This is a genomic window from Kitasatospora sp. NPDC056181 (assembly GCF_042266225.1).
Lineage (GTDB): Bacteria > Actinomycetota > Actinomycetes > Streptomycetales > Streptomycetaceae > Kitasatospora.
In genome coordinates, this window is the sequence record NZ_JBHJUK010000070.1 from 1 (window position 1) to 43,400 (window position 43,400).

At 73.0% G+C, this 43,400-nt stretch carries 34 protein-coding genes and 1 pseudogene; 16 read left to right on the top strand and 19 right to left on the bottom strand.

Translation table 11 applies throughout. From position 1 onward, the window contains the following. Positions 1-169 precede the first annotated feature (169 nt). Complete coding sequence (locus ACFC1F_RS24645) at positions 170-1,036, bottom strand: alpha/beta fold hydrolase (protein ID WP_376161333.1); 867 nt, start codon at positions 1,034-1,036, stop codon at positions 170-172. A 62-nt stretch (positions 1,037-1,098) separates the two neighbouring features. Between ACFC1F_RS24645 and ACFC1F_RS24650 the strand changes: the two genes are divergently transcribed. The 3 genes from ACFC1F_RS24650 (at position 1,099) to ACFC1F_RS24660 (ending at position 4,812) form a co-directional block, all read left to right on the top strand. Further along, positions 1,099-1,650, top strand: a complete 552-nt coding sequence (locus tag ACFC1F_RS24650) for a helix-turn-helix domain-containing protein (protein WP_148646093.1) — start codon at positions 1,099-1,101, stop codon at positions 1,648-1,650. A 293-nt stretch (positions 1,651-1,943) separates the two neighbouring features. Continuing rightward, the gene (locus ACFC1F_RS24655) at positions 1,944-4,475 is read left to right on the top strand and encodes a collagenase (protein WP_376161334.1); all 2,532 of its coding nucleotides are present in this window, start codon (positions 1,944-1,946) and stop codon (positions 4,473-4,475) included. A 130-nt stretch (positions 4,476-4,605) separates the two neighbouring features. After that, on the top strand, positions 4,606-4,812 hold the full coding sequence (locus ACFC1F_RS24660; RefSeq protein WP_209416503.1) for a hypothetical protein: 207 nt from the start codon (positions 4,606-4,608) through the stop codon (positions 4,810-4,812). Positions 4,813-5,086: 274 nt separating this feature from the next. On the opposite strand, the gene ACFC1F_RS24665 is transcribed toward ACFC1F_RS24660, so the two are convergent. The 4 genes and pseudogenes from ACFC1F_RS24665 to ACFC1F_RS24680 form a co-directional block, all read right to left on the bottom strand. Further along, positions 5,087-8,731: a WGR and DUF4132 domain-containing protein gene (locus ACFC1F_RS24665; RefSeq protein ID WP_376161336.1), complete on the bottom strand. Its 3,645-nt coding sequence runs from the start codon at positions 8,729-8,731 to the stop codon at positions 5,087-5,089. 240 nt (positions 8,732-8,971) lie between these two features. Further along, a pseudogene (locus ACFC1F_RS24670) lies at positions 8,972-9,128 on the bottom strand (exodeoxyribonuclease III); the annotation flags it as partial. A 313-nt stretch (positions 9,129-9,441) separates the two neighbouring features. After that, positions 9,442-10,032: a hypothetical protein gene (locus ACFC1F_RS24675; protein ID WP_376161338.1), complete on the bottom strand. Its 591-nt coding sequence runs from the start codon at positions 10,030-10,032 to the stop codon at positions 9,442-9,444. Between the two features lie 16 nt (positions 10,033-10,048). Further along, positions 10,049-11,020, bottom strand: coding sequence for an aldo/keto reductase (locus ACFC1F_RS24680; RefSeq protein ID WP_376161340.1), 972 nt, complete (start codon positions 11,018-11,020; stop codon positions 10,049-10,051). A 202-nt stretch (positions 11,021-11,222) separates the two neighbouring features. On the opposite strand from ACFC1F_RS24680, the gene ACFC1F_RS24685 reads away from it, so the two are divergent. Then, a complete protein-coding gene (locus tag ACFC1F_RS24685) occupies positions 11,223-11,984 on the top strand; it encodes a PhnA domain-containing protein (protein ID WP_376161342.1) in 762 nt (253 codons plus the stop codon). Positions 11,985-12,369: 385 nt separating this feature from the next. Here ACFC1F_RS24685 and ACFC1F_RS24690 read toward each other — a convergent pair whose 3' ends face one another. Next, on the bottom strand, positions 12,370-13,173 hold the full coding sequence (locus ACFC1F_RS24690; RefSeq protein WP_376161344.1) for an exodeoxyribonuclease III: 804 nt from the start codon (positions 13,171-13,173) through the stop codon (positions 12,370-12,372). Positions 13,174-13,492: 319 nt separating this feature from the next. On the opposite strand from ACFC1F_RS24690, the gene ACFC1F_RS24695 reads away from it, so the two are divergent. Further along, positions 13,493-14,290 (top strand): GntR family transcriptional regulator, encoded by a 798-nt coding sequence (locus ACFC1F_RS24695; protein WP_209416499.1) that lies wholly within the window; start codon positions 13,493-13,495, stop codon positions 14,288-14,290. Between the two features lie 308 nt (positions 14,291-14,598). Here ACFC1F_RS24695 and ACFC1F_RS24700 read toward each other — a convergent pair whose 3' ends face one another. After that, the gene (locus ACFC1F_RS24700; protein ID WP_376161347.1) at positions 14,599-15,780 is read right to left on the bottom strand and encodes an ROK family protein; all 1,182 of its coding nucleotides are present in this window, start codon (positions 15,778-15,780) and stop codon (positions 14,599-14,601) included. Between the two features lie 376 nt (positions 15,781-16,156). On the opposite strand from ACFC1F_RS24700, the gene ACFC1F_RS24705 reads away from it, so the two are divergent. Together ACFC1F_RS24705 and ACFC1F_RS24710 are read left to right on the top strand one after the other, a co-directional pair. Beyond that, a complete protein-coding gene (locus ACFC1F_RS24705) occupies positions 16,157-16,852 on the top strand; it encodes a 50S ribosomal protein L11 methyltransferase (protein ID WP_209416497.1) in 696 nt (231 codons plus the stop codon). Positions 16,853-17,020: 168 nt separating this feature from the next. Beyond that, the gene (locus ACFC1F_RS24710) at positions 17,021-17,473 is read left to right on the top strand and encodes a GNAT family N-acetyltransferase (RefSeq protein WP_376161382.1); all 453 of its coding nucleotides are present in this window, start codon (positions 17,021-17,023) and stop codon (positions 17,471-17,473) included. Positions 17,474-17,627: 154 nt separating this feature from the next. On the opposite strand, the gene ACFC1F_RS24715 is transcribed toward ACFC1F_RS24710, so the two are convergent. The 4 genes from ACFC1F_RS24715 to ACFC1F_RS24730 form a co-directional block, all read right to left on the bottom strand. Continuing rightward, positions 17,628-18,920 carry an LLM class flavin-dependent oxidoreductase gene (locus ACFC1F_RS24715; protein WP_376161349.1) on the bottom strand — a complete coding sequence of 431 codons (1,293 nt, stop codon included), beginning with the start codon at positions 18,918-18,920 and terminating at the stop codon, positions 17,628-17,630. Further along, positions 18,917-20,269, bottom strand: a complete 1,353-nt coding sequence (locus ACFC1F_RS24720; RefSeq protein WP_376161351.1) for an NtaA/DmoA family FMN-dependent monooxygenase — start codon at positions 20,267-20,269, stop codon at positions 18,917-18,919. The genes ACFC1F_RS24715 and ACFC1F_RS24720 overlap by 4 nt, the downstream gene beginning before the upstream one ends. A gap of 201 nt (positions 20,270-20,470) precedes the next feature. Beyond that, a complete protein-coding gene (locus tag ACFC1F_RS24725) occupies positions 20,471-20,917 on the bottom strand; it encodes a hypothetical protein (RefSeq protein ID WP_376161353.1) in 447 nt (148 codons plus the stop codon). 235 nt (positions 20,918-21,152) lie between these two features. Then, positions 21,153-21,332, bottom strand: coding sequence for a hypothetical protein (locus ACFC1F_RS24730; RefSeq protein ID WP_209416494.1), 180 nt, complete (start codon positions 21,330-21,332; stop codon positions 21,153-21,155). Between the two features lie 174 nt (positions 21,333-21,506). Here ACFC1F_RS24730 and ACFC1F_RS24735 point away from each other — a divergent pair, with 174 nt between their 5' ends. Continuing rightward, positions 21,507-22,448, top strand: coding sequence for a hypothetical protein (locus tag ACFC1F_RS24735; protein ID WP_376161355.1), 942 nt, complete (start codon positions 21,507-21,509; stop codon positions 22,446-22,448). 105 nt (positions 22,449-22,553) lie between these two features. Here ACFC1F_RS24735 and bioD read toward each other — a convergent pair whose 3' ends face one another. Genes bioD through bioB form a run of 3 tightly spaced genes read right to left on the bottom strand, consistent with a single transcriptional unit; the run spans position 22,554 to position 25,956 of the window. Continuing rightward, positions 22,554-23,309: a dethiobiotin synthase gene (bioD, locus tag ACFC1F_RS24740; RefSeq protein WP_376161357.1), complete on the bottom strand. Its 756-nt coding sequence runs from the start codon at positions 23,307-23,309 to the stop codon at positions 22,554-22,556. Further along, complete coding sequence (locus ACFC1F_RS24745) at positions 23,306-24,652, bottom strand: adenosylmethionine--8-amino-7-oxononanoate transaminase (RefSeq protein WP_376161359.1); 1,347 nt, start codon at positions 24,650-24,652, stop codon at positions 23,306-23,308. The genes bioD and ACFC1F_RS24745 overlap by 4 nt, the downstream gene beginning before the upstream one ends. A gap of 23 nt (positions 24,653-24,675) precedes the next feature. Next, complete coding sequence (gene bioB / locus ACFC1F_RS24750) at positions 24,676-25,956, bottom strand: biotin synthase BioB (protein ID WP_376161361.1); 1,281 nt, start codon at positions 25,954-25,956, stop codon at positions 24,676-24,678. A gap of 213 nt (positions 25,957-26,169) precedes the next feature. Here bioB and ACFC1F_RS24755 point away from each other — a divergent pair, with 213 nt between their 5' ends. Beyond that, positions 26,170-27,000 carry a hypothetical protein gene (locus tag ACFC1F_RS24755; protein ID WP_376161363.1) on the top strand — a complete coding sequence of 277 codons (831 nt, stop codon included), beginning with the start codon at positions 26,170-26,172 and terminating at the stop codon, positions 26,998-27,000. A 228-nt stretch (positions 27,001-27,228) separates the two neighbouring features. Here the strand turns inward: ACFC1F_RS24755 and ACFC1F_RS24760 are convergent, their stop codons facing one another. Continuing rightward, positions 27,229-29,721, bottom strand: coding sequence for an RNA helicase (locus ACFC1F_RS24760; RefSeq protein WP_245206053.1), 2,493 nt, complete (start codon positions 29,719-29,721; stop codon positions 27,229-27,231). Between the two features lie 195 nt (positions 29,722-29,916). On the opposite strand from ACFC1F_RS24760, the gene ACFC1F_RS24765 reads away from it, so the two are divergent. From ACFC1F_RS24765 to ACFC1F_RS24780, 4 genes are all read left to right on the top strand, one after another. Continuing rightward, positions 29,917-30,648, top strand: coding sequence for a hypothetical protein (locus ACFC1F_RS24765; RefSeq protein ID WP_376161365.1), 732 nt, complete (start codon positions 29,917-29,919; stop codon positions 30,646-30,648). A gap of 342 nt (positions 30,649-30,990) precedes the next feature. After that, a complete protein-coding gene (locus ACFC1F_RS24770; protein ID WP_376161367.1) occupies positions 30,991-32,217 on the top strand; it encodes an 8-amino-7-oxononanoate synthase in 1,227 nt (408 codons plus the stop codon). Positions 32,218-32,283: 66 nt separating this feature from the next. Beyond that, a complete protein-coding gene (locus tag ACFC1F_RS24775; protein WP_376161369.1) occupies positions 32,284-32,820 on the top strand; it encodes a hypothetical protein in 537 nt (178 codons plus the stop codon). A 382-nt stretch (positions 32,821-33,202) separates the two neighbouring features. After that, positions 33,203-33,739 carry a hypothetical protein gene (locus ACFC1F_RS24780; protein ID WP_376161370.1) on the top strand — a complete coding sequence of 179 codons (537 nt, stop codon included), beginning with the start codon at positions 33,203-33,205 and terminating at the stop codon, positions 33,737-33,739. Between the two features lie 51 nt (positions 33,740-33,790). Here the strand turns inward: ACFC1F_RS24780 and ACFC1F_RS24785 are convergent, their stop codons facing one another. The 4 genes from ACFC1F_RS24785 to ACFC1F_RS24800 all read right to left on the bottom strand — a co-directional run bounded on the left by ACFC1F_RS24785 (position 33,791) and on the right by ACFC1F_RS24800 (position 39,106). Then, positions 33,791-34,666, bottom strand: a complete 876-nt coding sequence (locus ACFC1F_RS24785; RefSeq protein WP_376161372.1) for an aminoglycoside phosphotransferase family protein — start codon at positions 34,664-34,666, stop codon at positions 33,791-33,793. Then, positions 34,663-35,313, bottom strand: coding sequence for a GNAT family N-acetyltransferase (locus tag ACFC1F_RS24790; protein ID WP_209416520.1), 651 nt, complete (start codon positions 35,311-35,313; stop codon positions 34,663-34,665). Before ACFC1F_RS24790 ends, ACFC1F_RS24785 begins: the two co-directional genes overlap by 4 nt. A gap of 100 nt (positions 35,314-35,413) precedes the next feature. Then, the gene (gene ligD / locus ACFC1F_RS24795; protein ID WP_209416483.1) at positions 35,414-36,421 is read right to left on the bottom strand and encodes a non-homologous end-joining DNA ligase; all 1,008 of its coding nucleotides are present in this window, start codon (positions 36,419-36,421) and stop codon (positions 35,414-35,416) included. Positions 36,422-36,646: 225 nt separating this feature from the next. Then, the gene (locus ACFC1F_RS24800) at positions 36,647-39,106 is read right to left on the bottom strand and encodes a ricin-type beta-trefoil lectin domain protein (protein WP_376161374.1); all 2,460 of its coding nucleotides are present in this window, start codon (positions 39,104-39,106) and stop codon (positions 36,647-36,649) included. A gap of 610 nt (positions 39,107-39,716) precedes the next feature. On the opposite strand from ACFC1F_RS24800, the gene ACFC1F_RS24805 reads away from it, so the two are divergent. The 3 genes from ACFC1F_RS24805 to ACFC1F_RS24815 all read left to right on the top strand — a co-directional run. Continuing rightward, positions 39,717-40,760: a substrate-binding domain-containing protein gene (locus ACFC1F_RS24805; protein ID WP_376161376.1), complete on the top strand. Its 1,044-nt coding sequence runs from the start codon at positions 39,717-39,719 to the stop codon at positions 40,758-40,760. 175 nt (positions 40,761-40,935) lie between these two features. Beyond that, positions 40,936-42,510 carry a sugar ABC transporter ATP-binding protein gene (locus ACFC1F_RS24810; RefSeq protein ID WP_376161378.1) on the top strand — a complete coding sequence of 525 codons (1,575 nt, stop codon included), beginning with the start codon at positions 40,936-40,938 and terminating at the stop codon, positions 42,508-42,510. Continuing rightward, positions 42,507-43,400, top strand: an 894-nt coding sequence (locus ACFC1F_RS24815) for an ABC transporter permease (RefSeq protein WP_376161380.1), incomplete at its 3' end; no start/stop codon positions are given. The genes ACFC1F_RS24810 and ACFC1F_RS24815, both read left to right, overlap by 4 nt.

Below are 43,400 nucleotides of genomic sequence, written 5' to 3' on the forward strand. Positions count from 1 at the left end.
ACCTTTATATAAACTTGGTTGGTGGGGGCCCGCTTCTTTTTTTTATAAGCCACCGCGCGAGCTTTGACCTCTTACAACGCTTCTTTGGCCGAGCCGGGGGGGGGGGCCGCCCCGGGGCGGCCCCACCACCCAGCAGGCTCGCAGGCCTGGGCCGGCGGCGCGGATCCGGTCACGTCGACGGGGCACCTGCCCGGCCGGCGTGGTCGAGGAGGTGCTTGACCCTGTCGGCGACGATCTTCGGCTGGTCGGCCTGGATGAAGTGGCCGGAGTCGACTGTTTCGAACCGGCCGTCCGGGAGGGACTCGGTCCAGCGCCGCTGGTGCGCGGCCAGGTCGGCGTGGTGCCGTGACCGGCCCGCCTGGGGACGCGAGGCCGAGAGCAGGATGGTCCGGCAGGTCGGCGGGGCCGGCGGGTCGGCGCGGAAGCGGGGGATGGCCGCAGCCACGGCCTTGATCTCCTTCCTCGTCTGTGCGGTCCCGGACGGGACGAAGTCCTCGGCGAGCATGGTCTCGTAGGTGTCCGTCGGGAACAGCCGGCGGATGTTCCCGCTGGCCAGGCGGGCCAGCCGGCGGGAGCGGAACAGCACCTGGGTCACGGCCAGTGAACGGTCGACCCTCGCGGCCGTCCGGTCGAAGGTGTCGTAGACCGGCGCGCCTTCCGCTGCCGGATCGAGCAGCAGCATCCCCCGCAGCCGCCGGCCCAGGCCCTCCACCGCACGGCGTGCGACCAGCCCTCCCATGCTGTGCGCGACGAGCACGAAGCGGTCGGGGACAACCGCCTCGACCAGCGCGACCAGGTCTGCGGCCAGGTCCTCGATGCTCAATTGGGTTGCCGTCCGGCCGCTGCGCCCGAAGCCGGCGCGGTCGTAGGCGACCATCCTTGTCCGGTCCGTGAGCCACGGCAGCACCGGATCCCAGCAGGTGCGCCCCATCCCCCCGCCCGCCTCGAAGACCACCCAGTCCGCCCCGCTGCCGGATTCCTCGACATGGACGGTCCGGCCGTTCACTCGCACCGCCCGCCCCGCTGCCTGACGCATGCCCCCTCCAAGGTCACTGTTTCCATTTTCGATAATAGTAACGAGCATGGAATCGTAACGCCATGGACACTACCGACGTACTTCTCCACCCCGTGCGCCTGCGCGTGGTGCACGCGCTCTCCGGCGGCCGGGTGCTCACCACCGCGCAGCTGTGTGAGCGCATGCCCGAGGTGCCGAAGGTGACCATGTACCGGCATGTCGCCCTGCTGGCCGAGGCCGGCTTCCTGGAGGTGGCCGGAGAGCAGCGGGTGCGCGGCGCTGTCGAGCGGCACTACCGACTGCGGCAGGACCGCCCGGTCGTCGACGTCGACGCCGCCGCGGCGATGACGCCGGAGGACCACCGCCGCGGCTTCGCCACCGCCATGGCCGTGCTGATCGCCGAGTTCAACGCCTACCTCGACCGCGACGGCGCCGACCCGGTGGCCGACGCGGTCTCGTACCGCCAGGGCACGCTCTGGCTCAGCCCGGACGAACTCGCCGAGATGACAGCTGAGTTGCTCGCGGTACTCGGTCCTCGGCTGGCCAACCGGCCGGCACCGGGTCGTGCACCCTATCTGCTCAGTCCCATCCGCTTCCCACTCGGTCCGCCGTCCCCCGACGAGGAGCGGCCTTGAACCGACGGCCGCGTTGGGGGCGCAGATCGGCCAGTCCGTGCGACCCGTCGGCCTTGTGTGGCCGTCCGGATCGTGGCCAGATGTCCCTTCGGCTCCCATGCGCCGATCCGCTCTGGCCGGGAACGTCGCAGGTCAGCCGCTCGGAGGGTGCGAGCCGCGAGTTGGCCGAAAGTCCCATGCAATATAACCTGTGACATTGTTCTGATCATCGGTCGATGACAGGATCCACGCCAAATCTCCTTCCTTCAGCCCGACCCCACGTCGGGCTGCCCCCACTCGACGAAGGATTCGGCGTGCTCCTGCGCACCAGACTCTCCGTGCTCGCGGCAGGCGTCGTCGCCTGTTGCGCCACGGCCACCGCCGTGCTCCCGGCCCAGGCCTTCGCGGCGCCGCCCGTCCTGACCGCCGGGTCGGCTCCGGCCACGACGGCCGCCTCGGCCGCCTCGGCCGGTCCGGTCGGCCCCGCCGCCCCGACGGCCCCGACCACGACGACGGGCTCCGAGGAACCCGGCGAGCCCGCCGCCCCGCTGTCCCCCGCGCTGATCGGCGCGACGCGCCTGCTGGAGGAGCCGGCCGACGCGGCCGCCCCCGCCCAGTTCAAGTCCCTCGCCGTACAGAGCTGCACCCCGGCCGACTTCGCGGCCCTCACCGGGGCCGACCTGGTCGCCTTCATCAAGAGCTCGACCCCGGAGTGCATCAACTCGCTGTACCAGAGCGCCGGCGCCGACCCGAGCATCTTCAACCAGGCCCGGATGCTGTCCGTCGCGGCCGTCCTCAAGGACGTGGCGGCGAACTACCCCGGCGACAACACGACCGGCATCGCGCAGCTGGTGAAGTACCTGCAGGTGGGCTACTACATCCAGTTCTACTACCCCGCTGCGGCGGGCGCGTACACCCCCGCGCTCACCGACGCCGTCACGACCGCCCTGGACACCCTCTTCGCGGGCACCCGCTGGCGCGACGTCAGCGAGAACAACGGCCGCATCCTCAAGGAGGTGGTGTGGCTCACCGACAGCGCCAACGTCCAGGCCCACTACCTGGGCGTCTACAAGCGGATCCTGGACGAGTACGACAACACGTACAACCAGTTCCCGCAGATGCGCAGCGCGGTCAACTCCGTGCTGTTCTACCCGCTCTGGGAAGGCTACCGGAACAAGGACTTCGTCCGAGCGCTCGCGGCCGACCCGAGTCTCATCAACTCGCTCGCCGACTTCGCGATCAACCACCGGGACCTGCTCAGCGGGCCCCACTCCGTCCTCGACACCAACGCGGGCAACGACCTGGCCAAGTTCGCCGGGACCGGCCCCGCCGCCGAGGCCGTGGCCAAGCCGCTGGTCAAGAAGGTGCTGGACTCCGCGCCGCTGCTCTCGCCCTTCGGGACGCTGTACCTGTACACGGCCCGCCAGGCCGAGTACTTCAACTACGGCCAGTGCTCGTACTACGGCATCTGCGACCTGCGGAACAAGCTCACCTCGGTGATCCTGCCGAACCAACTGGTCTGCGACAACCGCATCCTCCAGGCCCAGTCCCTGTCGGCCGCCGAACTGGCCACCGTCTGCGAGAGCCTGCGCAAGCAGGACGCGCTCTTCCACGGCGTGTCCAAGGACAGCGGGGCCATCCCGAACCAGTACGCCAAGACCGTCACCTTCGGGATCTTCGCCAACAAGGCCGACTACACCACCTACTCGTGGGCGATCTACGGCAACAGCACCGACAACGGTGGCCAGACCGTCATGGACGCGACCGACCCGAACAAGCGGGCCGTGACCGTGATGTACCAGAAGGCCTGGAACGTCAACGACCCCGCCCGGGTGTGGAACCTCAACCACGAGTACACCCACTACCTCGACGGCATCTACAACCTGAAGGGCAACTTCGACACCCAGTCGTCCGTCCCGAACAAGTGGTGGGTCGAGGGCCTCGCCGAGTACGTCTCGTACAGCCACCGCGGCGCCACCGACGTCGACGCGATGAACCAGGCGGCCAAGCACACCTACAAGCTCAGCACGCTCTTCCAGAACACCTACGCCAACTCGGACTCGACCCGCATCTACCCGTGGGGCTACCTGTCCGTCCGGTACATGCTGGAGAGGCACCCGGCCGACGTCCAGGCCATGCTGGAGCGCTTCCGCGTCGGTGACTACCCCGGTGGCTACGCGGTCTACAACAACCTCGGTACCTCGTACGACGCCGACTTCGACGCCTGGCTCGACGCCTGCGTCGCCGGCGGCTGCTACGCGACCGGTCCGACCTCGCTGTTCGACACCACGGTGAACGGCGCGACCGTCAGCCTGAACGAGCGCTCCGTGCAGACCGGCCCGGGCCGGATCACCGGCTGGCACTGGGACTTCGGCGACGGCACCTTCTCGGACGAGCGCAGCCCGAGCCACACCTACGGCGCGCCCGGCCTGTACACCGTCGCGCTGACCACCACCGATGACACCGGCCGGAGCGGCACCACACAGGGCGCGGTCACCACGACCGCCCTCGGCCTGCCGGCCTGCCCCGAGCAGCGCGCCGACGCGATGGACCGCAACTGCGCCCGGACCGGCCGCTCGGCGACCGCCGGCAACACCGACCACCTGTACGTCTACCTGCCGGCCGGGACCGCCACGCTGAAGGTCAACACCTTCGGCGGCACCGGCACCGCGTACCTGTACTACAACGCGGACACCTGGGCGTCGCCGAAGGCCTACACCGCCGCCTCCACGGCCGCCGGCACCACCCAGTCCATCACCGTCACCAACCCCACGGCGGGCTACCGCTACCTCGGCCTGTACGCCGCCACCGACTTCACCGGCGTCACCGTCACCACCCAGTTCTGATCACGGAGCACCGCGACCGGCGCCCGGCCGGGCTCTCCCGGCCGGGCGTTCGCGTGCGCGGGCGGGGCACTTCGCGCCGGACCGTCCGGGTGGCGATGACACGGCCGCGGCACTCGCCCGCGGCGAGGAGGTGCTGCGCTCGGCGGAGGCGGCCGAACGGGCGGCCGGCTGCGACCGGCGGCGCGACCCGCGGGCCGTGCTGCTGATGCGCGAGCTGCCGGCGGACCCCGAGGGTGCGGCCGTCCTGACCTTCCGGGCGGCGGAGATCCTCGGCGCCCCCGAACTGGTACCTGCCCGTCGAACTCGAAGCACGAGTACGACAGACGAAGTGTGCTGAAAGCTCGGCGTCGGGCGCGTGATGCGCGGGACCGTCGGGCCCCCCGACGAACTTGCGGGCGATGCCGGCCGTCTCGTCGCCGACGATGAACCGGCGGGCCGCGCGCAGGCTCAGCTCCCAGCCCGGCGGGCGGTGGTCGCGGTCCTCGGCGCGCAGCGCGGCCAGCTCCTCGGCGTACCTGACCTCGGCAGGGGCGGGCGCTGGGCCTCCTCCTCGGCGGTGGTCGTGGTCATGGCGGCCTTCCGGGGGTGGTGGTCGAGAGGGTGGCGGGGTGTCACAGCGTGGTCAGCTCGGTGAGGTCGGCGATCACCTCGGAGGCGATCACCGGGTCGAGCTCGGCGAAGGTCGGGAAGGTGCGGTTGTGGGTCCAGTAGTCGCCCGGGCGCCTGTCGAGCCACACCGTTTCCACCCGCTGCTCGGGGTAGGAGTCGAACATGCCGACGGCGATGCCGTCCTCCGGGGCGATCACCACGTAGAGGTCGGGTCCGACCCGGCGGGACAGCCACTGCTCGACGCCGTTGTCCTGGGGCTCGCCGCGCCGCCAGCCGCGCCGTTCCATTCCGACCAGCCGGGTGGTGGGCAGCACCGGACCGTTCTCGAAGCGGGTGAGGCGGTGGCCGGCCCGCTCCTCGTCGGTCAGCGCGTACACCGGGCGGACGAGCTGTCGGAACGGCTGGAGGATCTCGCAGTCGGTGAACAGCTCCGACCAGTCGGCGAGGCTGTCGCCGAGCTGGAGCGGGTGCGCCAGCCGGACGGAGGCCGTGTCCGGCAGCGCGAACGGCTCGTCCCGGACGTCCGCCAGGGTGCGGTCCTCGGCGACGCGGAACGCCGTCACCGTGCCGGCCGTCTCGGACAGCCACACCAGGCGGCGCACCAGGTGCCACAGCAGCGGATGCCCGACGAAGAGCTGGTCGAACTCCTGCGCCGTCCACGAGCGTTGGGTGATCATCGCCTCCTCCAGGCGGCGGATCTGGTCTCCCGCCACCGTGCGGACGTCCTTCTTGAGCGCGGCGAAGCGCTTGCGCTCGGCGGGCGCAAGCTCGGCGTCGTCCCGCGCCCCCGGGGCGGGCAGGTCCTTGCGGCGGGCGCCGGCCGCGTCCAGCACGTACGGCTTGAGCTGCTGGTCGAAGCCGACCGTGAATGTCCGGGTGCCGTAGTCGATGACGGTGGTCCCGTCGGCATCCAGCCCGAAGTCCGGGACCAAGCGGTCGGACAGCTGCTCCCCGGTCAGGCCGAGACCGGCCGCCACCTCGGAGATCTTCTCCTGGGCCCGGGTCTTGAGCGCCTTGAACTTCACCCGCTGTGCGATGCCGTGCAGGTGCAGCAGGGCCACGTCGGTGCCGATGGCGGCCAGCACCTCCAGGCCGTCCACCGCCCGGTGGTGGGCCCCCTCGCCCGGCCAGGCGCGGAGCACCGGTGTTAGTTGGCGGACCGTCTCGTCGTCACCGAACCGGCCGAGCACGTGCAGCGCCCAGCCGTCCTGGGCGGGCATGCCGGCCAGCCGCCACTGCTCGAACACCGCCCAGCAGAACTCCGTCAACGACCGCGGCTCGCACAGCAGGGCCACCTCGTCGAGGCCGGGGTAGAACGCCTTGGGTTCGGACAGCGCGAGCATGGTGAGCACGTGCCGCACCGCCTCGGCGGGGAGGGCGCCGTCGCCGCCGCGCAGCAGCAGCTGCGGCAGCATCACCGGCTCCGCCCAGTCGCAGCGCGGGGGCAGCTTCGCCGGGAGCGCGGTCACCAGCGGGTCGGCCGCCAGCAGCGTGCCCACGGCCTCCTCCGCCTCTGGCCCGTACTCGGCGGCCACCGCGCGCACCGCCGCCGCGCCGTGTGCCTCGGCGATCACCCGCAGGGCCTGCTCGGCGCCGTGCCGGGCCGCCCCGGCCTTCCCGAGCGCGGCGGGCACCAGCAGCCGGGCCGCGTCCACGCCGTGCCGGGCGAACCAGGAACGCGCGGTGCTCCCGGCCGACTTGAGGCGCACCAGCCAGTCGACCATGGTCTCGGCCGCCCGGGCGTCCAGGTACGGAAGCAGCAGGGGCGCGTGCGTGGCAGGGTTCCCCATCGCTGCGGCCCGGATCGGTTCGACGGCGTCCGTCCCGAAGCGGGCGGCGACCCGGCGCAGGGAGTCCCCGGAGTGCCAGATGCGCTCACCGGTGCGCCACTGCGCGAGCAGGGGCCGGGCCAACTCCTCGTCGCCGTACGCGAAAAGAGCGAGCTCGGCGTGCTGTCCGCCGCGCAGCCGCGCGTCGTGGGGCTGCCCGATCCTGGCCCGGATCGTGGCCGCGACCCGCTGCCAGTCCTCGTCCGACCAGCTCGTGTACCAGGACTCGGAGTTCGCCGCCCACGCCTCGCGCTCACCCGGCAGCCACCGCATCTGCGGTTCCTGCGGCGCGCAGAGGCCGGTCAGCACGCGGGGCTTGCCGGCGGAGCGCGGCCGTGTCCACGGCGGACTGGTGAACAGCTCCGGCAGCGAGTCGGAGCCGACCTCCGGCACCCGCTCGCCGAGGTCGGTGAGCGGTTCGACCAGGGCCGCCTGCTCCGGCGTCAGCTCCGGCAGCAGTTCGAGCGCGGTCGCGCGGTGGACGGCGACGTGGCCGGCGAGGAGTTGCCGGGCGAGCTGCTGCGCGGCCGGGTCCGTGGAGGTCACCGCGGCCTCGGCGAGCAGGCGCAGGGCACGCCGGGGGAAGCGGCGGAGACCGGCCAGGAGGGCAGCGCGGGTGGACTTGATGCCGTCCTGCTGGGCGAGTAGCCCCCGGAAGCCCTCGTCGGAGGGGAGCTCGGCGAGCGCGTCCAGGATCCGCTTCTTGCCGTCCTTGTGGTGGTAGCCGGTGGTCAGGTCGTGCAGCATCACTGGTGCTACGTCGCCGCCGAGACCCTCCGCCACGGTCGCGATGATCTCGGTGGACCATCCGTCATAGCCCAGGCTCGGCAGCAGGGGGAGCTTCTCCAGCGGTTCCGCCGAGGAGAGCGAGCACAGCAGCATCGACCACTCGACGGCGGCCAGTCGGGAGCCCGACGCGACGCACTCCTCGACCCAGGCGGTCTCGGACGGCACCAGGTACGCAGCCACCACCAGGTGGGTCAGATTGTTCCGGCAGCCCGCCAGGGCCTCGACCGCCGCGCGGTGGGTCTCCTCGTCGCAGGCCGCCAGCAGCGACCGGACCCGGTCCGCGGCGGGACGGTACTTGCCGTGCCTCTGGTTGGCCCCGCGCAGGACGCGGGGGTGGACGGACATCTGGCGGATCCAGTCGGTCTCGACAGCCGTCGTGAACAACTCGACGGTGGCCCTGGCCGCGAACGGCAGGCCGAACTCCGCCACCCAGGCGTCCACGGCCACGCGGACCCCGTTGTTGCTGGGATAGGAGAACACGGCGGCGAGCACCGCCGCACCGAGCGGGTCCCGGCTGCCGGACTGGTGGGCACGGGCGGCCGCGACCAGCTCCGGGTCACTGCGCTCCGAGGTGAGCGTCTGTTCCGGCCAGTCCCCCATCTGCCGCAGCCCGTCGCGGTACGAGGTCACCGGGCCCTTCCCCGGCGCGGACGGCTTCCGGGGAATGCCGCCCCGGCGCGGGATCAGGGCCCGACGCCAGGCGTCCGGCATGACGAAGACGTCCTCGTCCTCGGGACCGGCGGCCTCGGCCGTGGGCGCGGACACGCCGGGCTGCGCCACGGGCACCGGATCCGCCGCCGCACCCGGCTCCGTACCCGCCCCCGCACAGATCTCGCGGTAGCCCTTGCGCTCCTTCTCGGCGACCACCTTGGCGAAGTGCGCCTGCGCCTCCTCCACGGTCGGGAACGTCTTGACCTGTTCCCGCCCGCCCGTACCGGACCGCCCGTACCGCACGGTCACCGCGACACCGTCGACCGCGGCCTCCCAGAACTTGTCCGAGCCGCCCTCGACGAACTCCCAGCGCCGCACAGCCCCGCCCCTCTCCTCGCACTGATGATCAGGAGACGAACGTTAGCGAGTCCCACCGACAGTCCCCATCGTGACTTTTGCAAACCGACGCGTTCCCGGAAAAGAAACTGACTTGCATTCAGAGAATGGCGATCACCGCGTAGCACCATTCGCGGGGACATAGCTGCTGTGGTCATCACTTCCGGCAGGTCGCGCGACGACCGCAGCAGTCGAAGCCAGTTGCCCGAACTTCGCAAAATATCAATGGAGTTGGTCGAGATCGAAGGCGGCTGTCACCGGTGCATGGGCTCCATCGCTCGGCGTGGGACGCGGCGCGTTCAACGTAGGCCTCGACGGCCTTGGTGGCGAGGCCCGGGGTGGCGACCTGGAGGTCAATCCTCCAGCCCGAGTCGTTGTCGACCCACAGGGTTGACTCGCCGGCCCCCATGCAGCGGGCGGTACGGTGTCGGGCCTCCGGATCGGGGCCATGATGCTCTGGCACGACATGCCCATCCGGGACGAGCTGGTCACCCTGCCGGTCGCCGGGCACGAGGCCGCCGCGACCACGCCGGCCTGGCTGTTCCTCCACCTCCACCAGCGCCGCCTACAGCACCACCGTCCGCCCCGGCGGTACTCACCCAGGGGTGGACCGGCGGCCCAAGCCCCGGTCACATCCGCGAGCGTGACCGGGGCAGAGTCCCGCCGGCGGCGAGGGGTGAGCCTGCCGTTCCTCAGGACGCGCTGAACCTCAGAAGGAGGCGGGGGCACGGCGCCGCGACCTCGTCCTCAGGGGGAGGGCCCCATGCCGCGAGTGCGGCGGAAACCCCCTGTGGGCCGGATTCCAGATAGCAGATCATGTTCACCGGGTAGCGACTGTTGTCGAACATGTAGCGGTCCATCGGTGTCGGCTCCTCGCTTATTCGCAGCCCTCGCTCTTCGGGTGGGCCGATCCGGTGCCAGTCGGGATGCAGATGGATGGAGCCCAGGATCTCGACCCCGTCACGGTCCGCCTGCCGGTGAATACGAAGCAGATCCTGCGAGCTGCACCAGAATCCCCGGCGGGGGTTTCGGTAGGCGCTTCCGAAGCACGGCTCTATGGAGCTCGAGAACTCTTCGAGCGCCATCGGGTCGGTGGCACGGACGTTGGTAGCGAACTGGACCGTGGTGACGGCCGCGACACCGTCGACGACGGTGCCGAGCAGGAGGGCGAAACAGGAGGGTGGTTCCTGTGGCGTACAGGCCTCGTATTCATCGCGCGCTACTGAGATGAACGACTTGAGGGCGTCGAATCCGATCAGGGCGGTGTGGGGGATGAGGGTCACGATGGCTCCTCCTCCTTCAGCCGACGCGCGCAGGGTGGTCCGCCGCGGTGGTCCGTGAAGCGAGATCCAGCGAGTGAACCTCGGCCGGGGAGAGCTCCAGGGTCGCTCCCGGGATCAGTTCGGCGAGCTGCTCGGGCATCCTGCTGCTGGCGAGCGGAGCGACGACATGGGGCTGCGCCCTCAGCCAGGCCAGGGCCACCGCGGCGGGGGCGGTGCCGTGCTCGGCGGCGATCGTGTCCAGCGCCCGGAGCACCGCGCGGCCGCGGGGCGTTTCGCCGTACGGTCGTGCCGCGTCGCTGCGGACGCTGGGAACGGCGGGTGCGCCTTCACGGTACTTGCCGGTCAGGAAGCCCTGCGCCAGGGCGAAGTACGGGACGCAGGAGACGCCCTCGCGCTCGCAGGCCGGGGCGATCCCACTCTCGAAGGGCTCGCGCTCCATGAGGTTGTAGGGAGGCTGGACCGCCACGTACGAGGCGAGCCCCGAACGCTTCGAGACCTCAAGGGATTCGGCCAGCCTGGGGCCGCTGATGTTCGAGGCGCCGATATGGCGCACCTTCCCTGCCGAGATCAGCGCGTCGAGTGCGGCGAGGGTCTCTTCGAGGGGAGTTTCGGGATCGTCCGCGTGCGTGTAGTAGAGGTCGATATGATCCGTCCGCAGGCGGCGCAGGGATTCCTCCACCGCCTGGTGGACGACCTTCGCCGTGAGCCCGGACAGCCCGTTCAGTCGGCCTACCTTGGTGGCTATGACGAAACGGTCGCGCTGACCGCGCGCGGCCAGCCAGTTGCCGAGGATCGACTCGGACTCCCCACCGGTGTTTCCGGGGGCCCACTGGGAATAGGAGTCGGCGGTGTCGATGAAGTTCCCGCCCGCGGCGGCATAGGCATCGAGGACGCGGAAGGATGTCCGCTCGTCGACGGTCCATCCGAAGACGCTGCCGCCGAGGCAGAGTGGAAAGACGTCGAGCTCGGAATGTGCGATGGTGACCAATGGACGCTTTCTGGGTTCTTACCGGTCCCGGTGCTCGGTTCCGGTGCGGAGGGTGGGCGCAGGGGGGCGCGGCTCGGCGCGACTTCCCAAACCGTCCCCGCCCGAGGGGTCGACTGACGCCCGCGACAGCAATGTCCAATGAATGGCGTGCACTTGATATTTAGTCAGCGCGGAAACCGATACTACCGTCCGGTCCGATGCCATGCCGAGACGTCGGCTGGATTCCGTCGTGGTCGGGGTGTGCGCCTGCACCGTCGCTCTGCGCTCGAACGGCTCGACGGCGAGGCCGCCCCCGGTGGTTACCGGGCCGAGGCGGGTCGCGGCCGAGTCGTGGGTCGCAGGCTGTGGGCCCGGGTGGTTCCTTCGCTCGATCTCCCGTGGCAGGAAGGCGATCCAGCCTCGCGGCATACGAACTTCACCGGCCCCGGTGGAGGCGAGCCAGATCAGATGGCTCAGGCAGGCGCGACACGCAGTTGAACCGGTTGCTCGCGGCAGCGACACCGTGACCGTCATTAAGGACCTCAGGGTTGAGGGCAGCTCCTCCGGCATCAAGGTGGGCACCACGGTCCGCAACATCCGCCTGGTCGAGGGCGTCGACGGCCACGACATCGACTGGGCCAACTGTGGTGTCAGCGGGGTGTTCTCAGGGATCGGGCGGCGCACGCCGATACTGCCCGACCGGGCAGGCGCCCCTGCCCTCGCGCGCGGACTCGGCAGGGCTTGCCGGGCGAGGTCCGAGGATGCGGTCCGCGCATCGGTGGTGCGCGGCTACCGAGGGCGATACGCGGATCGGCTCGCGTGCGGGGGGCTCGGACGTCGTCCGGGACCGGTCCCTGCCGCACGTGCGCCCGGCAGGAAGCCGGGTCGGCCGGCTCGTCGACGGGAGGGCTGCCGTGGACGGATCCGCCCGGCTGCCGCAGAGATGACCAGGGGATTCAGGCGTTCGGAAACCTCGGCGCGGTAAGGATGAGGGCGTCACCGGCTGCACTCATCGCGACGGCCGACCAGGAAACCCTGTCCGACTACCTGCTGGCCGCCCTCAACTTCCCCCCCCGGGAGGCGATTCCCACCAGCCGCTGGAAGCTGTGGACCGGCACGTCCTGGTGGGACGAGGCGGCGCGGATGAGATCGAGAACGCTGGTTCGACCTCCACTCCGGCCCGGCGGAGGGGATCGCGGCTTGGCAGGTGGCCCCGTGCACCGCGGGCGCCGCAGGTCACACGCAGCGCTTCACGTCCGCGAGGCGGGTGTGGCCGGGTGCGGCCTTGTCGGAGAGCTGCGGTGGGCAGGTGCGGAGTGCGTCGACGGCCGGGCCGCCGATCGGGCGGCAGCCCGGCGGCCCGGGGTCGGTCAGCTCTCCAGGTCGTAGGCCACGGTGACGGGGGCGTGGTCGGACCAGCGTTCGGCGTGGGTGTCGGCGCGCTCGACGCGGGCGTCGGTGGCCCTGGCGGCGAGGCCCGGGGTGGCGACCTGGAGGTCAATCCGCCAGCCCGAGTCGTTGTCGAAGGCCCGGCCGCGGTAGGACCACCAGGTGTAGGGGCCGGTGCGGTCGGGGTGGAGGCGGCGGACCACGTCGACGTAGCCGGCCTCCTCGTAGACGCGGGTGAGCCAGGCGCGTTCCTCGGGGAGGAAACCGGCCGACTTCTGGTTGGCCTTCCAGTTCTTGAGGTCCTCCGGGCGGTGGGCGATGTTCCAGTCGCCGCAGACGACGACCTCGCGGCCCTCCGCGGCGGCCCGGGTGCGGAGCCTGCCGAGGTGGACGAGGAATTCCGCCATGAAGCGCTCCTTCTCCTCCTGGCGTTCGGTGCCGACTTCGCCCGAGGGGAGGTAGAGGCTGGCCACGGTCAGCCCGGGAAGGTCGATTTCCACGTACCTGCCCGAATTGTCGAATTCCTCGGACTGGAATCCGACCACCGTGCGCTCCGGCTCCTGCCGGGACAACAGGGCGACGCCCGCGCGGCCCTTGGCGACCGACGGCGCCCAGACCGCGTTCCAGCCGTCCAGGTCGCGCAGCTCCACGGGCAGCTGCCCGGGCTCGGAGCGGACCTCCTGCAGGCAGATCACGTCCGCCTCGGTGGCCGCCAGCCACTCGATGAAGCCCTTCTTGGCGGCCGCCCGGATCCCGTTCACATTGACACTCGTCACCACAATCACCCGGGAAGCCTATCGAGCCCCCCGGCCGGCGCGGCGGCGGCGCGTCGAGCGCGGGGGAAGGGCCGGAGTACCAAGGGCCGACGGCCGGGTGTCCGGATATCGGAGTGTCGTGAACGCGGCGTGAACCCGCGGGACAACCGCACCAACCGCCGTCATTGGTCTTGACCATCTCCCGACGAAGCCCCTAGGGTCACTTACTGCAAGGACCTTTAATAAAGAAGGACGGATAAAGCCCGCTCTCCCACCTGCCGCAACAGCGGACAGCGGGCCGGGTCCGCCCTCCTTTCAGCACGGCGGACAAAACAGGGTGGAGGCCACGGTGGGAACGACAGGACAGCTCGCGGCGGTACCGGAACCGAAGTACTGGCACCTGCGCACGGTGCTGCTCCGCGCGATCGACACGGAGTTCTCCACCGGCCAGGTCCTGCCCAACGAGCGCGAGCTCTCCGCCCGCTTCGGGGTCGCCCGGGCCACCCTGCGCCAGGCGCTCGACCAGTTGGAGCTGGAGGGCCGGCTGGTCCGCCGCCGCGGCATCGGCACCCTGATCGCCGCCCCCCGGGTCGGCGTCCCGGTCAACCGGCACGAGGAGGGCTGGCCCGGCACCGCCCGCAGCCAGGCCTGGCGCACCGTCGACTGCACCACCGCCCCCGCCACCGCGCGGCTCGCCAAGGCGCTCGGCATCGCCGAGGGCGCCACCGTGCACACCGTCCGCCGGGTGCGGATGGTCCAGGGCCAGAACATGGCCACCGAGTCGCTGCACGTGCCCGCCGCCGCCCTGCCGCACCTGCCCGGCTTCCGCGCCGAGAGCGACCGTGCCCGCTCGGTGCTGCGCCAGCTGGAGCGCCTGGAGGTCGACGGTGAGTCCCGCGCCGTCGAGCTGGGCGTCGCCGAGGCCGAGGAGGCCGCCCTCCTGGAGCGCCCGCCCGGCTCGCCCGTCCTGGTGATGACCACCCAGTACGCCGCCGCCGGCCGCCTGGTCGCCCTCGCCGTCTCCACCTACCGCGCCGACACCTGCAAGCTCACCTTCGGCGAGGCCGGCGTCGTCGAGGTCACCCCTGTCGGCGCCCCCGTCGGCGCCGCGACCGGTGCCGCCGCCGAGGTGCGCACCGCCTCCTGAACCACCTGCCGAAACACCCTCAGGCCCAGGCCCGGACACGCCCACAGGCGTCCGGGCCTGGGCCGTTGGTGGCGGCGGTCGTTGGTGGCCGCCTTCGGGAGAGGCCGTCGCGGGAGAGGCCTTCGGGAGAGGCCGTCGCGGGAGACCACCGGGCGAGGGCAGCAGGAGAGGCCGCCGGTGGCGGTGTGCTCAGCCCCCGACGGCCGGGTGGACCTGCCGGCAGCCCTTCACCGAACGGGTCACGAAGACGGTGATCCGGTGCACGTCGCGGCGCCGGACGGTCGCCGCGAGACCCCTCTCCGGGGGGATCAGGCCCGGGCGCCCGCGCCCGTGGGCGGGTCGACGGCGTAGAGCTGCTCCTCGACCTGGTCCAGCGCCACCCGCAGCGCGCCCATCGCGACGACCTCCGAGCCGAGTGCGGCCAGCGCCACCTCGGGGGCGCGCAGGGTGAACTGGGCGAGGCGCTCGCGCAGCGGCTCCAGGACGCCGTCGAGACCGGCAGCCCAGCCACCGACCACGACCAGCTGCGGGTCTATCGCCAGGACCAGGGCGGCGACGCCCTGCACCAGGCGGGTCAGGAAGCGGTCCATCGCCACCTTCGCCACCTCGTCGCCCTCACGGGCCAGCTTCAGCACCCGGGCGACGGCGGCCTCGTCCAGCGGGTTGAGCGGCTTGCCGGTGGTGGAGAGCAGGCGCTCGGGGGTGACCTCCTGGCCGAGCAGGTGGAGGGCGCCGATCTCGCCGGCCGCGCCGCCGAACCCGCGGTGCAGCTTGCCGTTGATCAGTGAGCCGGCGCCGGGGCTGAGGCCCGCCATCACGAAGACCACGTCGTCCGCGCCGACGGCCGCGCCCTGCCAGTGCTCGGCGATGGCGGCCAGGTTGGCGTCGTTCTCGATCATCACGGGGCAGCGGAACGAGCGTCGCAGCCGGGCGCCCAGGTCGAGGCCGGTCCAGCCGGGCATGGCGGTGCCGAGCTGCACGGTGCCGTCGCGGTCGACGATGCCGGGGGTGCCGACGCCGACCGCCCAGAGGTTGTCCCGGGAGACGCCGGCCTTGCGCAGGACCTCGGCGACGACGGTTCGTACGGCCGTCAGCCGCTCCTCGGCGTCCATGCCCTCCTCGACGGTCCGGAAGTGACTGCCCACCACCTCGCCGGTGAGGTCGGCGAGGATGACCCGGATGTCGTGCACGCCGATCTCGACACCCAGGATGTGCCCGGCCTCGGCGCGGAACCGGAACCAGCGGGCCGGACGCCCCCGACGGCCCGCGCCTCCGGGCTGGCCGCCGTTCTGCGGCTGGTCCACCTCGGCGACCAGGCCGGTCTCGACCAGGCCCTCGATCACGCCTTCCACCGTGGGCCGGGACAGTCCGGTGTCCCCGACCAGTTGAGTGAGGGTTACCGAGTGGCCGGCCCGCAGCGCCCGAAGCGTGACCGCCGCGTTGATCCGCCGCAGCAGCGAGGAGTCTCCTCCGGTGAGCCGATCCGCCAAAACGCTGCCCTTCGCCGTTCGCGCGACAGCCCTGGCGCGCGGTGCCGAGTGCGCGGTGACGACCGGATGCCGACCACCGAATGCCGACCGCCGGGTGTCCCGCGGGAGTCCGCCGCCCGGACCGCGGACACGGCAGCGCTGAGCCGCCTGCGCCAGCCCGGAGGGCACGTGCCGGATGCTACCCGGGCCCGGGCCCGGCGGGCGAGCATCTTCGCAGCTCACCAAGGCTTCGGTATCGAAATGGTACGCACCGGGCCGCCGTGCGTGCTCCGCCCTTCCACGGCACCACCGGCACACCCTCGCCCCTCTCCCGCCCCTGCCCGCGGCGCGGCGCGGGCTGGTCGGGACGCCCCCGCGGAGCCTCTATGCTGCGGACATGCTGAACGAGACGCGCGACGTTCATCCGGGTGCAACTGTGCTGTCGGACCGGAGCTTTGTGCGGAGTGAGACCCGGCCGACCCCGGTGCCGTTCGTACCCGAGGTCACCCTCCACATGGCGGAGGACGCCATCGCACTGTGGGAGACCACGGAGGCGGTGCGCGGCGAGGTCGGCCTGGCACCGCCGTTCTGGGCGTTCGCATGGGCCGGCGGGGTCGGCGTCGCGCGGTACGTGCTCGACCACCCGGAGCTGGTCGCGGGGCGGGCGGTGCTCGACCTGGCGGCCGGGTCCGGACTGGTCGGCATCGCGGCGGCGCTGCGCGGAGCGCGGTCGGTGCGGGCCGCCGAGATCGACGCCTACGCGGTGGCGGCCATCGACGTCAACGCCGAGGCGAACGGCGTCCGGGTCGACGCCGCGGTGGAGGACCTGCTGGACGGGGACGGCGCACCGGCCGAGGTGGTGCTCGCCGGCGACGTCTTCTACGAGCGCGCGATGGCCGCCCGCTTCCTCCCCTTCCTGGAGCGGGCGCGGGCCCGTGGCGCGGTGGTGATCGTCGGCGACCCGGGCCGGGCCTACCTGCCGCGCGAGCGGTTCAGCGCGCTGGCCGCGTACGACGTCCCGGTGGTCGCCGACCTGGAGGACGCGGCGCTCAAGACCACCACGGTCTGGCGGCTCGATCCGCCGCAGGGCTGAGCCCGTCCGGAGTCCGGAAATACCAGCGGACGGGCCGAACGGCCTGGTAGACACACCGACATGACCGACGACCACATGACCGGCGACGACACGGCCGGCGACGACATGACCGGTGACGGCATGGCCGACGAGCTCGCCGACGACCTGACCGACGAGGCCGCCTCCGACGTGACCGCCACCACCGGCGCGGGTGACGTCGCGCTGCGTGCCGCCACCCCCGACGAGATACCCGCGGTGCTCGCCCTCTGGGCCCGCGCGGCCAAGGGGACCAGCATCACGGACGACGCCGACGGTGTGGCCGCGCTGCTGGAGCGCGACCCGGAGTGCCTGATCGTCGCCACGCCGGCCGCGGACACCGGGACCGTCGTCGGCACGGTGATCGCCGGTTGGGACGGCTGGCGCTGCCACCTCTACCGCCTCGCCGTCGACCCCGCGCACCGCCGCCGTGGCATCGGCGCCGCCCTGCTGGCCGCCGCCGAGGCCCGCTTCACCGCCCTCGGCGGACGCCGCGCCGACGCCATGGTGCTGGACGACAACGGCCTCGGGCAGCGCACCTGGAAGGCGGCCGGCTACGGCCCCCAGCCGCAGTGGACCCGCTGGGTCAAGCCCCTGAACGCCTGACCGCGGGCCGCAGGGTCGCAGGCCTGCAGTCCTCACGCCGCACGGACCTCACGCCGCACGGCCTTCGGACGCCCGTCTGCCGCCCGCCGACCGCCGACCGCCGCCCGCCGCGTGTGCTACGTGCGGGCACGGCGGCAACGACCCCTGCGGGGTCTCAGCCGGCCGACCGGGCCGATGCGTAGCGGCCGGTCGGCCGGGGGAGACCGAGGTGGCCGCGGAGGGTGTCCGCCGTGTACGCCGTCCGGAAGGCTCCGCGCCGTTGCAGTTCGGGGACGAGCCCGCGGGTGATCGCGGTCAGGTCGTGCGGCAGTTCGGCGGGGCGCAGCCGGAAGCCGTCGAGGCCGGCCGCGTGGCGGTCGAGGAGCAGGTCGGCGAGTTCGGCGGGCGTGCCGGTGAAGATCTCGGCGTCGGAGCCGAGCGGCGCGCCGTCCAGCTCGTCGAGCCGTTCCCGGCGGCGGGCGGCCGCGTCGGGCCGCTCGTCCAGGAGGACCAGGAGGTCGGCGAAGACCTTGAGCGGCCGGTCGGTGGGCCGGCCGACGGCGGCCTTGGCCGCCTCGACCTCGCCCAGGACCGCTGCCGTGCCGGACCGCGAGTGCGGGGTGACGAAGACGAGGTCGGCACCCTTGGCGGCCAGCTCGTACGGGATGGCGGCGTGGGCGAGGACGGCGACGGGCGGTTGGCCCTGCGGCGGGCGCGGGGTGATGGAGGGGCCGCGGACGCTGAAGTGCTCGCCGTCGAAGTCGATCGCGTGGAGCCGGGTGCGGTCGACGAAACGGCCGGTGCCGGCGTCCCGGATCTCGGCGTCGTCCTCCCAGCTGTCCCAGAGCCGCCGGACCACCTCGACCACGTCGGCGGCCTCGTCGAAGAGCGGCCGCAGGCGCTCGGCGATCAGTGCGGGGTCGCGGAGGTCGTCCTCGGTGAGCTGCTCGGTCGTGCGGCGCCCGAAGTGGGCCGCGTCGTCGGCGCGGGAGGAGAGCTGGGGGCGCCAGCCGGCCCGGCCGAGGCTGGTGAAGTCCAGGGTGGCGAGCGCGGTGGAGAGGTGGAACGGCTCGGTGTGGGTGATGTTGGTGGTCGGGACGAGCCCGATCCGCGAGGTGAGGGGCGCGATCCGGCCGGCGATCAGCACCGCGTCGAGGCGGCCGCGGACCTGGTCGGTCCGGTCGTCGGGGCCGGTGAAGCGGGAGGACTGGACGGCGAGGGTGTCCTCCAGGGTGACGAGGTCGAGCAGGCCGCGTTCGGCCTCGGCGACCAGGTCGGCCCAGTAGCCGGCGGTGAACAGCTCGGCGGGGCGGGCGCCGTCGGCGCGCCACGCGGCGGGGTGCCAGCCGGCGCCGTCCAGCGCGACGGCGAGGTGCAGGCGGGAGCGGTCCTGCGGGGGCTGCCGGTTGTCCCGGTCCTCGCGGCCCTGCACGTGGCCCTGGCTCTGGTTCCGGCTCTGCCCGGTCATGCGGTCGCCTCCCGGATCCGCTGCTCCGGGGCCGTCAGCCCCAGGTGGTCGCGGAGCGTGCTGCCGGTGTAGTCGGTGCGGTACACGCCCTTCTCCTGGAGCAGCGGCACCACCTGGTCGACGAAGTCGTCCAGCCCGCCCGGGGTCAGGTGCGGGGCGAGGACGAAGCCGTCCGAGCCGTCGCTCTGCACGAACCCGTCGATCGCGTCGGCGACTTCGCGCGCCGTCCCGATGAACGTCTGGCGTCCGGTGACCTCGGTGACCAGCTCCCGGATGCTCAGCCCCTGCTCCTGCGCGAGCGTGCGCCACTGTCGGGCCGTCGCCTCCCGGTCGACCCGGAACAGGGCGTGCCCCTTGAGCAGCAGGCTGTCCGGGTCGGGGTCGACGTCCGGCAGCGGGCCGTCGGGGTCGTGGTCGGAGAGGTCCCGCCCCCAGATCGCCTCCAGGTGGGCGATCGCGGTCTGCGGGCCGGTCTGTGCCCGGCGGATCGCGGCGGCGCGTTCGTGCGCTTCCTCCGTGGTGTCGCCGAGCACGTACGAGGCGGAGGGCAGGATCTTCAGCTGCTCCGGTGAGCGGCCGTGCGCGGCGAGCCGGCCCTTGACGTCCCGGTAGAACTGCCGGGCCTCGGCGAGCCTGCTGTACCGGCTGAAGATCACGTCGGCGTCGGAGGCGGCGAAGTCCCGGCCCTGCGGGGACTCGCCCGCCTGGATGATCACCGGGTGACCCTGTGGCGGCCGGGGCGTGTTGAACCGGCCGGAGATGTCGAAGTGCCGGCCCCGGTGGGCGAACCCGCCCGCCCCGGCCCGGACGAACCGTCCGCCCGCGGCGTCCGCCAGGACGTCGCCCTCGGCCCAGCTGTCCCACAACTCCCGTGCCGTCGCGAGGAACTCGGCGGCCCGGGTGTACCGGTCGGCCTCCGCCAGGAAGCCGCCCCGGCGGAAGTTCTCCCCGGTGAACTCGTCCCAGCTGGTCACCACGTTCCATGCCGCCCGGCCCTCGCTCAGGTGGTCCAGCGTCGCCAGCCGCCGCGCCACCTCGTACGGTTCGTTGAACGTTGAGTTGACGGTGGCGGCCAGCCCCAGCCGGTCGGTGACGGCCGCCAGCGCGCTCAGCACGGTCAGCGACTCGGGCCGGCCGGCCACGTCCAGCTCGTAGGTCTCGCCCTTGTGCTCCCGGAGCCGCAGGCCCTCGGCGAGGAAGAGGAAGTCGAACTTCCCCCGCTCGGCCGTCTTCGCGAGGTGGACGAACGACTCGAAGCCGATCTGGCTCCCGGCCCGCGGATCGGACCACACGGTGGAGTTCCCGATCCCCGGGAAGAACGCGGCAAGGTGAATCTGCTTACCCGACACGACGGTTGATCGCCTCCTGTGACCCGCCCGGACGCTGGGGACCGGCCCATCCTGCGCAGGCCGGGGGAGCGGGGGCAACGGATGCAATCAACTGTTCACGGGCGGAAACGAACCTCGCCGGCTGGGCAGTACCGGGCGTCCCCCCGGGCCGGCGCCCGGTTTGCTTGCCCGGCGGCGGCGCGTGAACTCCCCGTGGAGCCCTCAGGGGTGGCTGAGCGCGTACGTGCGGAAGGTGGCGAGCAGCGGCAGGACGTCCGTCTTGCCCGGTTCCTCCGTGACCGCCCGCAGGGCGTCGATGACGGTGCGGGCGATCGCCCTGGTGGCTCCGAGGTCGTCGGCGGCGGCCGTGCCGGCCCAGGCGCGCAGGGTCTGGGCGAGCAGGGCGGCCATCCGGGCGCCGATGTTGGCGCTCACGGCATCGGTGAGCGCCGCCAACTCCTCGTCGGTCATACCGGACTGCAGGCCGAAGGCGAGCGCCATCAGGGTGTCGATGGCGTGCTCGCCGTACGCCGCGACCAGGCCCGGGAGGGGCTGCTCGCCCGGGCCGCCGGCGGCCAGTGCGGTCAGCGCCTCGTCGTCCTCCTTCCACACCGCCTCCAGTGCGGCGAGGGCCCGGAGGGACTCGTCCAGCGTCAGGCCGTCTGTCATGCCGAGAACGGTATTGAGCCCCGCCGGGCCCGTATACCGCCTGGGCGCCGATTTCACTCGTTCCAGCGAAGCCGAGTGCTTGCCGGAGTCGCCGGCGACGCGTCCGACGACGGTTCCGCCCCCTCCTGCCGAAGCCGTCGCCGGACGCTCCGTCCGGAGCGGTCTTGACTGCTCACGACGGCTCAGGACGGCTCACGACGGCTCACGACCGCTCCTGACCGCTCCCGGCCGGTCCTCAGCGGCCGCGGGAGCGGCGCAGGAGGAGGGCGAGGGAGGCCCGGGCGTCGCGCCGGCGCTGCGGGTTCCGGGAGAAGGCCGAGGTCATGGCGGTCGCGGAGACGGTTGCGGCGTAGATCGTTCCGGCGGTGCCGAGCAGGGTGGAGCCGTTCTGGAGCAGGTGGAACAGGACGGACATGTGCGAGCCTCCGAGGTCCCGGGTTCGAGCCTTTCGATGACACCGTTGTCCCGCTTCCGGCGACATCCGGCGATCCGTGGTCGGTCCGCGGTGACCCAACTATGCTGGCCAGCACCTTTATTGATGATTTTCCGGCGACCGCTTCCGTCGGTCGTCCGAGCAGGGGGGACGTGCATGCGGGTGGATGATGCGGCCGATCGGTTCTGGGTGGAGCTACGGGACCTGTGGGAGGCGGCCGGGCCGCCCCCGCTGAAGACCGCGGTCCGGCTGGGTGAGGTTCAGGTACCGCCGGTCACGATCTCCGACTCGACGATCAACGGGTGGCTGACCAGGGTTTCCGTCCCCAGCGAACGGTTCACCGGCTACTTCGAGGCGTTCGTGCCCTGGCTGCAACGACAGGCGGGGCAGACGCCCACCCGGCAGTCCGGGCAGAGATGGGCGCAGTTGCTGGCCGCCGCCCGGGCCGAGCAGAAGCGCAAACAGGGCAGCGTCAGCCAGGGGAGCGGCCGGCCCGCGCCGGCAGTGGCAGCGGCACCGGCGGCGGCACCGCCAACGGCCCCGAACGGCGCCCCCGGGATCGACCGGCACCGGAGGATGAACTTCTACCGGGCCGGCTGCGGCGTCGGCTGGAAGCTCCATCTGGCGCCGTTGTCCGAATCGTCGGGCGGCATCGAGCGACTCGCCGAGTTCCTGGAAACGCTGCGCACGCTCGGCTTCCCGCCGGCGGAGATCGAGCGGATCGAGGCCTACACGAGCAGGATCCCGGCCGCCGAGTCGAACGAGGTGGGCAGGGCCCTGGTCGTGGAGTTCGCCGCTGCCATGGACGGCGTGGTCGACCTGGCGCGGGAGTTGTCGTCGGCCGAGGAGTTCAACTGGTTCACCCTCGGGCGGCTGCTGCACACGATCGGCTACGTCGTGACGATAGCCTGGCCGGACGACCCGGACATCGAGGGTCTGCGCAGCGGGCTCTTCTTCCTGGCCGACCTGCTCAAGGTCCCGGAGGCGTTCCGGGCGGAGCTGAAGGCCTTCGCCACGATGCCGATGCCCACCCCGAACCAGGGCGACGTCTTCCTCGAAGCGCACCGCCTGGGGCAGGTGTGCGAGGCCATCCTCTGAGGAGGACCGGCCGGGTCGTGCGGCGGTCCCGGTGGGAGGCCCGGTGACCCGGCCACTCACCGGGCCACTCACCGGGTCTACCGCCGGGCCTCCTACCGCGGCCGGTCAGCCCGCCGCCCGATGCGTGCTCGCGAACTCCGCCGCGTCCCACCGTCCGTGCAGCGCCGGGGCGAGCGAGGCGCGCGCCACGGCGGCGAAGTCCCCCGCGGCGGCCGCCCGTTCGGGCAGGGCGCCGAGCAGCGGGGCGCCGGCCGAGCGGGGCAGGTCGGCGAGGTTGCAGCGGTCGGCGAGGCCGGGGGAGCCGGGCCAGGCGCCGATGACCACGCCGAACAGCGGCAGGCCGCGCGCGGCCAGCGCCTCCGCGGTCAGCGAGGTGGTGTTGAGCGTGCCGAGGCCGGCCGTGGCGACCAGCAGCAGCTGCGCCGGCAGGCCGAGGTCGCGGGCGGCGAGGGCCTGGTCGGCGAGCGTGCGGCCCTCGTCGTCGTAGCGCACCAGCAGGCCGCCGGCGCCCTCGACCAGGACCAGGTCGTGGTCGTGGGCCAGTTCGGCGGCGGCTGCGGCCGTGTCGGCGGGGTCGAGGTACGGCCGTCCGGACCGGCGGGCGGCCGTGTCGGGCGCCAGCGGCTCGGGGTAGCGGACGAGTTCGCGCAGGGTGAGCCGGTCGGCGAGCGGGGCGCCGACCAGCCGGGCGACCTCATCGACGTCCCCCGGTTCGCCCGGCGCGACCCCGGTCTGGCCGGGCTTGAGCACGGCGACCCGCAGGCCGGCCTGGACGGCCGCCGACGCGACGGCGGCCGTCGTCACGGTCTTGCCGACCTCGGTGCCGGTGCCGGTGACGAAGAGCACGGGAGGGGCGATCATCCGGCCACCGCCGCAGCGGTCACCGCGGCCGCGATCCGCGCCACGTCCTCGTCCCCCGTCACGAACGGCGGCATGGTGTAGACGAGGTCCCGGAACGGGCGCAGCCAGACGCCTTCCCGGGCGGCGGCGGTGGTCGCCGCCGCCATGTCCACCGGGTGGTCCAACTGCACGACGCCGATGGCGCCCAGGACCCGGACGTCCCGGACACCGGGCTGGGCGGCCACGTCCGCCAGGCCGTCCCGCAGGCCGGTCTCGATCCGCTTCACCTCGGTCTGCCAGTCCTGCCCGAGCAGCAGGTCGATGGAGGCGTTGGCGACCGCGGCGGCCAGCGGGTTGCCCATGAACGTCGGGCCGTGCGCCAGGACGGGCATCTCGCCCCGGCTGATGCCGTCGGCGATCTCACCGGTGCAGAGCGCGGCGGCCATGGTGAGGTAGCCGCCGGTCATCGCCTTGCCCAGGCACATGACGTCCGGGGAGACGCCGGCGTGGTCGGCCGCGAACAGGGCGCCGCTGCGGCCGAAGCCGGTGGCGATCTCGTCGAAGACCAGCAGCACGCCGTGGCGGTCGCAGAGTTCGCGCAGCATCCGCAGGTAGGCGGGGGAGTGGAACTGCATCCCGCCGGCGCCCTGCACCACCGGCTCGACGATGACGGCGGCCAGCTCGCCGGCGTGACGCTCCATCAACTCGTCGAAGCGGGCCGCGTACTCGGCGTCCAGCGGCGCGTCGAAGCCGGCCGGCGGCTGCGGCGCGAACAGCTGGTCGGGCAGTACCCCGCCCCACAGGTGGTGCATGCCGCCCTGCGGGTCGCAGACCGACATCGGGTGGAAGGTGTCCCCGTGGTAGCCGCCGCGCCAGGTGAGCAGCCGGCGCTTCTCCGGCCGTCCGGTGGACTGCCAGTACTGCAGGCACATCTTCATCGCGACCTCGACGGCCACCGAGCCCGAGTCGGCCAGGAAGACGTGCTGGAGCGGCTCCGGAGTGATCTCCACCAGCCGCGCGGCCAGCCGGACGGCGGGCTCGTGGGTGAGCCCGCCGAACATGACGTGGCTCATCCGGCCCAGCTGCCCGCGCACCGCGTCGTCCAGCACCGGGTGCCCGTAGCCGTGGATCGCCGCCCACCAGGACGACATCCCGTCGACCAGCTCGTCCCTCCCCTCGACGGGCCGGGCGAGCCGCAGCCGCACCCCGGACGCGGACTCCACCACGTACGGGGTGGCGGTACCGGGCATCGGCCCGTACGGGTGCCAGACGTGCGCCCGGTCGAGGGCGAGCAGGGTGTCGGTGGGCAGGGCGGCGCTGGACAGGGCCCCGGCGGGGCGTGCGGGGTCGGAAGGCTGAGCCATGATGATGGATTCCCTTGCAGCGGTCAGGCGTTGGGCGCCAGCTCGGTGCCGGCGCCACGGCGCCGGACCCGGACCAGGTCGCTGCGCAGCTCGTCGTTGGGGTTCTCGGCCGCGCTCTCGGCCGCGTCCTCGGCAGGGGCCGCCACGGCATGCCCGCCGCAGGGGCCGCACCCGTGCGCACCGCCGTCGGCCTCCTCCTCGCCGGTCGCGTCGGCGGAGACCTCGCCGTGCCCGCCGCACGGCCCGCAGCCGCCGCCGGTCCCGCAGGCGCCGCCCGTGGCCACCGCGGCGGCGACGTCGGCCCGGTGCCGGGGCAGGGTGGCCTCGCCGGCGCCCTCGACCTCGAAGCCCGCGTCCTTGATCATGTCGAGGTCGGCCTGCCCGGCCTGGCCCTCGCTGGTCAGGTAGTCGCCGAGGAAGATGGAGTTGGCGAGGTGCAGGCCCAGGGGCTGGAGCGTGCGCAGGTGGACCTCGCGGCCGCCCGCGATCCGCACCTCGGTGTCCGGGTTGACGAAGCGCACCATCGCCAGGATGCGCAGGCAGCGCTGCGGGGTGAGGTTCCACTCCTTGGCCAGCGGGGTGCCCTCGAACGGGATGAGGAAGTTGACCGGCACCGAGTCCGAGCCCAGCTCGCGCAGCGCGAAGACCACGTCCACGAGGTCCTCGTCGCTCTCGCCCATGCCCGCGATCAGGCCGGAGCAGGCCGACAGACCCGCGCCGTGCGCCTTCTGGACGGTGTCCACCCGGTCCGCGTAGGTGTGGGTGGTGGCGATGTCGCCGTAGGTGCCCTCGGAGGTGTTCAGGTTGTGGTTGTAGGCGTCGGCGCCGGCCGCCTTCAGCCGCTCGGCCTGGTTGTCGGAGAGCAGGCCCAGGCAGGCGCAGATCTCGACGGCCGGGTCGGCGTCCTTGATGGCGGAGATGGTGTCGGCCACCCGGTCGATGTCACGGTCCGTCGGGCCGCGGCCGCTGGCCACCAGGCAGACGCGCTTGGCGCCGCCGGCGACGCCGGCCTTCGCGGCTTCGGCGGCCTGGTCCGGCTTCAGCCAGGTGTACTTGAGGATCTCGGCCTTGGAGCCCAGTCGCTGCGAGCAGTACGAGCAGTCCTCCGGGCAGAGCCCGCTCTTCAGGTTCACCAGGTAGTTGAGCTTCACCCGGCGGCCGAACCACTGCCGGCGCACCCGCCCGGCGGCCGCGACGACGTCCAGCAGCTCGTCGTCGGTGGTGGCGAGGACGGCGAGCGCCTCCTCGCGGGTCGGGGCTTCGCCGCGCAGGCCCTTGGCGGTGAGGGTATCGAGCAGATCCATGGGCCTGATCCTGCCTGGTGGCCGACGGGCGACGCCAGAGGAAACCCACCAGAAGATCTCCGGGAGGATGTGCGAGTTGTCACAGTGTCGAAGCTCACGGTAGTGGTACATCTCACGTCCCCGGCCGCGGAGCTCTCCGGCCCCGGCGCGGGTGATCGTCACGGGCCCTCCCCCGTGATCTCCACCACCTGCGGACTGCTTAGAATCTGCGCCATGACCACGCAGGGGGAGCGCACCCCGTCACCGGGAGACCACGGAACCGACCAGCCGGGCGGCGCGTACCGGAGGCCGGCCAGGAGAGTCGGCGCCCGCCGCGTCGTGGGCTGGATCGTGGTGGTCGGCGTCGTGGCGGCCGGCGGCTGGATCATCACCCGCCCGACGCCCGGCGACTTCATACCCGGCCTCGGCCCGTCCAGCAAGGACGCGACCAAGACACCGAAGGTGGTCGGCTCCCCGCCCCCGCGCAGCGGCGCCGACCCCGAGGGGCTCAACGTCGACACCCTCTTCCCCGCCCAGCGGGTGGTCGAGGTCGGTGCCTACAAGGGCAAGCGCTCCGGCGTCCGCCAGGGCGAGAACTGCGCCGAGGCCCTCCAGGACCGCGCCCAGGACCTGTTCCGCGAGAGCGGCTGCCAGGGCTACCTGACCGTCAGCTTCGCCGGCCAGGACAAGCCGGTGCTCAGCAGCGTCACCCTGCTGCGCTTCGCCGACCAGGCCGCCGCCACCAAGGCCGCCGAGGCGCTGCGGGCCAAGCCGGGCGCGCTCGCCTTCATCCTCCCGGACGCCTCCACCGCCCCCGCCCTGCCCGCCGGCAGCGCCAAGCCCGGCACGGAGCAGCGCGTCGAGGCGGTCGGCCGGCACGTGACCGTCACCAGCTCGCGGCCGGTCGAGGGCCACGGCGGCTCGCCGGCCGCCTCCCCGGGGGCCTCGGTCTCCGCGACCCCGCTCGCCGTCCCGCCCAGCCCGGCGGCCGGAGCGGAGCAGGTGCTGGACGAGGCCACCCGGGCACTGTCCTACGCGGCGGGCGCGCCGTTCATCTGGATCTGATCGGGGCCGGCGGGAGTCCGGATCCCGGGACCGGCCGGGGCCGGCCGGAGCCCGGACACGAGGAGCCCGGACACGAGAGGCCGGGGGCCCGCACGCTGCGGACCCCCGGCCTTCCTGCGTCCCTCGTGTCCCCCGCGTCCGCCGGTGACCGCCCGGCCGGTTGCTCGCCGTCCGGCGGTCACCCCGGCCCGGGAGCCCCCGTCCGAGGGCTCCCGGGCCGGCGGAGACTCAGCCGCCCAGGCGGTCCACCGCGGTGACGCGCAGCACCGCGCGGCCCTCCTCGTCCGAACCGTAGAGGTCGACCTCGGCGCTGATGCCCCAGTCGTGGTCACCCGACGGGTCGTCGAAGATCTGCCGGACCCGCCACGAGGAGTCCTCCTCCTCGATCAGCAGCATCTTCGGGCCGCGCGCGTCCGGGCCGGTGCCGAGGTCGTCGTACTCCTCCCAGTACCCGTCGAGCGCGTCCGCCCAGCGGTCCGCGTCCCAGCCGTACTCGCCGTCCAGCTCGCCCAGCGCGTCGTAGTGCTCCAGCGCCGCCAGCTCGACCCGGCGGAACATCTCGTTGCGCACCAGCACCCGGAACGCCCGCGCGTTGGCCGTCACCGGCGCCGGCTTGTCGTCCAGGGTGACCTCGGCGGCCTGCGGCTCGGTCGGGTTGGCCAGCTGCTCCCACTCGTCCAGCAGGCTGGAGTCGACCTGGCGCACCAGCTCGCCCAGCCAGGCGATGACGTCCTTGAGGTCGTCGGTCTTCACGTCCTCGGGGACGGTCTGCTCCAGCGCCTTGTACGCGCCGGCCAGGTAGCGCAGCACGATGCCCTCGGTCCGGGCGAGCTCGTAGTGGCCGACGTAGTCCGAGAAGGTCATCGCCCGCTCGTACAGGTCGCGGACCACGGACTTCGGCCGCAGCTCGTGGTCGCCGATCCACGGGTGCGCCCGGCGGTACACCTCGTAGGCGTGGGTGAGCAGCTCCTCCAGCGGCTTCGGGTAGGTGATCTCCTGGAGCCGCTCCATCCGCTCCTCGTACTCGATGCCGTCGCGCTTCATCTCGCCGATGGCCTCGCCGCGGGCCTTGTTCTGCTGCGAGGCGAGGATCTGGCGCGGGTCGTCGAGGGTCGCCTCGACGACGGAGACGACGTCCATCGCGTACGACGGCGAGGTCGGGTCGAGCAGCTCGAAGGAGGCCAGCGCGAAGGTGGACAGCGGCTGGTTGAGCGCGAAGTTCTCCTGGAGGTCCAGGGTGAGGCGGACGATCCGGCCCTCGGAGTCCGGCTCGTCCAGCCGCTCCACCACGCCGCCCTCCAGGAGCGAGCGGTAGATGGCGATGGTGGTGCGGATGTGCCGGCGCTGGGCGGCGCGGTCCTCGTGGTTGTCGGTGAGCAGCTTGCGCATGGCCTCGAAGGCGTTGCCGGGCCGGCCGATCACCGACAGCAGCATCGCGTGGCTCACCTTGAAACGCGAGACCAGCGGCTCCGGGTCGGCGGCGATCAGCCGCTCGAAGGTCTCCTCCGACCAGCCGACGAAGCCCTCCGGCGCCTTCTTCCGGACGATCTTGCGCTTCTTCTTCGGGTCGTCGCCCGCCTTGGCGACGGCCTTGTCGTTCTCGATCACGTGTTCCGGCGCCTGCGCGACGACCTGCCCCACGGTGTCGAACCCGGCCCGCCCGGCGCGGCCCGCGATCTGGTGGAACTCACGGGCCCGCAGGACGCGCACCCGCACGCCGTCGTACTTGGACAGCGCGGTGAACAGCACCGTGCGGATCGGCACGTTGACGCCCACGCCGAGCGTGTCCGTCCCGCAGATCACCTTCAACAGCCCCGCCTGGGCGAGGCGTTCGACCAGCCGGCGGTACTTGGGCAGCATGCCGGCGTGGTGCACGCCGATGCCGTGCCGCACGAACCGGGACAGGTTGCGGCCGAACTTGGTGGTGAAGCGGAAACCGCCGATCAGGTCGGCGATGGCGTCCTTCTCCGCCTTCGAGCACATGTTGATGCTCATCAGCGACTGCGCCCGCTCCACCGCCTCCTTCTGCGTGAAGTGCACGACGTAGACGGGCGCCTGACCCGTCTTCAGCAGCTCCTCCAGCGTGTCGTGCAGGGTGGTGCGGCGGTACTCGTAGAACAGCGGCACGGGACGCGTCGCGGAGCGGACGACGGTGGTGGGCCGGCCGGTGCGGCGGGTGAGGTCCTCCTCGAAGCGGCGGACGTCGCCGAGCGTCGCCGACATCAGCAGGAACTGCACCTGCGGCAGCTCCAGCAGCGGGATCTGCCAGGCCCAGCCGCGGTCCGGCTCCGCGTAGAAGTGGAACTCGTCCATCACCACCTGGCCGATGTCGGCCCGCGCGCCGTCCCGCAGCGCGATCTGCGCCAGCACCTCGGCGGTGCAGCAGATGATCGGCGCGGTCGGGTTGACGCTCGCGTCACCGGTCATCATGCCGACCTGCTCGGTGCCGAACACCTTGCACAGGTCGAAGAACTTCTCCGACACCAGCGCCTTGATCGGCGCGGTGTAGAAGGTCCGCTTGCCCTCCGCCAGCGCCGCGAAGTGCGCCCCCGCCGCCACCAGGCTCTTTCCGGAGCCGGTCGGCGTCGCCAGGATCACGTTGTTCCCCGACACCAGCTCGATCAGTGCCTCCTCCTGCGCCGGGTACAGCGTGATCCCGCGCTCCTCCGCCCAGGCGGCGAAGGTCTCGTACAGAGCGTCGGGAGTAGCGGGCTTCGGCATCAGGTCAAGGAGGGTCACCCGGCTATCTTGCCTGTTCGCGCCCACGCCCGGCAAAGCCCGCGGCCGTCCGCTCGGGCGCCCGACGGCCGCCGGCGGGTGCGGCGGAGCGGTTGAGTACGCGTACTCAGGTGCCCGGACCGGCCGCGCGGCTACTGTCGGCGCGGAAGAACGTACCGGTTGGTAGGGGGAACGGGCATGGCCGAGACGGCGGGTTCCGCGGCGACGGCGGAGGGGCCGGGGACGGCCGGCGCGACGGCCACGACGTCGGCGGCGACGGACGGGCGGGCCGGCGGCCTGGCCCTGCGCATCGTCCGCGTCGTGCTGGGCGCCCTCCTCGCGGGCATGCTGCTGGTCATGGCGTTGATCATGGGTTTCGGTGTCTGGCTCAACCACGAGCTGGGCGAGAAGACCGCCGACGAACGTCCGCTGATGACGGCCGCCGAGTGCCGCGACCGCACCGAGCGGGCGCTGACCGGGACGGTCAACGGCATCACCCCCGCCGTCCGGTACCGCGACAGCGGCTACCTGGTCCTGCCCGGCAGCCACTACATGGACGGGACCCGCAGCCCGCTCACCTCCGTCTCGCGCTCGCTGCGGCTGACCACCACCGTCGCGGCCGGCCGACACCCCGCCCTCGCCGCGGCGATCACCGACTACTGGGCCCGCAACGGCTACCGCGACATCCAGAGCCGGGAGTTCGGGCACCGCCCGTCGGCCGGGTACCGGACCGAGCACACCGCCACCTCGCCCGAGGGCGTCCGGCTCACCGTCCGGCTGGAGGACTCCGGCAGTGCGACCCTCTCGCAGACCACGGAGGTGGAGATCGCGGCCGAGCAGAAAGGCGTCGAGGCCGCCGCCGACCGCGTGTACGGAAACCGGGGCAGTGGCCCGGCCACCCCGGTGGACGACCCCTACTGGTCGCACTGAGTGGTCGCACTTGGCCGGGGGCGCCCTTCGGCACCGGGCGTCGGCCCTTCCGCGGCGGCTGCGGTCGCGGCGGCCGCCAGGCCCGCCGCACCGGACGGGATGCACGGACCGGACGAGCCGCGGGAACGGGACGGGGGCAATACGGACCGGACGGGGCTGCACGCACCGCAACGGGCCGGGGGAAGCCGGACCGGGGCCGCACGCACCGCAACGGGCCACGAGAAGCCGGACACGGGCTGCACGGACCGTACGGGGGCGGCGCGGAACCGGACAACAGGACCCGCCGAGGGTGTGCCCAGACGCACATTGCCCGCCGGCGCCCCGCGTGCCAGAGTGCCGATCATGGCCCACCGCACCGCGTCCGAACCGTCCGTCCTCGCCCCGGGCGGCGCCCCCGGCCCCGCCGACACCCCGGCCCCGGCCGCCGTCTTCGACTGGCTCGACGAGACGGCCGAACTGCGCGCCCGCGCCGGCCTGACCCGGACGCTGCGCAGCCGCCCGGCGGAGGACCCGGTGCTCGACCTCGCCGGCAACGACTACCTCGGGCTGACCCGCCACCCGGCCGTCACCCGGGCCGCCGCCGACGCCGCGCTGCGCTGGGGCGGAGGCGCCACCGGTTCCCGGCTGGTCACCGGAACCACCGCGCTGCACACCGAACTCGAGGACGAGCTGGCCGAGTTCTGCGGGGTGGAGGCGGCGCTGGTGTTCTCCTCCGGGTACACCGCCAACCTGGCCGCGCTGACCGCGCTCACCGACCCGGACACCCTGATCGTCTCCGACGCGTACAACCACGCCTCGCTGATCGACGGCTGTCGGCTCGCCCGCGGCGACGTCCACCGCGCCCCGCACAGCGACCCCGACGCCGTCCGCGCCGCGCTCGCCGGTCGCACCCAGCGCCGGGCGCTGGTGGTCACCGACTCCGTCTTCTCGGTCGACGGCAACGCCGCCCGGCTGCCCGAACTCTCCGCCGCCGCCCGCTCGGCCGGCGCCGCGCTGCTGGTGGACGACGCGCACGGGCTCGGCGTCCTCGGCCCCGGCGGCAGCGGCGCCCTGGCCGCCGCCGGCCTCGCCGGCGAGCCGGACACCGTCGCCACCGTCACCCTCTCCAAGTCGCTCGGCTCGCAGGGCGGCGCGGTGCTCGGCCCGCGCCGGGTGATCCGCCACCTCACCGAGACCGCCCGCACCTTCATCTTCGACACCGGCCTCGCCCCGGCCGCCGCCGGCGCCGCCCTCGGCGCGCTGCGGCTGTTGCGCGCCGAGCCGCAGCGCGCCGACCGGGCCCGCGAGGTCGCCCGCACCCTCGCCGACCGGCTGACCGCGGCCGGCCTGCACGCCTCCACCCCGGACGCGGCCGTCGTCTCGGTCCGGGCTCCCGGCCCGGAGGCCGCTGTCGCGTGGGCCGCCGACTGCCGCCGGGCCGGGCTCGCCGTCGGCTGCTTCCGTCCGCCCTCCGTCCCGGACGGCGTCTCCCGCCTCCGGCTGACCGCCCGCGGTGACCTGACGGATGCTCAGATTACCGATGCGGTGCGGATCATCGCCTCGCTCGCCCCGGCGGGTGCCACGCGCTGACCGCAACCGCCCGCCGGGTCCGGGGCGTCCCGGGAGAGGACGGCGCGGACCGGCGGGGGAGAGTCGATGCGACGCGTGGAACTGCGGGAGCTGCCGCTCCCGGGCCGGATACTGGTCACGATGGTGGGCGCGGCGGTCTGTGCGCTCGCGCTGCTGGCGGTGGGGCACACGGTGTCCCGGCTGGGCGAGGCCGCCGGACTGTCCGGCACGCCGGGCCACTTCATCCGCGACGCCTGCCCGCCACCGGCTGACGGGCCGCGCGCCGGGTGTCCCGGCAAGTTCGTCCCGGACAAGGGCGGCGACCCCGTCTACACCTTCCGCTTCGAAGGGGACCGGCGGCAGCACGGCTACGGGCTGAGCGTGCGGTGTGCGCACGGCGTGTGCCACCCGGCGGGGCAGGGGCCGGTGGTGCGCTGGCTGGCGCTGACCTTCGCCGCACTGGCCGTCGTGCCGGTCGGCCTCTACCCGGCTGCCGCCTGCTTCGACATTGTGCGGGTGCGGGACTGGCTGCTCTACCGGGGGTCGCTGGTCTCCATCGGGCTGTTCATCGCGTCCTTCATCTGCGCCGTCCGGGGCGGCCAGATCCTCAGGGAGGGCGGCTGACGGCCGGTCGGCGCGGGCGACGCACGGTGCGGGGCCAGTCACCCGCCGAACCGGCCGGCCCGCACGCCTCCACCCGGACGCGGCCGTCGTCTCGGTCCGGGCCCCCGGCCCGGAGGCTGCCGTCGCGTGGGCCGCCGTCGCGTGGGCCGCCGGCTGCCGCCGGGCCGGGCCCGCCGTCGGCTGCTTCCGTCCGCCCTCCGTCCCGGATGGCATCTCCCGCCTCCGGCTGACCGCCCGCGGCGGCCTGACGGACGGTCAGATCGCCGATGCGGTGCGGATCATCGCCTCGCTCGCCCCGGCGGGTGCCACGCGCTGACCGCAACCGCCCGCCGGGTCCTGGGCGTCCCGGGAGAGGACGGCGCGGACCGGCGGGGGAGAGCCGATGCGAGATGCGCGGCGAGGGGCGCGGTGGCTCCTCGGGAGGCTGCTCCTGGCGGTCGTGGGGCTGGTGGTGTTCGGGCTCGGGTGCCTGGCCGTCGCCCACACCGCGTCCCGGCTCGGCCAGGCCGCCGGACTCTCGGACACCCGGGGCTGGTACGTCCTCCACATCTGCCCGCCCGGGCAGGAGACCGCGCGCGACACCTGTTCGGGCAAGTTCATCCCCGACGACGGCGAACCCGTCTACGCCTACACGTTCGAGGAGGACGTGCCGCCGCGAGGCGTGATCGCCCCGGTGTGGTGCGAGGCCGGGGAGTGCCACCCGACGGGCGGGCGTGCGGTGTCGTACTGGCTGGCGCTGACCCTGGCCGGCCTCGTCGTGCTGCCGGCGGGGGTTCTCCTGGTCGGTTCCGCGTTCACCGACGTGAGCAACTGGAACTGGATCTATCCCTCTCTGCCCCGGGCCGTCGGCCTGCTGATCGGTCTCGCCTTCCTCTGCCTGTTCCTCTCCGGCAAGGGCGGCGGCGGGGAGGTGTCCTGACGGGCGGCCCCGGTCCGGCCGGCGAGCCGGGCGCCGCCGCCCCGGCCGGGCTCAGAGCCCGGCCAGCTCCGCCAGGAACGCCGTCTCCGCGTCCTGCCGCCCGGCCGCCACCCGCGGCGCGGCGACCATCACGGCACAGGCCCGGCACCAGTCGAGCACCCGCTGCGGATCCGAGCCCGGCACCAGTGCGGCCAGGCCGGCGATCCGCCGCTCCAGCCCGGGCCGACCGGTGGCACCGTCGAGCACCCAGTCCACCAGGTCGAAATCCGGGTCCCCGAGGGACGGCCGCGGGTCGATCGCCACCGGCCCGCTCGGGCCGTCCAGCACGTTGCCCGGGTGCAGGTCCCCGTGGACCAGCGCCACCGGGCCGTCGGCGGCCAGCTCCCGCGCGAACGCCCGCGTCCCGGGCGGCACCGCGCCCGGCACCCGCCGCTCGGTGAGGTCGAAGAGGAACTCCACCCGCTCGGCCAGCGGCGCCAGCGTGAGCCCCGCCACCGGCACCGACCGCAGCGCGCCGAGCACCGCGGCCACCTCGGCCGGCCGCCACTCCCGCTGCCGCAGCGTCGGCCCGGGGCTCACGTCGTCCAGCAGCAGGGCGCCCGCCGCCACGTCCTCCGCCAGCAGCCGCACCACCGACGGCAGCCCCGCCCACGCGCGCAGTGCCACCGCCTCCTGCCGGGCCACCTCGGGGTCGGGCGTCAGCTTCAGCCAGACGGTCCGCCCGTCCCCGCGGTCACAGCGGAACACCCGGGCCGTCCCGCCCCCGCCGCCCGCCCGCACGGTCAGGCCCCAGCGGGCGGCCAGCCCGGCCACCAGCGACGGCAGGGCCTCGCACCAGGCCTCCGCCGACGGCCCGAACCGCACCACCAGCCGGGACCGGACCTCCGCCGGAACGACCACCGGCGACCCGGCCGATGCCCCGCTCACGGCCGCCCCACCACCAGCAGCGTCTCCGCGCCGACCGGCCGGTACCCGGCCGCCTGGAACGCCCGCACGCTCGTCGCGTTGCCCGGCGCCTGCTGCGCCCAGATCCACTCGCCCTCCGGCAGCAGATGCCGGGCGCTCACCGCCAGCGCGCGCCCCAGGCCGCGGCCCCGCGCCTGTTCGTCCACCTCGATGGCGCACTCCCACCGCCCGGCCACCCCGCGGCCGAGGACCAGCACCCCGCCGTCCACGGTGAACACCCGCACGTCCTCCCGGTACCGCAGGGCGCGCACCACCCGGGGGTGCTCCCGGTCCGTCACCGGCTCCAGTGCCAGCGGCGGCTCACCGGGCAGCCGGCCGGCCACCGTCAGCAGGTCGATGTTGCCGGCCACCCGGCCGGTCCGCTCGGTGAACGCGGTCAGGAACGGCGGGCAGAGCGGCGCGGCCAGCGGGTCGCTCGGCACCGCGGCGAGCGCGGCGTGCACCCAGGCCGGGTCCTCGTCGGTGAACACCACCGCGTGCGCGGAGAACGACAGCACCCCGGCCTCGCGCGGCGACGGCTGCGGCACCACCGTCACCGACCCGTCCGGCGGCGGGAACACCCCGCGCGCCGCGTCCGCCAGAATCCCCCGCAACCCGTGCCCGTCCATCCCGCGCCCGTCCACCCCGTGCCCGTCCACCCCGGAACCCCTCCCCGTGTGCATGATCCTTCGAGGGCCGACAGCCTACGTGATCACCCCCGGCCGGTGATCACGACTTCCGTGCCCGGCTCGGCTGCACCCTGGTCGGCTCACCCGCCGCCTTCGGATGGTCCGGCGGGTACGGCAGCTCACCCATGCCCTCGTCCCGCAGCTGCCGCTCGTACAGCTCCAGCAGCCCGTCCAGCCGGTACGCCTTGTCGTCCATCTCCGCCTGGAGGTCGCCCAGTTCGGCGAATCGCGGCGGCAGCGTGCGCAGGTCGAAGTCCTCCGGCGCGGCGTCGTCCAGCTCCTCCCAGCGCAGCGGTGCCGACGCCGTCGCCCGCGGACGGGCCCGCAGCGAGTACGCCGAGGCGATGGTCCGGTCCCGGGCCATCTGGTTGTAGTCCACGAAGATCCGCTCGCCGCGCTCCTCCTTCCACCAGGCCGTGGTCACCCGGCCCGGCAGCCGCTGTTCCAGCACCCGGCCCAGCGCGATCACGGCGTGCCGGCCGTCGGTGAACGTCCACTGCGGCTCCAACGGCACGTACACGTGCAGCCCGCGCCCCCCGGAGGTCTTCGGCCAGCCGCGCAGCCCCGACTCCTCCAGCAGCGCACGCAACTCGTGCGCCACCCGCACCGCGTCGTGGAAGTCGGTGCCGGGCTGCGGGTCGAGGTCGATCCGCAGCTCGTCGAGGTGGTCGGTGTCGCCGCGCCGCACCGGCCACGGGTGGAAGGTCAGACAGCCCAGATTGGCCGCCCAGAGCACCGCCGCCGGCTCGGTCGGGCAGATCTCGTCGGCCGACCGCCCGCTCGGGAAGGCGATCCGCGCCGTCGGGAGCCACTCCGGCAGGCCCTTCGGTGCCCGCTTCTGGTAGAAGAACTCGCCCTCCACCCCGTCCGGGAACCGCTGCAGCGTGGTCGGCCGGTCCCGCAGTCCGCGCAGCACCCCGTCCGCCACCGCCAGGTAGTACTGCGCGACGTCCAGCTTCGTGAACCCGCGCTCCGGGTAGTACACCTTGTCCGGGTTCGACAGCCGGACGGTGCGCCCGGCGACATCCAGTTCCACGGCTGAGCCCATGCGTCCCACGCTAGCCGCACCACTACGACCTCGCCCGCGGCGTCGCTCCGGACCTCCGGCCCCTGGCCGAACGGAGCCGGGGGGACGTCCGGGCGATCGGGCGGACGTGCTCGCGCACGTCGTCATCGATCGTCCCCGGCCGTCCCCCCGGCTCCGTTCGGGTGAGACCTCGGGCCTCCTCGGAGGCCCGAGGTCTCCGCGCTACGGGACTACAGGGCTACGGGACTACGGCAGGTTCCAGCGCTGGTTGGTGCCGCCGTTGCAGGTCCAGACGATCAGCTGGGTGCCGTCGGTGGTGCTGGCGGCCGGGTCGTCGAGGCAGAGGCCGGACTGGACGCCCTTCAGCGTGCCGTCGGCCTGCGGGGTCCACTGCTGGTTGGCGCCGCCGTTGCAGGTCCACAGGTCGACGAGGGTGCCGTCGGTGCTGCCCTGGCCGACCACGTCGAGGCACTTGCCGCCGGACAGGAGCCGGCCGTTGTCCCAGGTCCACGTCTGGGCCGGGTCGGTGCTGTTGCAGCTCCGGAGGACGGCCTTGGTCCCGTCGGCAGCCGGGGCGGCGGAGGCGCCGAGGCACTTGCCGGCCAGACCGGAGGTGACCGGGCCGGTGAACGAGCTGCCGCCGGTGCCCGGGGTCAGCGCGAACGAGTCGAACTGGTCGGTCTGGTAACCGGACACGGCCAGGCCGGCCATGCCGGAGGTGAAGGCGTGGTCGGTCGCGCTGCCGACGCTCTGCCCGTCGATCGCCGCGGTCAGCGTCGATCCCTGCATGGTGAGGGCGAGGTGGTGCCAGGTGTTCAGGCCGGGGGCGGTGACGGTGCCGGACGCCAGCGTGGTGAGGTTCCACTTGAGGTCGCTCTTCTGGATCGCCCAGGCGCCCGTGTCGCTCAGACGCAGGTGGTAGGCGTTCAGGCCGCCGTTGTTACGGCCCTGCTGGTTGACGCGGCCGAGGACCTCGGTCGAGCCCGGCTGCTCGAAGAGCGTGTCCGCACCGACCGTGTAGTTCACCCAGCTGCTGTCACCCACGATGGTGTAGGGCTGGTTGTTCGACTCGTCGGTCCAGCGGATGGGGGAGACCGGGGCCATCTGGCGCAGGCACGTACCGGTGCGGCCGCCGCCGCAGGGGACGGTCTGGAACGCGCCGTTCATGTCGGAGAAGTACTTCGGGGAGGCCGTCGCGGCGGGCTTGTCGAAGCCGTCGGCGTAGGGCAGGTTCAGCGGCGCGGGCGCCGGCGGGGTGGCCGTTCCCTTGCCCTGGCCCGTGGTGGTGGTCACGGTGTAGACGCGTCCCGGCTGGAGGGTGAGGGTGTAGGCCCCGCGGACCGGCTTGAGGTCCTGCTCGTGGACGAAGTCGTCGGCGGTGTCCGCGGTGGCGAGGTTCGTCGACCAGACGTGCACCTGGCCGGTGGGCAGGCCGCCGGTGACCTTGAACGTGGCGGTCTGCGCGGCGGTGGCGTCCATGGTCTCGACGACGGTGGAGTAGTCGCGGCCGTCCGCCGACTTCAGCGTGACGTAGCTGCCGTTGGCCCGGTTGCCGCCGAGGTAGCCGGCCGCCGGGTCGATGTACTTCCAGCCGGGCCGGGTGAACTGGGTGGTCTGCGCGGTGACCCAGGTGGTCTGGCCGATGGAGTAGTTGCCGGACCAGGGCTGCGCGGCGAGCGAGAGGCCGTCGGTGGAGAAGAAGAGGTTCTGGTACAGCGCCGCGATGACCGGCCAGTTCATGTACGAGGTCATCTTGCCGTCGATGTAGTCGCGGTTGATCGCGCGGGCCACCGCCGGGGCGCCGGTGTTGTAGTCCTGCGAGCCGCTCTCGCTGGCCCAGATCGGCTTGCCGAGCGCCTGCGCGGCCGGCGTGCTGTTGCAGGTGCTCATCGCGCCGAGGTAGCCGCACGGGTAGTGCATGCCGATGACGTCGATCGCGTTGTTGAGCGCCGGGTCCTTGGTCATCTCCGCGGCGAGGTTCCAGTCGTAGCTGTCCGCCGCGACCACCTTGGTGTCGCCGTGGCCGTTCGCGACCAGCGAGCCCTTGAGGTTCTTGTACCAGGTGGCGTTGTACTCGCGCTCGTTCCAGCCGCCGATGTAGTCGATCGGCAGGTTGTGCCGGGCGGCGCAGCCGAACCAGCCGCCGATGTAGTCGATCATGTCCTGGGACCAGAAGTACGGCTTGCCCGGGTCGGGGTTGGCGGGGTCGTCGACCCCGACCCAGCCGGGGGCGCCCCAGGCGAGGCCGTAGAGCTTGATGTCGGGGTTGCGGGCCTTGGCCTGCTCGGCCAGCCACCACTCGTACCCCTGGTTGCAGTCGACCGCGCCCCGGGCGTGCTGGTAGCTGGGCTCGGCGCCGTCGGTGGAGTTGGTGTCGCCGCCGATCTCGATCTTCAGCGACTGGAGGGAGGCGCCGTAGCCGGGCTTGAAGAGGTAGTCCAGCAGCTGACTGCGCTGCGGCTCCGGATAGTCGACGAGCAGGCGGGAGTTGCCGCCGCCGCCGCTGGCGGCTCCGATGCCGTCGAAGGTCCGGCCGGACTTGGTGCCGTCCACGGTGATGGAGGTGTTCACCGTGGTGGTGGCGGCGAGGGCCGGAGTCGCGGCCTGTCCGGCGACGAGCGCGCCGGACAGGAGGAGCGAGGCGGCGACGGCCGCGCTTCTGAGGGTGCGTCCGGGCGTGGCCAGGAGACGGAGGGGTCCGTGCACGGGGGGCCTTTCGTACGACGCCGGAAGCGGCGTACCGCGCGCTTCCGAGCGGTTGGGTGGGGGAAGGTCGCAATCGCTCACAAACAAACAGAGTCGACCGGATCCGCACAGTAGGGGTGCGGCGAGCCGGCGGTCAATGGGGCGCGGTCGAAGAGCTCCCGAAGAGCTCGGCGCGCGCGGCATCCCGGCCGGGCTCCGGCGGTCGACTCCGGGCCACCGGAATTCCTGTGGCATTCCGGCGGTGTTCCGGCCGGATCCGGCGGACCGGACCCGCGGGTTCCGGCGTGGCGGCCGGTGATCCACTGTCGCCCTTGGTCGGGCGCGTGAGCCACTTGGACCTGATTGACTCCGGATACCTAGTAATTGCGCGCGTAATTCATAGGTGGTCCTTGCTGTGGGTGTTTGCCGATTTCGCGCCGGCGATGCCTGAGAATGGGCAGGTGGGCGCCTTGGTAACAAAGGTGCATCGGCCGGGGGTCGAATGTTTTCGGCCTCTTGACGGGAGGGTGACATGCCGGTTTTCCTGTGATGTACCGCGTTTGAAAGTGATGACATGTGATCGATTCTGTTGGATCGGTTCGGTCTCGCTCGTCCACCCTGGAGTCGCCCCATGTCCCCCATCCGTGCCCGTCTGGTCCCCGCCGCCGTGCTGGGCCTGACCACCGTCCTCGGCCTCACCGCCTGTTCCACCGGCCAGACCTCCGGCACGGCGGACTCCCAGGCCGCACCGGTCACCGGAAAGGTCTCGCTGACGTACCTGCAGAAGCAGGGCGACCAGGAGTACTTCGTCGGCGAGGCCGCCGGCGCCAGGGCGAAGGCGGCCGAACTCGGCATCGACCTCAAGGTGGTCAACCTCGGCAGCGACGCCAACAAGACCGTCAGCGAGGTGCAGTCCGCGATCGCGCAGAAGAGCAACGGCCTGATCGTCGTGGTGCCGGACCCGGCGGTCGGCCCGCAGGTCGTCCAGACGGCCCGCGACGCCAAGGTCGCGCTGCTCACCTCCGACGACCAGATCTGCACCACCGGCCCCGCCCCCGCCTCCTGCGGCAAGTCCGACCTGGTGCCGCGGATCGGCTTCAGCGGCGAGCAGATGGGCGGCGAGGTCGGCAAGCGGGCCGCCGAGGAGTTCAAGAAGGCCGGCTGGAACCCCGCCGACACCCGGATCATCTCCGCCTGGAAGCAGGACGTCACCGTCTGCGGCGACCGGGTGAAGGCCGCCAGGACGGCCTTCGACTCCGCCGTCAGCGGTGTGCAGACCGTCGACGTGGCCACCGACAACACCCCGACCGGCGCCCAGGACAAGGTCGCCGCCACCGTCACCGCCAACCCCGGCGTCAAGCACTGGGTGGTGTGGGGCTGCAACGACGAGAACGTCCAGGGCGCCGTCACCGCCCTGGAGAACGGCGGCGTCAGCCCCGACGACATCGACGGGGTCGGCCTCGGCGCCTACCTGGCGTGCAAGGACTGGAAGTCCGGCAAGCCCTCCGGCATGAAGGCCGCGCTGTTCATCAACGGCAAGGACGTCGGCGCCCTCGCCGTCCAGACCATGTACGACCGGCTCAAGAACGGCAAGGACTTCCCGGCCGAGGCGTTCGCCCCGACCAAGATGGTCGACGCCGCCACCTGGCAGGCCGCGGGCGTCGGCTGCAGCTGACCCGCGGCCCGGCCGGTGCGGCCACCGTCACCCCCGCGCCGCCGCACCGGCCCCCGTCCGGCCCCCGTCCGGCCCCCCGTCCGGCCCCCGTCCGGCCTTTATCGGTCCCGGCCCGGCCCGAACCGCCCCAGCCCGTATCGCACCGCACCGCACCGCACCGCCAGTTGAGGCCACGATGACCACAGCCAGTCGCCCGCCCGCCGCACCAGCCGGCCTGACCGCCGAGAACATCGGCAAACGCTTCGGTGCCGTCCAGGCGCTGCAAGGCGTCGACCTGAGCTTCCCGCCCGGCCAGGTCACCGCCCTGATGGGTGAGAACGGCGCCGGCAAGTCCACCCTGCTGCGCATCCTCACCGGCGACCACCGGCCGAGCGAGGGGCGGGTCCTGCTCGACGGCCGGGCCCTCGACCTGGGATCGCCGACCGACGCCCGCCGGGCCGGCATCCGGATCATCCCGCAGGAACCGGAGATCATCCCGCACGTCTCGGTCGCCGAGAACGTCTACGCCGGCAGCCTCCCCCGTCGGGCCGGCCGCCGCCTGGACCGGGCCGAACTGCGCCGCCGGATCACCGCCGACCTCGACCGCCTCGGCTTCGCCAAGGTCCTCGACCCCGACCTGCTCGGCTCCGAACTCACCGCCGCGCAGCGCCAGCTGGTCGAGATCCTGCGCGCCCTCACCGGCGAGGTCGCCCCCCGGGCGATCGCTTTCGACGAACCGACCTCCTCGCTCTCCGAGCACGAGGTGGACGCCCTGTTCGCCCTGATCCGACGGCTGCGGTCGCAGGGCATCGCGGTCGTCTACGTCTCGCACCGGATGAAGGAGATCTTCCAGCTCGCCGACCGCATCGCGGTGCTGCGCGACGGCACCCTGGCCGGCGTGGTCGACTCCGCCGACACGGACGAGAACGAACTGGTGCGGCTCATGGTCGGCCGCGACCTCGCGGGCCTGTTCGTCCGGCAGAACGTCGCCACCGACCGGGTCGTCCTCGAGGTGGACCGGCTCAGCACGGACGACGTCCACGACGTGTCGCTCACCGTCCGGGCCGGCGAGGTCGTCGCGCTGGCCGGCCTGATCGGCGCCGGCCGCTCCGAACTCGCCCTCGCCCTGGCCGGCGACGCCCCGGTCCGCGCCGGCACCGTCAGCCTCTCCGGGCAGTGGCTGCGCCTGGGCAGCCCGCGCCGGGCGATCCGGGCCGGCATCGGCCTCGCCCCCGAGGAGCGCAAGGCCCAGGCCCTGTTCCTGCACCGCACGATCCGCGACAACACCTCGCTGGTCAGTCTCGAACGGTTGCGCCGCCGGCGCTTCGTCAAGGTCCGCGAGGAGAAGGAGCTGGCCCAGCGGTACGCCGACCGCCTGCGGGTGCGCGCCCCCTCCATCGAGACCGAGGTGCGCACGCTGTCCGGCGGCAACCAGCAGAAGGTGGTGCTCGCCCGCTGGCTGGCCCGCCGGCCGGACCTGCTGATCCTGGACGAGCCCACCCGCGGCGTCGACATCGGCGCGAAGGCGGAGATCTACCAGATCATCGCCGACCTCGCCCGGGAGGGCGTCGCGGTGCTGGTCATCTCCTCCGAACTCCCCGAAGTCCTCGGCCTCGCCGACCGCGTCGTGGTCATGCAGGGCGGCCGGGTGACCGGCGAGCTGAGCCGTGACCAAGCCTCCGAGGAGAGCATCCTCGCCCTCGCCATGGCCGACGACCTGGCCCCCGACTCCCGAACCGACCCCCACGCCAGCACCGGAGCAACAGCATGACCACCAGCACCGCCCCCACCACGGCACCGCAGCCCCGCACCGGCGGCCCGCGCGCGCTGCTCGGCTCCGTCGGCGCCCAGAACCTCAGCCTGATCGGCGCGCTCGTCGTCGTGGTCGCGCTGTTCGGCTCGCTCAACCCCAACTTCCTCGGCTGGGACAACATCCAGGTGATCGCCGAGGCGGCCACCATCGCGGGCCTGCTCGCCGTCGTCCAGACCGTCGTCATCATCTGCGGGGGCCTGGACATCTCGGTCGGCTCGCAGGCCGGACTCGCCTCCGTGGTCAGCGCCATGGTCTTCACCTCGGCCGGGTCCAGCGCACCCGCCGGCATCGGCGCCGCGCTCGTCGTCGGCGCGGCCGTCGGCCTGCTCAACGGTGCGGTGATCATCTACGGCCGGGTCAACCCGACCATCGCCACCCTGGCCGGCCTCGCCGCCTACAAGGGCGTCGCCCAACTGGTCTCCGACGGCCGGGCCCAGGGCTACGTCCTCAACGACCCGGTGTTCGTCTTCCTCAGCCGCGGGAAGGTCGCCGGCCTGCCGACCATGGTGTGGATCCTGATCCTGGCCGCCGCCGCCGTGCACGTGCTGCTCAAGTACACCGACATCGGCCGCAACGTCTACGCGATCGGCGGCAACGACACCGCCGCCCGCCTGGCCGGCATCAACCTCAACAAGTACCTGATCGCCGCCTACGCGCTCAGCGGCGTCGTCGCCGCCCTCGCCGGCGTCCTGCTCACCGCCCGCACCGGCTCCGGCCAGCCCGTCTCCGGCAGCGAGGGCCTGGAGCTCCAGTCCATCACCGCCGCCGCCCTCGGCGGCTGCGCCCTCAAGGGCGGCAAGGGCGGCATCGGCGGCACCCTGCTCGCCGTCGCCCTCCTCGGCTGCCTG

Bases quoted from the DNA above. Each gene is read 5' to 3' on its own strand.
- bioB (WP_376161361.1), bottom strand. From the start codon at position 25,956: ATGGATCTGCTCGATACCCTCACCGCCAAGGGCCTGCGCGGCGAAGCC.
- ACFC1F_RS24725 (WP_376161353.1), bottom strand. From the start codon at position 20,917: ATGACAGACGGCCTGACGCTGGACGAGTCCCTCCGGGCCCTCGCCGCA.
- ACFC1F_RS24650 (WP_148646093.1), top strand. From the start codon at position 1,099: ATGGACACTACCGACGTACTTCTCCACCCCGTGCGCCTGCGCGTGGTG.
- ACFC1F_RS24775 (WP_376161369.1), top strand. From the start codon at position 32,284: ATGCGACGCGTGGAACTGCGGGAGCTGCCGCTCCCGGGCCGGATACTG.
- ACFC1F_RS24730 (WP_209416494.1), bottom strand. From the start codon at position 21,332: ATGTCCGTCCTGTTCCACCTGCTCCAGAACGGCTCCACCCTGCTCGGC.
- ACFC1F_RS24805 (WP_376161376.1), top strand. From the start codon at position 39,717: ATGTCCCCCATCCGTGCCCGTCTGGTCCCCGCCGCCGTGCTGGGCCTG.
- ACFC1F_RS24770 (WP_376161367.1), top strand. From the start codon at position 30,991: ATGGCCCACCGCACCGCGTCCGAACCGTCCGTCCTCGCCCCGGGCGGC.
- ACFC1F_RS24735 (WP_376161355.1), top strand. From the start codon at position 21,507: ATGCGGGTGGATGATGCGGCCGATCGGTTCTGGGTGGAGCTACGGGAC.
- ACFC1F_RS24760 (WP_245206053.1), bottom strand. From the start codon at position 29,721: ATGCCGAAGCCCGCTACTCCCGACGCTCTGTACGAGACCTTCGCCGCC.
- ACFC1F_RS24810 (WP_376161378.1), top strand. From the start codon at position 40,936: ATGACCACAGCCAGTCGCCCGCCCGCCGCACCAGCCGGCCTGACCGCC.
- ACFC1F_RS24780 (WP_376161370.1), top strand. From the start codon at position 33,203: ATGCGAGATGCGCGGCGAGGGGCGCGGTGGCTCCTCGGGAGGCTGCTC.
- ACFC1F_RS24745 (WP_376161359.1), bottom strand. From the start codon at position 24,652: ATGGCTCAGCCTTCCGACCCCGCACGCCCCGCCGGGGCCCTGTCCAGC.
- ACFC1F_RS24645 (WP_376161333.1), bottom strand. From the start codon at position 1,036: ATGCGTCAGGCAGCGGGGCGGGCGGTGCGAGTGAACGGCCGGACCGTC.
- ACFC1F_RS24755 (WP_376161363.1), top strand. From the start codon at position 26,170: ATGACCACGCAGGGGGAGCGCACCCCGTCACCGGGAGACCACGGAACC.
- ACFC1F_RS24705 (WP_209416497.1), top strand. From the start codon at position 16,157: ATGCTGAACGAGACGCGCGACGTTCATCCGGGTGCAACTGTGCTGTCG.
- bioD (WP_376161357.1), bottom strand. From the start codon at position 23,309: ATGATCGCCCCTCCCGTGCTCTTCGTCACCGGCACCGGCACCGAGGTC.
- ligD (WP_209416483.1), bottom strand. From the start codon at position 36,421: ATGGGCTCAGCCGTGGAACTGGATGTCGCCGGGCGCACCGTCCGGCTG.
- ACFC1F_RS24790 (WP_209416520.1), bottom strand. From the start codon at position 35,313: ATGGACGGGCACGGGTTGCGGGGGATTCTGGCGGACGCGGCGCGCGGG.
- ACFC1F_RS24685 (WP_376161342.1), top strand. From the start codon at position 11,223: ATGCCGAGACGTCGGCTGGATTCCGTCGTGGTCGGGGTGTGCGCCTGC.
- ACFC1F_RS24765 (WP_376161365.1), top strand. From the start codon at position 29,917: ATGGCCGAGACGGCGGGTTCCGCGGCGACGGCGGAGGGGCCGGGGACG.
- ACFC1F_RS24715 (WP_376161349.1), bottom strand. From the start codon at position 18,920: ATGACCGGGCAGAGCCGGAACCAGAGCCAGGGCCACGTGCAGGGCCGC.